Raw genomic sequence first — 55,352 nt, 5'->3', positions numbered from 1 at the left:
TTTGCATTGATAGTGCCGGCACGCACGCCTGCACAGTTACGACAGTTACAGTTCCACTGAGGAAAACCGCCGCCAGCGGCTGAGCCTAATACTTGTACTTTCATTATTTTTCTTCTTTATGACTGCCAGATTCCTGTTTTTAATAAGATGCAGCGTAACAGGAAAGTGGGCGGATAGCATTTAAGAGATCGCGAACGCGATTAGGGTCCTTCCAAGATAAATTACCCCGACAAAGGCCGGGGTAATTATAGAATCAAAAATAGAATTTTCTATTAACGATTTGCGAAGTACATAGTTACTTCAAAACCGATACGAAGGTCTGTGTAAGCTGGCTTAGTCCACATAATGCTTATCCTCTGTTTTTGTTATTTAAAAGGTGTATACCATAAACATAATAAGAAGGCTGACCCATATCATATATGGTACTTTGGAATTAAAAACCACCTCATTTCGTTTGAATGAGAGTCCTGTCATCCGTTCCATTAATTCACTATAGCTCTGAACATGAATTATATCAATATGCTACAGTCTGCAACAACAATCAGCGGCATTGACCGCCCCGTTAAATTCAACAACAAGGTCTATTAATAATGCCCACTATTCTTATTACTGGCTGTTCATCAGGTATAGGTTATTATTGCGCAAAAGCGCTGCAAGCTGATGGCTATCAAGTCTTTGCCACTGCTCGCCAGCAGGCTGATGTGGATCGCCTATTAAGAGAAGGTTTTAAAAGCATAAAACTAGACCTCCAAGATAGCGAATCTATTAGCTACGCCTTAGATTGGGTGCTTCAGCAAACCAACCAACTCGACGCCCTCTTCAATAATGGCGCCTATGGTCAGCCAGGTGCAGTAGAAGACTTGTCACGGAATACATTACGCCAACAGTTCGAAACTAACCTATTCGGCACACATGAACTTACCTGCAAAGTAGTTAAACAGATGAGAAAGCAAGGACATGGGCGAATCATTCAAAACAGTTCGGTTCTAGGCCTTATTACCATGAAGTATCGCGGTGCGTATAACGCCTCGAAATTTGCACTAGAGGGATTAACCGATACCTTAAGGCAGGAGCTTTCTGATACCAATATAAAAGTCAGCCTCATTGAACCTGGCCCTATAGAGAGCAGCTTTAGGAAAAATGCCCATATTGCTTTCACTAATAATATAGATGTAGAAACAAGCGCGCATAAAGATATATATACGGCAGTACAAAGACGATTAGCCAAAGAAAAGTCTGTACAGAAAAAAGATGCTTTTACCTTAGGCCCTGATGCCGTTTACCTTGCTTTAAAACACGCCTTAGAGAGTAATCGACCAAAACCCCGCTATTACGTTACTTTTCCTACTAAGTTATTCGCGATACTACGAAGAGTTCTTTCTACAAGAGGTTTAGACTGGGTACTCAATAAAATATCTAATAGTGAGAACAAATAAAAAAGGCGATCCGAAGATCGCCTGCACAGAGCTAAGGGCAATACACTGTTAAACCTTTACGAAGTTATCAAGCCATTTTCAGACATAACTTCTTCAATGACCGATAAACTAACAGGATCATCGATAGTAGAAGGGACCGTGTAATCTTGACCATCTGCTATCTGTCGCATCAATTTACGTAAGATTTTTCCTGAGCGAGTTTTTGGTAAGCGATCAACAATCACCGCGCGCTTAAAACAAGCAACCGCACCGATCTCTTTACGCACTAATGCAACAAGCTCTGATTCTAGTTGCTGACCGTCAATATCAACGCCATTTTTCAGCAAAACAAATCCTATGGGCTGTTGTCCTTTTAATGGATCATTGATACCAATAACCGCACACTCAGCTACAGCAGGATGATCGGCAACAATCTCTTCCATTTCACCTGTAGATAAACGATGACCAGCGACGTTAATAACATCATCGGTACGCCCCATAATGAAAACATAGCCATCTTCATCTTTATAACCGCCATCGCCAGAGCAGTAGTAACCAGGGTAGTCAGTTAAATAGCCAGTACGGAAACGCTCATAATCACCCCACACCGTTGGCAAACAGCTAGGAGGTAGCGGTAATTTCAAAGCTATAGCACCCTGCTCACCCGCTGGAAGCTCATTCCCATCAGGATCAAGAATCTGAACATTGAAACCTGAGATAGGAACAGTCGCAGATCCTGCTTTTGGTGGAAGCGTTTCAATACCGGTCATATTGCCACAGATCGCCCAACCGGTTTCGGTCTGCCACCAGTGATCAATAACAGGCTTGCCTGTTACTTCCATAGTCCAATGATAAGTTGGTGGATCTAAACGCTCGCCAGCCATAAAGACTGTGTGGAGATTAGATAGATCGTAATTTGCGATTAGCTTACCTTCAGGGTCTTCCTTCTTAATCGCGCGGAAAGCTGTTGGCGCAGAAAAGAGCACTTTAACTTTATACTCTTCACAAACACGCCAAAACGCACCTGCATCAGGTGTCCGCACAGGCTTACCTTCATAAACAATTGTCGTACAACCGGCCAAGAGAGGGCCGTAAACAATATAAGAGTGACCTACAACCCAACCTACATCGGAAGCAGCCCAGAAAACATCACCCGCTTCAACGTTATAAATTGATTTCATAGAATATTTCATGGCAACCGCATGGCCACCATTATCACGTACAACACCTTTAGGCTTACCTGTAGTACCTGATGTATACAAAATATAAAGTGGGTCGGTACCTTTAACTGGCACACAATCCGCTGGCTCTGCATTTGCTACTGCTTCTTTCCAATCGATATCTCGACCTTCAATCATTGTAGCTTTAGCTTCTGGGCGCTGTAATATCACACAGGCAGAAGGCTTGTAGGCAGACTTTTCAATCGCCTCATCCAGCATGGGCTTATATTCAATAACTTTTGAAATCTCAATGCCACATGAAGCAGAAACAATCACTTTCGGCTCAGCATCATCAATTCGCACTGCTAACTCATGGGGCGCAAAGCCACCAAAGACGACAGAGTGGATAGCCCCTAAACGAGCAACGGCAAGCATCGCAACTAAGGCTTCAGGCACCATTGGCATATAAATAACAACACGATCGCCCTTCTCTACACCCTGAGCTTTAAGTACGCCAGCAAACTTAGCGACTTCATCACGCAACTCTAAAAATGAAATTTTACGCTTCTGTCCAGACACCGGTGAATCATAAATGATCGCCGTATTATCGGCACGACCATTCTCCACATGGTAATCAAGAGCAAGATATGCGGTGTTAAGCTCACCATCGGCAAACCAGCGATCTATTCCATTCTCATCTTTGGAAAGAATTTTCTCTGGTTGCTTATACCATGCTAGATCCTGAGCTTTTTCACCCCAGAACGCTTCGGGTGTATTTATAGATTTTGAATATTCTGCCTGATAGGACATGTGCTAAGGCCCTTTATTATAAAGTTAACGATCGGTTATTTTTAGCAAGCTTATAATTATTGTAGACACTTGCTTTGATTTATACGCACACTTTATCTGACTTTATTGTAGATTAATCTACTACAAAAGGTTTATTTGCTACTGCAGCAAGGAGTAATAATGAACTACTGATGGTTATCAAAGCCCCATTTTACAGGAGCAGAAAGACAGATTGTCGACAATATATAGAAACCACTACTATACGAAAGAATGATAAAACGATTAATTTTCGCGGCCGCAAACAAAAAAGCGCTACTCTAAGGAGCAGCGCTTTAAAAGATAGATCAATATATCTAAAGCTTATTCAGGATAGATTCTAGGCTCTATTTTCAGCTTAACATCAAACTGTTTTCTAACTGAAAGGGAAATATCGTCAGCTAGTTTAAGCAGATCAGTAGCAAGGCCTTGCCCATAGTTTACTAACACTAAGGCCTGTTTGTCGTATACACCAACCTCGCCCACTCGACAGCCTTTCCAGCCAGCTCGATCAATTAACCATCCTGCAGCTAACTTAAAATGACCGGCTTTATCTGGATAAGCAACAATATCTGGAAACTGGTTTTTTAAACGCTGATAAGTTGATTTAGTTACAATCGGGTTTTCAAAAAAGCTGCCAGCATTACCTAATTCAGCTGGAAGAGGTAGCTTGCTCATGCGGATATCACATACCGCTTGATAAACTTGATAGGCACTAGGCTCAATAACGCCTAAAGCATCTAAATGATCTGCAATCCCTTTGTATCCAATTTTAGGAGTAAAAATCGTGCTCAAAGCAAAGCGAACGGTCCAAATAATATAACGGCCTTTAGCGCCTGATTTAAAGAGGCTATCCCTATAGCCAAATTGACATTCCTCTTTGCTTAACTGTACGAGCTCTTTGTTAATTCGATCGTACGCCGTCAAGCTATGAAAACAATCAGCGATCTCTACACCATACGCACCTATATTTTGCACGGGAGCCGCACCAACACTTCCTGGGATTAGGGCTAAGTTTTCAAGGCCATGCAGCCTCTTTTGCAATAATTGGGTAACAAATCCATGCCAATTTTCACCTGCCCCCACCTCAACAATGGCGGTATGTTCATTATCAGCGAGAATATTTAAACCTTGCTTTGCAACAGACAAAACTGCGCCAGGAATCTTTTCTCTAAAAACAAGGTTGCTTCCGCCCCCTAGAATAAGTAGCGGCCAGCCATTTTTTTCTACAGCATCTAATGCCAACTCTAAATCTGCAATTTGGTCCACTTCCGCAAAATGATCCGCGACGGTAGGAAAACCAAAGCTATTTCTATGGGTCAGATCAATATCTTTTTGCCACTGCACTCTCATAGCTCCTTTTGAATATGCTGTAACAAACCAGCCGATGCAGATTCAATAAGGTCGAGTACATATTCAAAGCCACCCTCACCACCATAATAAGGATCAGGCACTTCATCTACTGGCAGCCCAGTAAAATCCAGAAACAACCCCACATAAGCCTTAGCGCCTTCAGGGCATATAGACTTCAGATTAGAGAGGTTTTCATTATCCATCGCCAGCACATAATCAAACTCGTCAAAATCAGCACTAATCACCTGACGCGCACGCAGAGATGACAAATCGTAACCACGCTGTTTTGCTGCCGCGATGGATCTTGAGTCCGGCGGATTACCTATGTGATAAGCAGCAGTACCGGCAGAATCTACATAAATTTTATTATGAAGCCTCTGCGTACTGACCAACTGCTTGAAAACACCATCCGCTGTCGGTGAGCGACAAATATTACCAAGACAAACAAATAGAACCTTCTTCATCTATTACAGGCCTTGCTCAAGTAAACGTCTAAGACGCTCTAGATCTTCTGGAGTATCAACCCCTGCCGGCGGTTGTTCATCCGCTTCAGCGACATGTATGCGTGCGCCGTTCCACATAGCTCTTAACTGCTCGAGGCACTCAGTTTCTTCAACCGCTGCGGGTGACCATTTAACAAAGTCATTCAGCAGTTTAACGCGATAAGCGTAAATACCAATATGGCGCTGCCATGGAAAATCGAGCGGCATAGATGACCTTGAGGGGTCGTCAGCAAACTCATTACGTGGCCAAGGGATTGGAGCACGACTGAAATAAAGAGCCATTCCTCTTATATCAGAAACCACTTTGACAACATTAGGGTTAAGTAAACTTTCAATATCAGTAATAGGTTCACTCAAAGTCGCAATACTTGCCTCAGGTTCTGCTTTTAAGTTGTGTGCAACCTGATTAATAATTCGAGCTGGGACAAGAGGCTCATCACCCTGAACATTCACAACAATATCATCAGCGTAGAAACCTAAATCAGAGACTACCTGTTGTAAGCGGTCAGTTCCTGAAGGGTGATCTGCTGATGTCATGCAGACCTCAGCGCCAAAACCAGAGGCTACATCAGCGATCTGTTGATTATCTGTAGCAATGAGTACTCGACTGGCTTCACTTTCACAGGCTCGTTCATAAACATGTTGAACCATTGGTTTACCTTGCAGATCAGCAAGGGGCTTGCCGGGAAAGCGCGTTGACGCAAAGCGCGCAGGTATGATGACAGCAAAACTCATGTAATTACCTTACTTACTTTCACGTTCTTCTAAAGTTAACTCTCGCGCTTCTGTTTCAAGCAATACAGGAATATCATCACGGACCGGATATGCCAAACCACTCGCTTTTGAAATAAGCTCTTTTGTTTCTTCATTGTATTCCAAAGGCGTTTTCGCGACAGGGCATACCAAAATATCTAACAATTTTTTATCCATTACGTTTATTACCCTTCTTATTCGCAATCTGTTTAAGTTGCTCGATTAATACTGACATAAAACTATCTGGTAGCTGAGCTGAAACCTCGAGATACCATGCATTCTTTAAATTTAGTGTGGATACCTTCACAGCATCCTTTTCCGTCATAACGGTTACACCATCAGCGAAATTAAAATCACTCTCGCTAAATGAATAATGATCCGGTTTTGGGTAGCCTGAAACCTCTGCACCCACTATCGATTTTAACGTATTAAAAAAGCGCTGAGGATGACCTATACCCGCCACCGCATTAATTTTTTTATATGGAAACTCATTGAACGGATAAGAACGACTCGACCCGCTATTCCAGCCACATGGATGAAAAAAGCAAGGCATCAACTGCATATCATAGGCAACAATCCCTTTAGGTAAAGTTGCACACTCTCCGCCATTGCTAACCACATAGTTTACATTCTTTAAGCGTAAAGGCTCTTCACGCAATGGGCCTGCAGGCAAGCAATGACCATTGCCTAACCCCCTCTCACTATCAACGACAGCAATCTCAATATCTCGCGCCAAGCGATAATGTTGCAAGCCATCATCGCTAATGATTAGATCACAGTCATAATGAGAGAGAAGATACTCCGCAGCGGATCGCCTATCAGCATCAATAACAACCGGACACTGACAACGGCGCTGCAGCATATAAGGTTCATCGCCTGATTCATCAGAAGAGACGGCAAGAGAAACATCAAATGGGTATTGAGGTGCTTCACTTTTATAGCCTCGACTAATAATGCCAGGCTTATAACCTTGCGCCCTTAACTGGTCGACTAAGTAAACGGTTAAAGGGGTTTTCCCTGTTCCACCTACACTAATATTGCCGACAACAATAACAGGAACTGGAGCGTCCCATTGAGAGAGCAGATCTCGCTTTTTTTTATGACCTGCTAGACACTTGAACAAAGCCTCTAAAGGTCTTAAAAAAATAGGCGCCGGTGCTGTACTATACCAGCGCGTTTCAAGCCAACTCATTCGCTGTCCGGATCTCTAGTTGTAATACTTAGCTTACTAAAACCAAGTTGCCCTGAAACATCCATAGCAGTAACAACCGACTGATGTGGTGTCTTTGCATCAGCTGTAATCACAAGAGGCATATCTCGCTTCTCACCTGACAGCTCTTTTAATGCCCGTCGTAATGTTGCTGCTTGAGTATTCACTAGAGGCTTACCATTAACACTGTAATTCCCCTCATCCGTGATTAAAATCTCTAAGATTTGCTCTTCTACAACACTTTTATCTCCCGATGCCTGCGGAAGATCAACTTCTAAATGAGTTTCTTTTGTAAACGTTGTTGAAACCATAAAGAAGATCAGTAGCAGAAAAACCACATCAATCAGTGGAGTCAGGTTTACATTAACCTCTTCCCGTTTTTGTCTAGGAAATCTCACACTATTATCCCTTACTCAACATCAATATCACGTTCACCGTGCATGACTTCTATGAGTTTTACGGTTTCCTGTTCCATCGTAATCACTAAGGAATCAATTCTTCGCTGAAAGTAACGATGGAATATTAAAGCTGGAATTGCGATCGTTAAGCCAGCCGCCGTAGTGATCAAGGCTTCGGAGATACCACCGGCAAGAACATTGGCATTACCTGTACCTTGAATCATTATTTCGGTAAACACCTTAATCATACCGATAACTGTACCTAGCAGGCCCAAAAGCGGAGTAATTGCCGCAACAGTACCTAAGGGATTAAGAAAACGTTCAAGATCATGGACAACCTGCCCAGCTGCCTCTTGAATACTTTCTTTCATTATCTCTCGACCATGAGAAGCATTATTCAGCCCAGCGACAAGAATCACCCCCAGAGGGCTACTATTCTTAATATCTCTTAACCGCTCAGCAGTGATATTACGTTGTTTGATTAACGCCCATACCTCAGCCAACAGTCCTGCTGGGGCAACTTTACTGGGACGCAATGTCCACAGGCGCTCTAAACAGATAGCTAAGGCAATAATAGAACATGCTACGATTGGTATCATCAACCAACCACCTGATTTTAAAATTTCAAACACAGTAATTTCTCCTTTAACTGCGCCGTACTCTATCACATTGAATTAATCTATCTCCAGAAGCGTTTTTCATCTTTGCGCATTGTTGTTGTACTACAGGCTTGCCCCGCTTCGGATTTCAATAATACAGCCCCATCTAAAGCCGTTGTATAGGTATGCGCTGCATAGCTTTTTGCGCGCCTAACAACCTCCGGATGTGGATGATTAAATGCATTTCCATAACCAGCGCTAAAAATAACATGCTTAGGTAAGGTTGCGGCTAGAAATGTATCAGAGCTGGACGTACGACTGCCATGATGGGAAGCAACTAGCCAAGTTAATGGTTGATCTATTTTAAGCCGCTTATGCTTTAAAACCATTTTAGATTCTACAGCCTTACCAATATCGCCTGGTAGTAATAGAGAGCAATCCCCGTTAGATACAAGCAACACGCAAGAACGATCATTATCATTACGACCTTTAGATCCGGATAAAAACTCAAAATCCACTCCCTTAATTCGCCATCTCACACCCTCTTTACAGGTTCTTATTTTTTGATGAGTGGGATGAAATGAAGAATAAATAGTTTTGATATCAACCCATTGCTTGATCTTAGCGAAACCACCTACATGATCATTGTCATTATGACTCAAGACCATGTAATCAAGTTGTTTGATTCTCTCTTGCTTAAAATAGGGTAAGACTGCTCGCTCAAATGCGGATAAACCAGAAGGATAAGCAGCGCCTGTATCATATAAAACTCTATAATCCCCCACCTCGATTAAAACACTAAGCCCTTGGCCAATATCAAAGACAATAGCTGAGAAGCTCTTATCATCGACTGTTTTCTTTTCATCTACAGAATCTATAAACGGTTCATGACTGAGCAAAGGTAAAAAACAAAAAAAAGCTAAGTATTTAGGTACTAAGCCCGATGGCATGATCAAAATAATCACTCCGATTGCCGCAAAGACAATAGCCTCGAGACTAGGATTATCGATTGCTAAGTAGGCCCAAGCCTGATCTGCAGACATATCAACAAGTGTCCAAAAGAGATCAACTAAAACAGACTCAAACTCGCTTAGAAGTGGTATTGAAAAACCTGAAAAGATCAAATTAGCCGCAATAATAACAATTAGAAAAGAGACTAAAGGAATAGCAATGATATTTACTAAAGGAGCAACTAAAGACACGCCGGAAAAGAAATACAGGTAAAAAGGCAACATACCAATCAGCAATAAAAACTGAATCTTTATAATGCTATACCAGCGTAGAGGCTGCTGGCCAAACCAGATAAGCAGTGCCACAGCAGAGAAAGATAACCAAAACCCCATCTCGAGAACCGCTAAAGGCGAAAATATAAGCACACAAACTAAAGCTAACCACCAACGCTGCCAAATATCGATATACCATTTCAATAACCCTGACAGCATAAAGACGAGCACCATAATAAAAGCGCGCTGGGTCGGAACCTCCCCGCCTGCAATTTGCATATATAAACCAGCTAAAATAACGGATAAAAGGTAAGGTAAATAATAAAGACGTGGAGTAAACGCTGACAGTATACGACCCAGCCACCAACCAACAAGGGCAATAAAACCAATATGTAATCCACTTATAACCGCCAGATGTACCGTTCCGCTTTCTCGCAGCTTATCCCAATCATCTTGCGATAGATTATCTTTATAGCCTGTGACTAAGGCTTGAACTAAAGCCCGATCCCTTGGTTCTTCATACCTACTCTCTATCAACTTATTTATAGCGTAGCGTAAACTCGTGACTCCCTGATCTATATAACCTTCTGAACCAAGAAATTCGCGAACATAACCCGTGGCATCTATTTTATGCGTTAACAACCAGCGCTCATAATCAAACCCAGATGGATTAACTAAACTATGGGGAGGCTTTAGCCTAACGATTAGTTTAATATACTGCCCAGGTATGAGATCTTTAGTAGGCTTATACCAAGCCAGCTTTAATAAACGGACATTAAGATCTGTTATGGCATTTGCTTTTTGAATACTTATTTGTGAATTTGCCGATAAGCGGAGTAACTCCATCGACTTAACATCTAAGTTAAACCTAATGACTCCCTCCTCAACATTAGGAAGGCCTACTAGCTTGCCCGAAACAACCCAGTCAGAGCGCAGTAATTGATCGGGTAATTTATGAGAAAGCTGCCAATGACCCCAGCAGGATGCATAAAGAAAAGCAGCACAACAGTAGATGAAAAATGGCTTATAAGAAGATCCACCATAAAAAGCGTAGACCAGTGTTAAAAGTGCAATACAAATGCAACCAGCGATTGGTATAACTTGAGGCTGCCATGCGGCGCATAAAAAACCGACAGCAATTGCGATCATCCTTGATCTCATGCTTAACTTTCCTTGGCTTAGTTAAGAGCAGCGGGCATAATGCCCATTACGCTCGTTTGCTAGCCCATAATAAGTAAGTTAGATAATGCCACGCAAACTTATAAGAAAATACATGCCAGATGAAGCGAAACTCAAACAGCACAAATATTTGAGTTGGCTTGGACACTACCTTCATGAACCTAACCTTTGGCACCTGAATCGCAAATCAGTGGCTAGAGCTTTCTTTGTGGGTTTATTCTGCGCATTTCTGCCAATTCCACTTCAGATGCTTGTCGCTGCTGTTATCGCCATTACTGTGCGTAGCAACCTGCCTATATCGGTTAGTTTGGTTTGGCTAACAAACCCATTCACTATTCCACCTATATTTTACTTTAACTATTTGGTCGGTAGTTTTTTGATTGGAGACCCCAGTAGCTCAATCCATTTTGAAATGAGTATAGAGTTTTGGGAAAGTGGCATATCACACATTTGGTGGCCCTTGCTTTTAGGCTCTGTGCTATCGGGGCTGTTCTTTGGTGTTATAGGCTTCTTTACCGTCCATGGCTTATGGACTTGGCATGTAAACCACAACTGGAAAAAGCGGACTAAAAGGAATAAATAAACAAAAAGAGAAAAGTATTAAACACGCTATTTAACAAGCTATGATCATCTTTCTACCAGTGCCCCATCCACCAATTCAAGTACTCGCCCTGTTCTTTTTGCCAGTTCAGGATCATGGGTTACCAAAGCAAAAGCTATATCATAATCTTGATTTAAACTATCAATTAGCGTTTGAATACTCGCTGCAGTATTTCTATCTAAGTTACCTGTAGGTTCATCCATTAGCACTACCGCAGGCTTACCTATAAGTGACCTTGCAATAGCAACCCGTTGGCGTTCGCCACCACTCAATTGTGATGGTTTATGTGAAAAGCGATGGGATAAGCCTACGGAGTTCAAAACGGCTTCTGCTTGTTCCACGACCTCTTTCATCGGCATGTTGCGCATCAATAGAGGCATCGCAACATTTTCCAAGGCAGAAAATTCAGCCAATAGGTGATGGAACTGATAAACAAACCCTAAGGTTTCATTGCGCACTTTAGCTCGTTCAGATTCATTACCAGAGTGAAGATTCCTTCCCGCTACAAGCACTTCTCCTTGAGTAGGCTCATCAAGCCCCCCCAATATATTTAATAACGTACTTTTCCCTGAACCAGAAGACCCAATAATCGCTAACTGCTCACCTCGATGTAGCGAAAAATCCAACTCAGATAAAACGGCGACTTCGTTACCTGCATCTTTATAGATTTTTGATACAGCTTTAGCTTCAAGTACAATATTTGAAGAGCAATTATCTTTACTCATAGCGCAAAGCCTCTGCGGGATGTGTTTTGGCAGCTCGCCATGCAGGATAAATCGTTGCGAGGAAACTAATAACAAGAGCGGTTACAGTAATAACGCCAACATCTGGCCACTGTAAATCTGAAGGCAGATAGCTAATAAAATAAACATCTGCATTTAAAAACTGAATATTAAATGTCTGCTCAACCCAAGCAATGAGATCTGAGATGGTCAGCGCCAAAGTAACACCAAGCAATGTACCTAATAGAGTTCCTAAAATTCCGATAACTGTACCTTGAACCATAAAAATCCGCATGATTCGTCCCGGAGTAGCACCTAAGGTCCTTAATATAGCAACATCCGCTTTCTTATCGGTAACGACCATCACTAGTGTTGACACGATGTTAAAAGCCGCCACTAAAACGATCAAAAACAGTAACAACCCGATCATACGTTTTTCAAGCTGAATCGCTTGAAATAAATTGCCATGAGTTCGTGTCCAATCACTTGAGCTATAATAACCCGGTAGCCCAGCAGCAATCTCTTTGACCTTACTAGGAGCAGAAAAAAGGTTATCAAATTTAAGACGAATACCATCTACCCCTTCCCCTAGACGTTTAATCTTAGCCGCATCCTCAAGATTAATATAAGCAAGGTTTGCATCAAGCTCCGCACCAACGGAAAAAATACCCACGACAGTAAAGCGCTTTAAACGAGGAACAACACCCGCGACACTAACAGACGCTTCTGGAAGGACTAATGTTACTTTATCCCCTACTCTGGCCCCCAAATAACGAGCAAGAAGATCACCTAAAACAATCCCAAACCGTTGTTGATTCAACGCCTCTAAAGAACCCGAAGTTATATGATCACCAAGAATAGAAACCTTTTGCTCAATTAATGGATCAATACCATTAACCAGCGCTCCGCGTACAACACCACTATTAGTTAGCATACCTTGCGCTTGGATAAAGGGCGCTGCGGCAACAACATCAGGATGCTGGGAAAGCTGTTCAACCAACACTGGCCAGTTTTCGAGCGGCTTACCGTAAGCGCTAATTGAGCCATGCGGTACCATACCGAGAATTCTCTGTTTCAGCTCACGGTCAAAACCGTTCATAACAGAAAGAACAACGATCAGCGCAGCAACTCCGAGCATCAAACCAAGCATCGAAGCCAATGAGATGAAAGAGATAAAGTGATTGCTTCGCTTTGCAGCGGTATAGCGCAATCCAATAAATAGGGATAATGGTTTAAACATGGCGCGATTAAACCACAGAAAACCTACTGTGTAAAAAGTTTACACTGTTAATTTATAATGACACAAAACATAGCTAACTACCTGTTTAATAAAAGCAAACTAGTGATAACCCCACAATAAAACCAGCATAACAAAAACCTCTTATGGTGGTGCTTTTCTTATCATTTGTACTTATACTCGATGAGAAACAACTAAGACCGATGAGGGTTCATCAATGCAGGAACAAGACCGCCGCCAGTATTTCCGAATAGACCAACGTGTTTCCTTGGAACTGAAGGTCATTGATGAATCAGAGATTGAACATCACCCAAGCCCTACTCAATTCGGTGTTTCTCCAAATTTCTTGTTACTAAGCGAACTTCAAGAGATAGATACACAAAGCCAGCATCTACTGCGAAAAATATCTGAAAAGGATAGTAATGTAGCGTCTTTCCTACAAATCATGCACGATAAAATCGAGCGTATTGCCCAAGCGATCGCTTCAAATGAGATGGTCATTAGAAATTCAGCTATACAAGAAGTTAACCTGTCAGAAGGTGGTATTCAGTTCAGGCACAAAGAGCCATTTAATGTAGATAGTTTCTTATCGGTTAAACTAGTCTTCCCTGAATCTTGCTTGGGGCTACTTATATATGCCCAATGTTGCCGCAGTGAAGCTATGGCTGATGGTAGTTTTATGACGGGGATAGAATTTATCAAAATGCCTGAAAGCTGCCGTATGATTTTAGCTCGTCAAATTTTTGAGAGCCAAGCCCGATTAAAACAACAAGAGCCTGAATTACCCGCTGAAGAAAATTAAATGAGCAAGCGTTGCGAAACAGAAACCTTAGTCAGGGATTTTGATCACCTCAATCAATGTTTAAAGCAGTTTCGCACGCTACTGCTTCAGTATAACGACAAACATAAAACTCAGCATTGGATACTATCTAACCATCAATCGACGGTGTCGCTACTCGATGTTGCGGACACGCTCACCAATATTTGGCACCTACATAAAGGGGATGGGCGAAAAACAGATAACCTATATGGTTTAATTGGTGTACCCCTTGAGCTTATCCCGGTTATTCATCAACTCAACCAAACTAAGACCAACTTCCAAAATTCAGTGAAAATATTTAGAGATCAGGTAGGTGATCCTTTATCTGTATTAAAGAAGCGTTCCGAACAACTAAATATTGAGCTCAAAAACCAAGGCTTAGCACGTTTACACTTAAAACAGTGTTATCGCCTTTTTCCTGTATTAGACAGCACTCCTGCAAAGATTGCGTTCAGCTGGTATACCAGTGGCAGAAGTATCAAAAAAGTCTCAGTTGCAACCGCTGAAAAAAAGCTCCTTAAGATGGATACCTCTCAATTACATATACAGCTTCAGCTTGAAGCTCTCGCTAAAATACCCCAAACAGAGTCCTTGGCTCAATTACAGCCACAAGTACCTTTGATGCGTGCTAATATCTTATGGAAAGATAATGAACAATTGCTGCGCAAAGCGAGAAACGCCCCCTTGCCTATTTTCTTTCCATTAGATGATAAAGAAAATTTTCCAGAATATAATGTACCTAGTTTAACCCCACCCGAAACGCGAAAGCGTCAGCAACGTAGTGATCTGATTATTGATCCGGAACCTTACTTGCCAAGCTTACGCATACACCGTTACAGATGATATGACTGAAAAAAACTCAAAGAAATATTTACATCACCTTGCTGTAGGAACCGGATTTGTAGGGCTTATTTTATGGTTTTACATCGGCAGAGAGCTTGGTTTTTTGGACTGGATTACTCAGCAAATGCCCGATAAATATGCAGGATCAGGACTTATGCTAGGTATTATGATCCTGATGACACCAGGCTTCTTTCTATGGTCCAGGTTCAATCGTTGGGCAGAAAAAAAACTCAATGTGAGCGGCATATACTATGAAGATGAATATTATAAAAACGAGGATAAATTAAAGCAGAAAAAAAAGTAATGCTATAAAGGTCACTTGCTAAAGGCAAGATTAGCACCCGATCCTTATGAATCATCAACCCCAGAAAATGACACTCTTTTCACTCTACCTATAGTAAATGAAAAGTATTCACCAAAACCTACTTGAACAATAGCCAATTCAGATCTGTACTTAAACGTAACTCTGCAATTCTCTCAAACGGCTTAGAGGATGATGAATTATTGATGAGGTATATATGCGCTTATTAGGCTTTCGACTATTTGTGATCAGTCTAGTTCTATTTCCCCTAACAGGTTTAGCGGTTGATAACCCTCAATTCGTAAAAGCACCATTAAACAAACATCCGCTGACCAAACTTAATGCATCTTCATTTGAAAACTCCATCTCATTTGTTGGCAATAGTAGATCAGTTATGTTGCTGAAGCTCCAAGAAGCTTATGACTTTTACAACGACTTAATAAAAATAGACAACTGGCCACCTATTCCGTCAGGAAGAACAATCAGCTTTAGTGACCAACACCCTCATGTTCCTTTATTAAGGGAAAAACTGATTAAACTAGGTGATCACCCTCCGGTTGAATGCGAACAACTGAATGATCCATTATTTGATATCGAACTCGAAGAAGCCTTAGTTCGCTTTCAGCAACGACATGGCGATGAAGCTGATGGTATTCTAGGACCGAAAACTCGCCGACAAATCAATATAACCCCTAACCAACGGGCAAAGCAGCTCAAAGTCAACATTGCTCGCATCGAGGCATTTAATCCCACCAGCGATCGCTTTGTGCATGTAAATATTCCAGAATACCGGCTTTATCTCTATGAGCAGAATTCGCCTATCCTTACGATGAAAACGATTGTCGGCAAAAAGAAACGCAAAACACCTATTTTTGATAGCGTTATAAACCGAATTGTTATCAACCCATCTTGGCATGTACCTAAAAGCATTGCTTATCGAGATATTATTCCAGCGCTTAAAGAAGATCCAACCTATCTTAAAAAGGTAAACCTAAAAGTAGTTAGTGGTTGGGGCAAAACAAAAAAGTTTATCCGTGATGAAAATATTAATTACGATAAATTATACCTCGGCGATAACTATCAACGCTTCTGGGAAGCTCCCAGTGACATGAATACTTTAGGCAGCGTGAAGTTTCTTACTAATAGTCCCTACTCTATTTACCTCCATGACACATCAGCTAAACGCCTGTTCAATCAAAATAAACGCGCTTTTAGTTCTGGTTGCATACGTTTAGAGCAACCCAGAAAATTAGCTGATGAATTAATGCGAATGACTCATGGATGGCAGAGCACACAACTTGATCCTATTTTTTCGCAAAAAGAAACTAAAGAGTTTCGCTTAACAGAACCTATAGATCTATATGTAACCTACTGGACCGCTTGGATTGACCCTGAGGGCAAGGTCAATTTTAGGGATGATATTTATAAACATGATATATATGAGTTTTCAAAAAAAGATTAAATAAGCACCGCTCACTCGCCAGGTCATCTACTGATTGATTAATATACTGCGGGGTGGTTTTTGTGCATAATGTGACCAATTTTATGCCAGCGAAAGTATTACTAAATGAGCAAGCAGCTTAAACAAACTAATTTCTTAGCCACCAACTCGTCTCGGCGTACATTTTTGCAAGTATTAGGGGGCTTATCTGCTATGGCTGCTACTCCTTCAATCTGCCTCGCAAACATAAATAAAAACCAAACCCATTCACTCTCTCTCACTAATCTTCATACGGGCGAATCACTCAATAGTACGTTCTATGCTGAAGGTCAGTATCAAGAAACAAATTTAAAAGCACTCGATTTTCTACTACGCGATCATCGTAACAACCAAGTTCATCAAATAGATCGACGCTTATTAAAATTACTACATGAGCTTCAGCTCAACTTTGGTGGAAAACCCATTCATGTAATTTCAGGGTATCGCTCACCTGAAAGTAATGAAAAATTAAGAGCTAAAAGCACTAAAGTCGCTAAGAAAAGTTATCATATGAAAGGCCAAGCAATTGATATACGCATCCCCGGCGTTCCTTTAAAAAGCCTACATCAAGCATCTTTAGCACAACAAGCTGGAGGGGTTGGCCTCTATACCCGTAGTGAGTTCATCCATTTAGATGTTGGCCCTGTAAGGCAATGGGGAGTATAAAACCTACTCACTTGTTGTCTGATTTACAGCTTTAGACGCATTATATGCCTGTAACTTTTGACTGATCGTTTTAGGTGTAGTGGAGGTCTCTTGCTCAGAAGCCTCTTTAATCTCCTTAATCCGCTCGGCCTTACCGCCATTATTATAATCTTCTAGCTGCTGAGCTCGGCTCTGTAAACTAGATTTGTCTGTCTTACCTTGGGTTGTCTTATCTACATCATCCGCAACAGGTGTTTTGGTTTCATCAACACTTTTATTCTCTGCTTTATTTTCCGTTGGCTTAGCAGGATCTGTCGACTGTGGCCGCGTAAAAGGCTGCATAGTATTAAGCTGAGTCCCGTTCAATTTACCAAAATTGACCTCACCTCGGACAGTTTCTCTCTCATCCCCTTGAGGTGGCTTATTACTAAAGTGCTTAACACCGTTTTCATCAACCCAACTATACATCTCATCAGCAATAGAACAGAGGGATAAGCTCATCATAAAGCTACACAGTAAAATCCGTTTTTTCATTTTAACCTCTTCCGATTTATATCTAGCGACAAAGTTTTTACATATGCAAAAAGCCAATTAGCGCTAAATTATTTTTGTCATATTCCGGCAATGTTCCGTTATTAGAATCAGCCGCCTTACCCCCACCTAAAACCCTGTCCATCGATGAGAATAGTGCTGTGAAAACAACGGTTTTTGACCTAATTTGGAAACTCAAACGTGAACTTGAGCGCCAAGGCCATGAGAAAATAGATCTACATCGTTTCACCCATGATCAAGAGTATCGACGCTCCATTTTACTCAATGTTGATATTACAGAGCTTCCAATTAGCAAACCGCTACAACAAATTTACACTGATCTTTTAACCACTGATGAATTAGAGCTCATCAAAGAAGTTGAGCTTCCACAGGAGGAGCCTGTTACTCCATCTAGCAACACACCAGAAACTAGCATAGAAGTACTTAATCATAATAACAAACCTATCTACATTATTTCTGGCGTTATTATTATTCTCTTATTTAGCCTTAGTTTTATGCTGTTTGACAAAACAACTGAGGTGCAATCTCTTGCCTATAATACCCAAGCACCGGCGATCAAAAAAACAGTTACGATAGAATCCGCTAAAGCTATAAGGGACGCAGCAGCTCCCCTGATAGTAGATCAGCAAGACCCCTCCTCAATCATTAAAAACTATAAAAATAAGATTCAACCATCGCAGCCCGCAACTAAAAGCCAAGCAAGCAATATAGCCTTTCGCATTCAAGGTTCAAATACCATTGGAGAAGTATTAGCTCCAGAATTAATCAAAGCCTTTTATAAAAGCCAAGGGGCTACTGACTTTAAACTCGTTGAATCTCATATTGATGTTGAAAAGAATTTAGAGGTTTATAACCAATCGGATCGCTCTCAACGCTCAATACCTATCTATGCTCATGGTTCAAGCACCGGATTCAAAGCCCTCGCTAGTCGTAAAACCGACTTAGCCATGGCATCAAGGCGCATTAAAGATAAAGAGGTCAAACAATTAACGGCTCAGTACGGTGACCTTCGCTCTAAAAGCACTGAGCATATTATTGGCATGGATGGACTCGCTGTAATTATCAATCCCAATAACCCTATTAGTGATTTGAATACAGAGCAATTGGCCAAAATTTTCTCAGGCACTATTAAAAACTGGAAAGAGCTAGGTGGTAAAAACCAAGATGTAGCGATCTTTGCACGTGATAGTAACTCGGGAACATGGGATTCGTTTAAATCTATGGTCCTTAAAAAACATGGCGCAACCCTAAGTGCGGATGCCACACGCATAGAATCAAGCGTTGAACTGTCTGATCACGTTAGCAAAACCCCTGGAGCGATTGGGTTTATTGGTCTTCCTTATGTATTGCGAGCTAAAGCACTCGCTATATCTGATGATCAACACGGCCAACCTATCTACCCAACATCCTTCACGATTTCTACAGAAGACTACCCTCTTGTTCGTCGCTTATATATTTACGAACCCAGCACAATTAATACTCAATCAGAGGCCCATAAATTTATAGAGTTTGCCTTATCAAAAGAGGGCCAAGAAGTCGTTAAACAGGCAGGGTTTATTTCACAAAATGTATATAACATTAAACCTATGCTGACCGATAACCTTCCACAAAAATACATTCAAACGGTTAAGAATGCACAGCGGCTATCACTTAACTTTCGTTTTAATAGTGGTACTTTTGTTTTAGATAATAAAGCGGTGCGCGATTTAGAACGTGTAGTCCAGTTTTTTGAAACAAATCCAGGGCAGCAAGCAATGCTTATCGGCTTTTCTGACAGTATTGGCGATCCATTAGGTAACCAATCCCTCTCTTTGCAGCGAGCTAAAGCGGTAGAATCTGCACTTATATCGCGCGGGATCAATATTAAAAATACTATAGGGCTAGGTGAAATGGCACCAATAGCTTCCAATACAACAAAAGCGGGAAGAGAACGAAACCGTCGTGTAGAAATCTGGGTAAACAGCAATGCAACTACCCCGTTTAATACAGCAACACGATAGTTTGCAATAGGCTAAAGGCTAGCGCCCTTATAAGGTTCACTTATCATTAGCTAAGAAATAACTGTGCATCCAGTCGTACAAAATTTGCTCCGATAGTTCATTGGATGCCAGTTGTTCAAACTCATTGAAGGGATCTTTATCTCTATAGGCAAACTGGTAGTTTACTAAATTTGGGCTTTCATCATGCAATACAATAATAATACGCTTACCTGACCTTAGACAGTCGATAGTCATCGCATCAGCTGGAACCCCGCTCTTTCTCATGCTCTGGCTAACCCCAACAATTGGATCAAGGTGGCTAAAGTTCTTTTGAATACGCGTATGGGCTTCCGTTACTAAATCACACAAAGTTTCTAATAATTGATTAGACAAATTAATCCCCTTCAATAAAATTATCTACACCTATCTTAACAAATAGGTGTAGCAATTATTAGAATGAAGCAGATCAGTTTTATCCGATGGATAGATATTAACTGATAAGTTCAGCCATCTCCTCTATCCCTCTCGCATAGGCATCGATCAGAGCGGAATAATGGGTCGATGCCACCTCAAGATCTTGATCATTGTCTATAAAGAAAGGTTCAGCAATTAAACAAGGCGCATAAGTTTTTTGCAAAAGATAACCTCCTCTGTCTTCAGAGTTTTTTGGTTTAACGCCTCGATCGGGCAAATCAAGCGCGTAAACTAACTGCTGCTGTAGAATTTCAGCCATTTGTCTACCTAAGGCTGAACGATGGTAATAGAGCACTTCTGTCCCAGAAGCGCTTTTATTAAACGCATTGCAGTGAAGGCTAAGTATAAAATCAGGGTCTAGCTCATTTAAGTCATCAGGTAGTGATGTGTATGTGCGTCTATAAACCCGCTGAATATTCACCCCTACAACCGCCCGCTCGATCTCACTTGCCAGCGCCTCATTAAATGTAAACTCAGTGAGTTTACGGCGCTCATTAACGGCTCCAGGTGAATTTTTTTTATGTCCGATGACCAATGCGCACGTTTTCATATTCCCTATCCTGCTCTAAATTATTTTTTTGATAGTGATACGTCTATAACTTCATATATAAATGTCAGGCGGGACATAAGGTTATTATGAATAGCCTACCACTCTATTTGTAAATACAGGTCAAAGGAAAAAGCACAACATAAATGCATATGTGAGAATGTGCCTAAACCACTAACAAGTAAAAGACACAAGGAAAGAAAACACTCTATAAGAGACAGCACAATCCTTGATGCTGAACTGCTAACTATAAGCAGTGGTAAAATAATAGCTTAAAATAGATAAAAAAAAACTAAAGCGTAAATCTATTTTTCCAGTTGATAGTTTATATACGCTTTCATTGAAAGTTTTCGAACTTGCTTCAACTCATCGGGAGTAAGCGCCCTATAGTTTCGAGGATAGGGCCAACCATACCCCCAGCGAAATGTTGTAGGGAAAAAAGGAGTGCCTCCAACCCGCACACCCGCTAACATTAATAATGCGAGTTCTGGCTCACCTACGTCGGTAACACAATGATTGAGAGCTTTATCTGCTTGTACTCGCTCTTGATAGGTTCCCCCTTTCCAATACGCGTAATCATGCGCCGTACAGCATTTTAACCACAACTGGCGGTGTTGCATGGTTCCATCAGGAAAGGCGCTGCAACCATCACTCGTAAACGGAGCAAGTGAATCTGCATACAAAGATACACTGTTCACTAAACAGGCGGTGGTCAGTGATATACAGAAAAAGCTTAATCTATTCAAAATGAATCCATTTATGTAGCAAGTCCCCACTAAAACCAACTAATCTATTCGGCGTTTTTATAAAGTTAGTTTTTATGTGAAAAGCGGCCTCTTAATTGGCGAATAAAGAAGCCTATCAGTGGGATTTTCTCCATTAACGCCGAACCATCCCAATAGTCAAAATGGTGTGTAACCTTTCCACTTTGATCTGATATTAACTTACTTGTACCAACAAAACTAAATGTCCCTGTCAGTTTCGATTCTCCATAGAAGGTCCATTCAATAAAAGCTTCACGTTCATATTCTGCTGAGCTGTGGACCTTAAAATGAACCTTATCAAGACGTGAATACATATCATCCATAATCGCAATAAACTCATCCTGAGTACTCGTGTCGTTAAAGGGGTCTTTAAATTTAATGTCCTCAGAGATACATGCTCGCAACCGAGGTAAATCAGCAGAACTAAGCGACTCAAGGACAGTAATATAGTTCGTTAACCAAGGACTCATTTTTATTTCCATTACTCGATGAAAGAAACAAGTTACTTCACTATTTTACCGGCTAAATAGAAATATAAACGGTAAGGAATAATACGTAAGAGTTTAAGTATAAAGGTAAAGCGTTTAGGGAAGGTAATTTCAAAATGATCGCTTAATAAACCATTGAGTATGCGTGTCGCTGCCTCATCTGGAGCCAACAAAGCCGGCATCGTAAATTCATTTTTATCAGTCAGCGGGGTTTTAACAAATCCAGGATTTATAACCTGAAGCTTTATATGCGTGTTTTTCAGATCTAACCGCAATGATTCACACAGATGAATTAAAGCCGCTTTGCTAGCACCGTAGGCAGCCGCTGTGGGTAGACCTCTATATCCCGCGACAGATGCCATCACTGCAATCTGCCCTTTATCTCGTTTGAGCATTCGCTGGAGAGCAGGCTCTAGGCAATTGATCGTGCCTTGCAGGTTTATATCGAATAAGTGTTTACACCGCTGAGCGCTAAATTCAGCGGCTGAAAAGGGATCGTGAGTTCCCGCATTAAGAATAACTAATTCTGGAAAGCAATCTGTTTGATCCCACTCATTGATCAGCTGTTCAAGTTCTTCGACACAGCGAGTATCTAATCTTATAGGAATAATTTCACCGGGTAAGTGTTGATACTCAGCGACTAATTTTTCAAGTTCAATTTCAGTTCGAGAGGAAGCATAAACTCTCATCCCTTGACCCGCTAATAGGATAGCAAGCGCACGTCCAATTCCTCTTCCGGCTCCTGTAATCCAAACATTTTGCCAAGGCAAAGGCTTGTAATGATTCATAACAGACCCCCTATCATTAAAGTTCACAGCCATTGGTTAAATTACGATGGGGTAATGACGAGACTTTTCGTATATAGAGAGTAACTTGCCCAACCTCTAAACCAAATTTATACATTTTTGCACGGTTGATTAGGTTTTTATCATCAACAAGATACATCCAATCATTAAGATTAATTTTCCACGTTTTACCTTTCACGGGTACAGATAAAGTATATTGCCAATTTAAAGCATTGCCTGCCACCTGACCTTCCGCACGACCAATAACATCACCTGCGGTTCCTGTATAGTGATCCCCTTGCTTGCTTAACTGCCAGCATCGATGTTCCTCCTCCCCATCAGTAAAGAAAAACAACTCATCAAGTACACCTTTATCACCTTCCCATTTCCCTAGTATATCGGCACGAAAACGGCGACTTACTTTGCCTTTATAATCCTGCACAATGCCGTACGCCTCCAAATGGCCATCAAAAAACTCACTCAGATCTAATGCCGGTTGACTCTCTTCATACTGTTCAATATTTACAGCACAACTTGTAATAAAAGGAATGAAAATCATAAAGGCCATCCTAGTAAAATATCGATGCAAAATTACTCTCCCCTAAGCTGTTTAGCTAAATCGGGATATCTACTTTTATCTGACAGCCAAATATTAATAATGACTTGGCTCATTTCAGGTTTGTCTAGTGAACCTAGATACCCATCGTTATAAAAAAAGTGACCATATCCATCCTTATCAATCAAAAAAGCAAAGCGACCTCCCTTCTGAATGTCCAGCCACATAATGGCAAGATCTGATAATAAATTTTCACGGTCAGCCGGCGATATTGTCTGCTTAATACTTTTCTCCGTCTCACGCAGTAATACTGCTTTTTCTATATCTTGATGGTACTCAAGAGACAGCAACACAGAGCGATCCGTGCCAGCAAACACACCCTTAGGGGTTTTCAATTGCGCACTGTAAATAGGGAACCACAACAGTTTTAACTCCGCTGAACCTACAACCCGCCAAGCGGAAGGTAGCTGGGTGGCATAGCTATCATTAGAAAACAGGAAGGTACACAAAACGATCAATACTCTGTGCATAATGCCCTCTCTATGTAAGAGGTTAAGACGAGCAGTAGTGGGAATAAAAAGGCCCAGATAACTGCAACCATTAGGACAGTTACAAAGTCGCCTAGCGGAAAGCTAACAGCACCTAAATTAGCCGCAGCAAAATAAGAGAAACCTCCAGAAAAGCCCCCCGCAATACCACTTAATTTAATTTTATTAGAGAAAAAACTTAGACTTTGTCTCAACGTAGCCGCAAATGATAACCAGAGTAATGCCAACCATAATGGCGCAAAGATTCTAAGATCATTCGCGCTATTATTTTCAAACCAATAAACGCCCAATAATGTCATCACACTATCCAAGCTATAACCAAGCAAAGTAACGATGACCAATATAAAGGCTTCAGTTATGGGATCCGTATGGAGTAATAGGTGAAGTAATAAAAAGATGCTTACGACAAGAACTGCTTCATTTTTATAAAGAACAGATAAAATCCATATCAGATTAAATCCGATCAAATTGACCCATACATTTTGAGAGATACCTGAAAACATTAGCCGTTCCCATACCCATTTGAATTAATCAGCTATACGGAACTTCTATGGAATTGGTTCAGTTTTACTCTGATTTAATTAAGTATGAAAAAACAACCTAAGCTTAAAATCTACATTTAGAATAAAACCTATTTAGTTAATCGCGTAGCTAATATCTACTGATTGAAAGGGTATTAGAGGGAAAATTAAAAAAGGCGCCTCCTTGAAGGCGCCCTATTCTTTTAACTTAGAGCTAAGCGTCGATTAGCTGAGCTTAAATTGCTTAATGCCATCATTTAGACCGTCAACAACAGCGATGATAACCTCTATACTCTCGTTAATTTCATCGAATGATTCGCTCGTTTTTATTGATTTCCCACTGACAGAATAGATATTCTCTTTTATCGATTGTGTAATAACAGCCTGTTGCTGAGTCGCCGCGGCAACTTGCATATTAACGCTGTTAATCGTCCCTATAGCCTCTGTAATTTTCTTTAAAATATCATCCGCTTTCTCCGCTTGAATAACCCCTTGCTCTGCGATTTTTAGTGTATAAACCACTGATGAGTCAGCTTCTTTAGAGGCACTTTGTAGCTCTTTAATAACGTTTTGAATCGTCGTTGTCGCTTGCTGCGTATTACTCGCTAAGGTTCTTACCTCATCAGCAACAACTGCAAAACCTCGGCCCTTCTCACCCGCACGTGCAGCCTCTATTGCAGCATTTAAAGCTAATAGATTTGTTTGTTCAGCAATATCATTGATAACACTTAATACATCACCAATTCGCTTCGAATCATGTGACAGCTTATCCATTACAGCATTTGTATTATTTAGCTGCTCTACTTGACTGCGAATGGCTTGAATCATGGCATAGACTTCATGCTTACCGCTCTCTAAAAATGCATCCGCATCTTTTGCTGCATCAGCTGCATGAGCCGCACTTTCAGCAATTTCAGAGGTACTAATGGCAAGTTGGTCTATCGCCTCAACTACAAGTTCCGTATCTGTTGTTTGCTCGTTTATTACCGTTCTTGTAGTGTCGCTTATAACAACCAGTTTATCTGTTTGGCTACAGAGATTTTTAGCTGCATCATTAACCCCAATAACCGTATGTTTAATTTTATTCACAAAAACGTTAAAACCGATGGAAAGCTTACGTAGCTCTTTGGCTCCTTTTTCACTAAGTTTTACGTTTAAATTGCCATCGCCACGACCAATTTTATCTAAGTTATCAGCGATAGCATCAAGTGGTTTTACTACCGTTCGGTAGCCAAATAACATTGCAATAACGCCTACTAACAAGCCAATAATTACAACAGCTAAGATAAACTCCTTTGCTTGCTCGACAAGAGACACTACAGAATGAGTGTTCTCTAATATTTTCTGCTCACCTTGATCCTTTATTTTGGATAAGTTGCTGAGTAGAGCCTGCGCTTTATTAAATGAGGAGTCCTGTACTTTTTTAAACGCTAAGTGGTCATTAACCACTTGCTCATATTGTTGTAATAATTTGCCGAGATATGCTTCTATATTCACCGCATGTTCAGTTAGTGCTAGATTTTTCAGCATCACAAGTAAGCGCTGATAAGTTGGCTCTAATAATCTATATTGTTCTGCCATTACTTTACGCTGTTTTTCTACCTCCACCCCATTGAAAAACTGCTGTAACACATAGTTGCGTGAGAGAATTAAGGTTTTAACTTCAGAAAGAAGTAAATCTAAATCACGGTAGCGCTCGGCCTCTAGACGACTATTATAATGCTCATCAATTAAGATCATGGTGTCTTCTTGAGAAACCATTACGTTTTCTAGAACTATATCAGTCAGCTTTGTTAGATCACTCCTCTCTTTTTCAACACGGATATATAAGGACAGCGCACGCTCATTTAAGCTTTTATAATCATCCATTTGCTGAGCGGATAACTTCAATAGCGATTGATCAACTAAACCACTCTCTAAAACTTGAGAAAAACCCTTTTGGCCCTCTTTATGTAACTCTTTTATCTCTGCAAACCCTTTTTTAGGATCAATTTGCTTAAGTAATATTTGCTGCGTTTTTAACACTTCAGCTTGCAGACTGAAGGCTGTATCACTACCTCCATTTGATGCTTGAAGCGCCGGCCCCGATACAAACTGCAAAGCAGATGCGAGTTTGCTGATATTAAAGACAGAGGAAAAACCTAACATGGCTAAAAGGCACATCATCACCATATAACCGAAGGTAATCCGTAAACTAATGGACATTTGTTTAAATCTATTCATTTTTTATTGTTCTACGTCAGATTTGAATAACAGATACCGACAGCGTTATGAATATCATGAGATAGGTCATTAACAATCACTCAAATTATTTGAGTGATGATTCACTGTCCTATAGTTGGGAGTATTTGCAATAAGCTTAAAATAAAAGCCATCCTTGGCTTAAAAAAATAAGCATCCTGCTTCAAGCAGTATGTTGTGATAGAAAGGTTGTTAAGGTGAAGAAGGGGACCATAACAACCTCAAAAACTTAACGGCCTGATGCGCGTAAGTTTTGTACTGTCATTTTACTTGGTGGCGTCAACTCAGGATCAACAATCCCTTTAAACTGACCTGTCGTACAATGATTAGCCTGTATATCAACCATGGAGAAGCTATCATCAATAGCAACACCAGTACCTTTGTTTATAGGTAAGTGATGATCAGGATGGGCTTGCCCAATAGTCCAACTTTTCCACATATCGCCTTTGCGGTCGTAGGTAATATTACGTGGGATAATGAAGGTCTGTGCATCCATGTAATGTTCACGTTTACTAATTGGATGGTTCGGATCAACAGGTGAAGACTCTACAACATAGGTCTTACGCAGCTGCCAAGTTATCTCTGGGAAGCATCCCCCTCTACCAGCAAATTTAATCACCTGATAACCGTCATCATCTTTGTGAGTTTCAGTATCAAGCACCATCTCGTTATGGTTATACATCGGCGACAAAATGTATTTGGTGCCTTTGTAAGTCCAGTTCATATCACTAATTCGACCGTTATAACCCTCAAAGTCTTCGATCATTACATCAGAACCTAGGAAGGCATCGGTTGTCTGACCTGAAGACAAGCGGCGCACACGGCGCTGAAAGCCCAAGTATAAATAGGCATTATCACGCTTAAGATCATCATCAAATCGCTGGATCAGTAATTGAGTGTCTTTCACATCAAACGGCTCTAACACTTGAACGTAGATGCCACGAAACAGATTGGATGGGTTGGGCGTAATTTCAGGGAATGGTTCCTGTTGCGTTCGGTGAGTGAAATTCAAAAAGTGGAAGTTCATTTTTACTGTACGTTCTACTTTACCACTGTTCATATCGCGGTATTTCCAATAGAACGGGTAAATCGCGGAGGAATCTCCCCAGTTGTAACCAAACTTGTAGTTCCAAGCTAGCTTCTCACCTGCTCGGGGGTCATCTAATGATGGCTCCTGAGGGAAAGGTCGACCAGCAACAGAACCTGATATTTCACCCGGTTTTGAGCCTAACTTTACATCTCCTGAGTATTTGCGTGTAGCGTCGACATAAGATTTATGGAGATCAAATGAGGTCGTTTCCCCCACTTTCATTTCATAATCACCATTTTTGATGAACATATACATTGCAGGATCAAGGTATTCCTTAACTGAATCAACATTACCTGCATTAATAGTCATCCCTGGCTTAACCATATCGGCCTTAGGTAATGAGTTTGCATAAGGGTGAAACGCTTCCTGAATAACCTCTTCAGAAATTTGTGCCGCCTGTGCGTTTACGCTTAACCCTGCCGTAACCGCTAAAGTTATTAATGTTTTTTTCAACATCGTTATCTACCTTTATTATTCTCTATTGTTAGAAGCTGTAACGCACAGTGAACTGGATTTCATCTTCCTGATTAGCCACACCGATTGGTCCATTTAGGAAACGCGCTAAAGGTTCAGTTTGACCACCACCCGCGTCACCACCTGTCACGCTCCAAGGGAAAGTTTCATCGCCGCCAGTTTTCACGTTCAAGGCAAGGTTAAACATCCAGTGGTTATCAGGTGTAAATGAGATGCTTGGCGCAATAGCGGTCGCTTTCGCCGCGAAATCATGAGCAACAATGATCTGTGGGCTCAAACGGTTATTCATATAGAAACCTTTGAATAAACCCGTTGCGATCCAGTTATCTTCATCGTTAGGCATATCCACTTCATGATCGAGAATATGCTCACCAAATAACTGAGCAGAAATGAGGAAAGCACTACGTGTTCCTAAAGAAGGAATGATCTTGTTTTTATCAAACCCAATTACATAACGCAGCATATCGGTTTCTTTATAACCGTTTGTGTCTCTTGGCTGCTCTTCCCCTTCGGTATAAGCCACTTCAAGGCGCCATGTGGCATCCATATTCATGGAGTAATAGTCAATCGCACCACCTAGCAAGGTTACGCGCGGGAAGTGAATATCGAACAAACCGAAGTTATCGCCTGGCGCACCTAGCGCATGAATAGAAGGTAGTTGCTGACGGTAATGTAAAGCATTAAGTGAGAACGTTGCATCCCCATACACCCCTTCCCATTTCACACCAAACTGGGTGTTTTTCAGGTTCCAGTCATACTCTTCTACATCGTTAATTATGTAAGGGCCGCCACCTTGAATAGACGAGGCAAAGAAACAACCTGCATCAACCATTTTGTAGGACTGACCACAAGTACCTAAGTTATGAGGACGGAACTTATCAATGTTCCAGATAAACTGTAGGTTCTGATCATCAAAAATGTTGTTGGCACCCATACGCCATTCAGCCGTCAACATCCACTGAGGAATACGAATATCTTCAAGCTCGTCGTAGATATTATGACGGGAATAGTCCACCGGGTTGACCACATCTAAAACACGGAACAGATCGGTTTTACCCCATACAACCTGTTGCTTACCAAAGGTCACATTGAAAATATCGCCATTAGCCAGCTGCTTATCCGCAGTAATATAAAGCTCACGAATAAAATCTAGTTCATCGTTAAAATCTGAGAACTTAGCGTCATTTTCATCTTGATCCATGTAACCATCTAGGTTGTTACATAAGGCTGGGTCATTTTCGCAAGGAAAAGCAACACCAGGGTTTAATACTGCCGATGAAGAGGCCGTATTATTATCATGCCAGTTTTCACCTAAGTAGTTTTCACCTGCATTCTTGCCAAACTCTCCATCATTTAAGTCGTATACCCCATCATAGGTAGCGCGAAGCACACCGTTGATGCTGACATTGCTCCAACCATCTGACTCGACAGGTTTATAAAACTCCGCCTGTGCAGTATTTCTAAATTTGGACAGTCCTTTTTTATCGCGAAAATAGGTAGCATTCTCAACATAACCGGACCATTGCGCTTCTCCCGCAGATACGGTTGGGCCATAGCTCATTGCTATCGCGGTAGCCACCCCAATGGCTACTTTGTTAAGTGTTGTTATTTTTTTTGTCATCACTAAACCCCTTCAGGTTTTTTTATTTTAAGTTTTCATACAGCAAGTATTCACAACAACGCAGACCGAATGTGGTGGCTTCACGAATGAAGAACACCATCATCATCTTGGTAAGCCTTGCAGATAAATTTAGGTTTAAAGACCAGTATCCAACTAGGTACCAGTAGCATGGCTGCCGCGCCATTTAGCACCACCATAACCATCAGCAGTAACGCAGCATCGGATTGGAAACGAAGATCAGATAACAACACCCACATCACGATACCCGCCATCAAGGTAATGGCCGTAAAGCTGATCGCTAGCCCAGTGGTGCGGATCGCCTCTCTCACCGCTACATTTAAATCTTGCAGCTTCACCATCTCGGAGCGAATGCGATCCATCATGTAGATTGAGTAATCGATACCTACACCTACGCCCACCGCAATAATGGGGACAGTGTTAATATTGATACCCATTTGAGTTACCCCCATATAGGCGTAGGTCAAGGTGGTCGCAAAGAGCATAGCCATAAACATCATGGTGCCCGCCGCTAATGACTGATAGAAAAACATCACCATGAGGAAGATCAGAATAAAGACTAAAGGTAAAACCCATAGGTTGGTTTCATAGGCCGCTTCATTCATCGCTGCCGTCACGCCAATCGTGCCGCCAGCAAGGCGAATCGTAAGTCCTTCAACTTTGCCTTCATTAGCGGTAATCCACTCTTTAGCCGTGTGAATGGCACGACGGATCGTTTCTCCTTGGTGATCTTTATAATAGAAAACTAGATTGGCGATTCGCTCATCGGTATCGACAAACTCATTCAGCGCTCCAGGAATGGGGCTCGACATCATGTAGGTAAACATAAGTCCACCTACATATTGCGGATCTGCAGGGATCTGGGTCCAACGGGGATCATCATTGTGCAGTAAACGGTTAACCTGTTTTACTAAATCAGGAATCCCTTTTGCCCCACCAACCTCAGGATCAAGCATCATGTGGTTTTCAAGCTCACTTAACGCTTTAAGGACTTCTGGACGTTTAATACCGCCCTTCTCTGAGGTCTCTGCCACAATATAGAGCTCCTCTGAACCAGGAAAACTATCATTGATCGCTTTAGATGATTGGTTGTAATCATGATCTTGATAGAGAATCGGCGAACCCGGCTCAGACTCACCAATCACAACTTTAGAGGAGAAGTACCAGCCTCCCACAAGAAAGAAAGCCGCTATCCATAAGGCATTTTTTGCTGAGCGTTTATCACTAATAATTTCAGCACAAGCAAAGCCAACATTACGAAATATATTGTGTTTAACTTCAGTGTTTTTAGGCTTAGGAAGGATTGATAGTAAAAGAGGAACTGCTAGCAATACGGTAATAATAATGCATAACGCCCAGAGGGAAGCGTAATGGGCCAGTTTGGTATTAAGTGGAATAGACCCTATCGCAATTAACAGCAGCCCTATGGCATCAGATACTACACCTAAGCTTCCAGGGCGGAATAGATTCTCAAAGGTACTTCGAGCGGCAGCATGATGATCTGAATGATCATTCAGCTCTTGATAGTAGCGCTCGACTATCTGAATACCATGGGACATGGCACGGGCAGAGATAAGGAATGGGATTACCAACCCTAATGGATCAAGGTTATACCCAAACAACGAAATAATACCGATCCCCCAAATAGAGGAAACGATCACCGCGGCTAAAGGAATCAGCACCCCGTAGGCTTTACGGAAGTAAAAGATCAGCAATGACAACATAATCAGCGCTGTAAATAGGAAGATCTCTATGATCTGATCTAAGTACTGATACGCCCAACCAACGAGCATAGGCTGGCCAGTAACATGGATCTTAAAGCCCTCAGCGTTTTCCGCATCACGTAAGCTTTGGATCTCATTAAAGGTCTTAACGTAATCCAACTGGCCTTCATTTAACTGCGCTTTAACCAGCGCCATTTTCATATCTGGCGATACTAATGGGCCATACACTCTAGGATCAGCCAACACGTCGGAACGAAGCTCCGATAGGGCTTCCACATTCATTTCACCACCCTGAGAATCATAATAGGACTCAGAGTTGACGTTACCTTCCGGCGTCATCCACACTTTACGGGAGTTACGGTGAGTTACACTGGCAACAAGGTTATGGTTAACACCAGGTAAGCTATCTACAGCTTGAGTTACACGATGGATCTTTTCGAGGGCAGCATTACTGAAGATATCCCCCTCTTCCACTTCCACCCCAACAATCACAACATTGGCTCCCCCAAAGGACTCCTTAATCTCGTTGTGAAGTTCTATGTAAGTGTGTTCCTGCGGCAGCAGGTCAGCGAAATCCGAGTACATTTTCACACTCGGAATCTGGTACGCGAAAAAGAGCGTCACCAGTAAAATACAACTTAGAATTAACTTAGGATAAGCAAATACTGCTTCATCCAAGTTATGTAAAAAATGGGTGGCCTTATGAGCCTTAGTGGACTGCTTATCCATGATAAAGGCCTCTACTTACCAGATATAGGTTGAATAGCTAAAGAAAACAGAGACCCAGAGCCTCCAGCCAAGAGGAAATCTCCTGACGGTAGTTGTGTGACATCACGCAAATACACCGGACGACCATGGGTATCTATTTCTGCCCAATCCTGACCGGTAAAACTCAACAGTGTTGAGTGATCACCAAAGGCAAAGAGCTTTTCCCCTATAGAATAAAAACCATAAATAGGCGATTCAGTCGGCGTTAGTTGTTTTTCCCAGCTAACCCCCGCATCCTCTGTATAAAGAATTTGACCACTTAAACCACCGACCCAGCCCTCTGAGGCTGAAGTAAAATGAGCCGCATGGGTATAGAAGTCATTGGGAATCATCTCCGGTGTATTCCAGCTCATGCCCGCATCATCACTACGACTGACTAAACCAAACTCACCACTGATAAAGACCGTGTTTTGATCGACAAACTGAATACCCGTCAACATGGCATCTTCGTTTAAAGTCGTCTCATGCCATGATTCACCTTTATCGGTAGAATTAAGGACAGTAGAAAAGCTACCTACGACCCAAATACTGTTATCAGGTGCGCAAGTTAGATCAAGAAGGTCTTCCGGGGTGGGGAGTTTTTTAGACTGCCAGCTAAGACCATTATCGGCGCTAAACCAAGCTCGCTTGTCGATACTTAGCGCAACAAAGCTTTGATCAGGGCAGACAGCAACATCAACGAGCGCTGGTGCATCATCAAGTTGATGACGAGTCCAAGATAGTTGATCTAAAGGACTGGTTAGAACAAGACCATCCGAACCAACGACCACTAGCGTCGTAGCATTGGCCGCAATGCCCTGAAGCTGGTCTGTACGGCGAACTTGCTTTTGCTTCTCGGCTTCGACCCCTTCAAGATTAAGTGGGGCTTCGCAGCCCACTAACGATAGAGAAATGATCAGCGCTAGCCCTGCTGTTTCAAGCTTCGCTAAAGCCGGCCCTGACGATTTATAAAAGTTAAGATTATCGACGTATCTTTTTTTAGTTATTGACGTCATTTTATTCACATCACCAAAAACTGTATTTATAGGTGCATATACACCTCGACGATTAGAATAGAGCAACCACCGTGCCAGCTTATTTAGATAAAAATAAAATACTTAATATTCAATTGTTTAGTGATTATTATTGAGTTTTATTCCACAAAGTCATCGACTTCACAAACCTCATCATTCATCAAATAATCAAATAACCTAAAGAGGGATAATCAAATCATTAATGACAGGCTATCAATCAATGGCCAAGACCTGACCAAAGCTCAGAAATAAAAAAACCAGCATTGCGCTGGTTTAAAAAAGAGAAGACAGACGTTTAGATACGCTTAAATAAAGCAGACCTAGATTGATCTTCAGATTCATCTGCAGCCGTTAGAAAACGTTCCATATGGATATCGCGTTCAAATAAACGCCCTTGCATCAACGTTGTAATCGCGGCATTGATCATAGGAGGTGGACCACAAAGGTAAGCTTTATGACCATCAAAACGGCTATTGAAATGCGCATCTGCGGCATCATGAACAAAGCCCGTAAAGCCTTGCCAATCATCATCAGGCTCTGGCGCATTCAGCGCTGGAATATAATGAAAATTACTATGCTCTTTTGCTAAGTTTTCGAAAATAGCTCTGTTATAAAGCTCCGCAACATTGCGTGCGCCTTGGAAGAGATAAATCTCACGGCTATCGCCACGCTCGATCAATTCAAAAATCATCGACTGTGGGCTCGACAAGCCTGATCCACCAGCAATAAAAATAACATCCTGACTATCAGACAAGCGTGTAAAGAACTGACCATAAGGACCAGAGAGCTCTAAAGTGTCACCCACCTTCAGCTGTTCATGCAGATACGTAGTACCCGCGCCCCCTTCGACTAAACGCACATGCAACTCAAGCACTTTATTATCAGAAGGTTTGTTAGCAATAGAAAATGCACGAGATCCTTCCACTCCTGGAATGCTCAGGTTTATATATTGCCCTGCTTGAAATTCGATCTCATCATCAAGGGTAAAATGTATACCTTTAATCGTCGGTGATAGATCTTCAATTGCCGAAACGGTGCCGATAAAGTCTTTAACAGGAAAACCCTCAAAATCTTCATCAACATCTATATCAGCTTCAATCACTAAATCCGATTCGGGTGTTGCACAACAGACTAAGATTTTCCCCTCTTCTCGCTCTATATCCATCAACGCGAAGGGCGATGCATTACCAAGATCCACATCACCTTCGGTTACTTGGCACTTACAGGTTGCACAAGTGCCATGACCGCAGGCAAAAGGTAGCCAAACACCCTGCCTAAGCGCTGCATCTAATATAGTCTGGCCCTCTTCCACCTCAATCACATCACCTGTCGGCTCAACAACTACTTCATAAGTCATAGTATTCCACCTTATAAACTGGCTTTAGATACCCGCTTCCTGAACGCCTTTTAGTTCAGGCGTTTGGAAACGTAATAACGATTTATGACCAATCCCTTGATCTATTAATGATGCATTGAGTTGAGGAATAAATGGCTGACCATCTAATAACCATTCTGCTTTATCCCAATTAATTTTAGAAAACTCAGGATGAAGGCTAAATGCTTCAGGCATTACATCGTCTAACAGGGCTCTAAATGGCATTTCAGGGGGCAAAGGGTATGCAAATGCAGCGCAAAACATCAAATGATGATCCCAACCTACATAAACTACTTGGTTGCCGTTAAAATTTTCTAATTTATCTAATACTTCGCCTTTGTATTCAGGTGTTATGGCATGTATAGGCATTATTATTCTCCCGATCAATACGATAGTCCCTCTTGTCAGGGACTATCGATCGTTTAATTATTTTGTCGCCTGATCAGGCAACACCTTTCCATTGCTTCCAGCGCTTCTCATCAGGTGAGCCTTTCATATCCATGTTGTCTTCACCTAAATTCATCCGGTAGAAATCACTTAAAACATTCTCGACATCCGGACCGCCGCAATTACCTTGGAATATTTGATGAACCGGCAGCCATGACTGGACATATTTTTCAGGTTCATCATCAAAAATATCTTTACAGCCGTCGGAGCAGAAATGGTAACGATCACCTTTATAAACCGAATCGCGATAGCACACCTGAGTAGGATCATCCATCTCGGTAAAGCCCATAGGGATCTGGCACGTAGTACAGAGCTGAGGCAGCGCTTTGGTATAGAAACGCTCTCCCTTAGCTTCCATCTCTTTAGCTAGCTCCCAACGGGGACGGTAATACTTATCAAACGTATCTGGGTACTTTTCAGACAACCAGTCCAACTCTTCATCGGATGGGATCCAAGTATGGAATCCTGCAGCATGACCGTGGGTATAGAAGATCCACCACGCTTGATGAGATACATGCTCTTTTTCTTTCTCTATAGTCTCTGCATATTTAGGCATTTTGATGCCATAACGCGCGAGATCCTTAAAGAGAGATCCACCTGCCTCTTCGAAATAGACCTCCCAAGCTTCTTTCCAAGACATCACCTTATTAGGCAGCATGTAATCCATCATCATCGCCACAATGGTCAATAATCGAGTACCACGCCAGAACCATTTATCAATCCATTTTTGAACAATAGGAACATTGTCTTCATGTTGTTCAAGCAGGAACTTGATCACCTCAAGACCTAAAGTCATGTGGCGTGCTTCATCAGATTGCGCCGAAAAGCCAAAGGTCACTGTGGCCATATCACCATTATGAGCAGCACCAGACATGAAAGGCACAAACAACAGATTGGTTAATACGTACTCAAATGAGAAACCTATCGCGACCATAAATTCGAAGGGGCCTGCCGCACGTGCATCATTAAAAAATGACTTAGGTACAGACAGATACCAAACACGGTCATGCATATGGCTATAGTCTTGGAAGCCATCAAAGAACTTATTGTAGTGACTCATCGCGTGAATCTGCGTTTGCACGTGACGTAGTTCATCGATCGCTTGCATCTGACAAGCAACACGCGCACCCACACCACCAAATTGACGACCTACATGGGCAAAGCCTTGGTAAGCTTGATATTCAAGTGGCGAGACACCCGTTAAAAACAATTTAAGCGCATTCACATAACGGGGATCAGACACATTTAAGTGGCCATTGTTTTGTGAGAATGCATCAAAAATTGCGTAAAGCTTTTTCTCTTTTTCTGCTTGATACTTCCAATAAGAATCCATTGTTAAGCGGAATGGATCTTCCCATTTAGACCAATCAGTAATTTTTATGCCTTCAAACTCTTCAAACGGGAACGCATCTTTACGATCCACATAGGAGAATTCCCAATCGAGGTCACGGGTCAACAGGCGATATTTATCTTTTATATTTAGTTTCTTAGCCATGATTCAAACCTTATTTTTATTCATTCCAATGAAGACTTAAGCTGTCATCATCTTCTTCAACGTTGCCGCCGAGTGTAATTAGGTTTAGATGTAACTCTTGAATGTCCCAGTCACGTCCCATCTTTTCTTCTACAGTCTCTCTCAATACGGTAAGCCGGCCATCCATCTCTATACGGATCATTGCAGGCATATGAATAACCGTTGCTTCAGGGTTATCTTCCTCAATGGCCTCGACGATATAACGAGACTCATCGTTGTCTTGTAATGCGATATATACTTTTGACATCTTTAGAACCCTTCCTATTTAAATAGGCCTGCCTTCATTAAACGTTTATCAAGAGCCGACTCGGCTAATGCCAAAGCATCACTCCCTAGCATCTCTGCAGCGAGCGGAGAAAGCGCCTCACTTATGACCTGCTTCCAATCACTCACCCAAGTCTCTAAAAGTGCCTTATTCTCAGTAGACTCTGCCGCTGCAATTTTTAGCGTTGCGTCAATCCAGCGATTATTATCTTTAGCCCAAACCTGCATAAACTCAGTTAACATGCCTATATCTTGAGCGCCGTTATCTTGTAACCATTGATCAAATTGCACGTAGAAAAGCTCATGCATTAAACAATCAAGTACCACATCTTGAGCGACCAAAACCTCAAACCAGTCCTCTGTGATAATCATCTTTTCAACGGCGGCTCTAATACCTTGCCAGATAGCGTCGTTCATCCAAGCCTGTTTAGCTTCAGCTAAAGAATCACCTGTATTGCCATCAATAATTAAGCCGATACGCGATAAGTATTGAGCGATACCCAATCGATCCATGCCGTTATACAAACAGGCTTGCGTAATCGCAGTACCGTAACCATAAGAGCAGGCGTACATATTATTTAGATTGGCTCCCTGCTCTAAATGTCGGAGAGGAATGAGGTATTTAATGATTTTCGCTTCCATTCCATCAGGAAGACAGGCCATTAAATTGCGCTTTTCAAAGAAGGCATAGTTGTTCTCAGCCACCTCTTGCATTTTTGCCCGCTGCTGGACATAAGCACCGTAATAAAACTGACGGGGATCTTTAAAGTCATACCAATCCTTCATTTTTATAGCGGTACGGCTTGGATCATTCAGCTCTTTCTCTGGCTGCCAAAGCGGTCGGTAGTGGAAATACTTTTCAGACTGCACGTCATAGGTTGCTTCCTGATAGCGTGTAGCAGGTTTATCGCCGAAACGACGCTCAATATGAGCATAAGTATTTCTTACGGGTTCTAGCGTTGCTGTTTTTATTTCAATAGTCATGCGGTTGTGCCCCAGCAAAACGAGTTTATTGTTATTGGGTTGTGCGATTGTGGTTACGGGCCATCAGCGTTTCTTCGCCATAGCGCCATTTATCCATTTCGGCATCAACGGCCTGCATCTGCTCAGTTGTCATATGAACGACCTTATTGTTTAAACAAAAGTGTTCAAACGCCCCTTGAGGCATTACTAACTCAACAAACAGACTTGGGTCACCGATGGCAAAATCAAACTCCACAAATCGAGCACCTTCAGCGCTGCGAACACGAACATACTTCACCAACTGTTCAAACGAAGCGTTGCTCTGTTGACTGTTCACATCTAGCTCTGCTTTTTTCATTTTGTTTCAATCACCTTTTGGGCCATAGTCGAACAGCTATCAGCAAAGGCTGTGCCACAATCGGAAACAAAAAACAGAAAAAGAAAAAGAAAACCAATATAACTATTTGATATATAAATACTTTTTAGGATTAAAACGCTACAAAATCAAGCAGACAAAGACTTATTTTGCGACGAATTATTTATACGATCCCCTCTATCTAAAGGGTGACGAAATGGTTAGGCTAGTATGAAATAGTGATGAAATGATGAGACATATAAACAACCCTTGGGGGCTAAAAGAGGTAAACACTGCTTTGCAGATTGTGCATGCTTCTTGCTTAACAACCGCCCAGTAAGATGCTTTATAAATAAAAGCTCTTATTATTTTTTACCACTTAGCGATGCCATCTAGGTGTCTAATGTATTAGGGGACAAACTACAAGAATTAGTATTCATTATTTAAAGTCACCCTAAATATAGCTAGCAGCATATAAAAAAAATAAATATAGCGAGTCCTTGAATGAGCGAACAACCGGCATTGCAGTTTCCTACGCCTGAAGATCTTATTTCTCAAATACAGTTTGACCACGAAAACGGGAAAATCTGGTTAGATGAGCAGAGAATGCTCCTTATTCATTCTGCTGTTATGGGCTCTTTACGCACAGAATTAGTCGCCTCCCTAGGCATAGAACGCGCCAGAGGTTTTTTGATGCGTTTTGGCTATAACAGCGGAATGAAAGATGCTGAACTAGCACATAAGGTTCGCCCAGAAATCACTAAATCCGAAGCGTTCCTTGTCGGCCCTCAGCTTCATGGCATAAAAGGTATGGTACGCGTCGAACCTGTCGCACTCGAATTTGACCTTCCCGACAAACAGTTCTACGCCGAATTTAATTGGTATGACTCCTACGAAGCAGATGTGCATATCAATGAGTTTGGTATATCTGAAGATCCAATCTGCTGGACCTTACTGGGCTATGCCAGTGGTTTCTCTACATACTATATGGGCCACAAGATTATCTTTAAAGAAACCCAGTGTGCAGGTACAGGCGCGGATCACTGCAAAATTGTCGGCAAGCCCGCCACTGAATGGGAAGATCAAGAGGAGCTAGAACGTTGCCTACTACCCGACCCTATCGCCGATGAGCTTTTTGCCCTACGTTATGAGGTCAGCACATTAAAAGAAAACTTCGAGGCCCACCGCTGTCCTTCAGATGAAATATTATTCAACTCAGTAGGACAGTCAGAGGCATTTAAACATGTCTGCCACCTGATTCAACGCGCCTCAGATAGTACTGTCACAGTTCTCCTCCAAGGTGAAACCGGCGTAGGCAAGGAGGTAGTCGCCCGAGCACTACATCAAAGTAGTCAACGGGTTAATGAACCTTTTATTGCTATCAACTGTGCATGCATACCACCCGACCTTATTGAAGCTGAACTTTTTGGTGTTAGGAAAGGCGCTTATACCGGAGCAACCGAGTCGCGAGAAGGTAAGTTTGAAAGAGCAAATAACGGCACCATCTTTCTTGATGAAGTCGCGGAATTAAGCCCTAGAGCACAAGCCACCCTATTACGTGTACTCCAAGAAGGAGAACTAGAACGTGTAGGTGATAATCAACTACGTAAAATTGATGTGCGTATTGTTGCAGCCACAAACGAGAATCTAACTGATGCCGTCAAAGCAGGTAAGTTTCGCGAAGATCTATATTATCGTCTAAATGTATACCCTGTCTTAATCCCTCCACTAAGAGAAAGGGCCGAAGATATATCCCTTTTAGTTGATCACTTCCTTGAAAAGTATCACGCTAAATACAACAAGCAGACATTAGGCGTATCAGAAAAAGCGTTGCAAGCGCTGATGCACTACAAATGGCCTGGCAACATCCGTGAATTAGAAAACATGATTGAGCGCGGCATTATTCTTACCGATAATAACCGTAGTATCGATATGAGTTCATTTTTCCCCTCTCTTTCAGAGCCAACTCATCCTCTGAATATTATTAGCAAAACAGGGGAATTAAGCTGTTTGGAAAATAACAATCCATCTAAAGACACCGTAATCGATCAACTCCTTAACTATGATTTTGATCTAACTCACTTTGAGCAACAAATACTTGAGCGTGCTATGGAAAAAGCAGAGGGAAATATTACTCAAGCCGCGCGTATTTTAGGTATTACCCGGCCACAAATGGCTTATCGACTAAAAAAATCATAGGGGTTACATCGCTTGTCAAACTTCACCGATAACCCAGATAACTTGCAACGTAGAGAATTACCACGTCCCTCCTCAGAGGATCTACTTGCCCAGCTAAAATTTGATATAGAGCATGGGAAAATCTGGTTAAACGAGCAAAGAATGATTCTTATTCATTCTGGCGTTATGGGCTATCTGCGTAGAGAGCTTATTGAAACTTTAGGTGTAGAAAGAGCAAAAGCGATGCTTATGCGCTTTGGCTACGAAGCAGGTCAACGTGATGCTGAACTCGCAAAAAGAATACGACCCGATCTCAGTAGCCAAGATGCTTTTCTTGTCGGCCCACAGATGCACACAATCGAAGGGATTGTTCAGGTTAAACCTATCAATATTAAAATCGATATTGATAAAGGGGAATTCTATGGCGAATTTGACTGGCATGGGTCTTATGAAGCGGAAATTCACTTATCAGACTTCGGTTCTAGCGATCACCCCGTCTGCTGGACATTACTCGGTTATGCAAGTGGGTATACCAGCTACTACATGCAGAAAAAGATCCTTTTTAAAGAAACAGAATGTGTCGCCTGTGGTCACTCTCATTGTACTAATATAGGGAAGCCCGCTGAAGAATGGGATGACCCCTCTGAAATTGAGCGTTACTTAAAACCTGATCCAATTATAGATCAACTCATTGCACTTCAATCCGAAGTGGATTTGCTCAAATCAAGCATAGGATTACAAAGCGATGACGAACAGATCTACCAGTCCATTGGCCAATCGCCAGCGTTTAAAAAAGTATGTAGATTAATTAACCGAGCATCCCAAAGCCGCGTAACAACACTGCTGTTAGGTGAAACCGGTGTAGGTAAAGAGATTGTAGCAAAAGGTCTGCACATCAGTAGTGATCGTGCCGAAAAGCCGTTCGTTGCCGTCAATTGTGCAACGCTCCCTCAAGACCTTATTGAAGCGGAACTCTTTGGTGTCGAGCAAGGTGCTTATACTGGTGCAACTAAATCTCGTGCAGGAAAGTTTGAACGAGCCCATGGCGGCACTATATTTTTAGATGAGGTAATCGAACTCCCTCCGCGCGCCCAAGCATCTCTGTTAAGAGTACTACAAGAAAGCGAGCTAGAGCGTGTCGGTAGCACGAATACGATAAAAATAGATGTTCGCATTGTTGCAGCAACTAATGAAGATTTAGAAAATGCCGTAAAAGAAGGTCGATTTAGGGCTGACCTTTTCTACCGCTTAAATGTTTTTCCTGTTCTCATTCCGCCGCTTAGAGAAAGAACAGAAGACATCCCTGCTCTTGTTGAACATTTTCTTGAAAAGTATCACAGCATGTACCACAAGCTCACTTTAGGAATATCAGACAAGGCCATGGATGCGTTTATAAATTACGCTTGGCCAGGCAATATCCGTGAGTTAGAAAACATGATAGAGCGAGGTGTAATTTTAACCGACAATAATCAGTTAATAAGCTTAGAGAACTTCTTCCCCTCTCTCGTTGAACCTTCTCATCCTTTGAACATCGTTAACAAAAAAGGGGATATCTGCGAAGAAGATGAACTCCCAAAGCATGAACATGATCTCAATAGGTACGCCCAAGAGCTGCTAGATCGCGATTTCAATATGGATCTATTTGAAGAGATACTGATAAACCAAGCGATGTCACAATCTGATAATAATGTATCCCAAGCCGCCAGAAAATTAGGCCTATCACGCCCGACTCTCGCCTACAAACTCAAAAAGGTTAGCTCTAACCGTTCTGATACCCATTAAAAACGCCTTTTAATGCTTAACCTTCTGCCCTTATCCTCTTAGATCTAAATATGGGCTGCACCCTTGCAGCTCGCCCCCTCCTCCCAATTAATCACTTCATCAACTCATTACACCCCATTTGATTATTTAATCATTTGGTCATTATTACCTTAAAAACTCTTTAGCTTTTTTTTCAAAAGCAAACGAACTTATCAAAAAATAAACCTTATTTATCAATTAGTTAAATAAAAAACAAACGTATTTCTATATCTCTGGCACATCGGTTGCTTAGTAGTGATCACAGATCTACATCTAAAGCGCCAATCTGGTTAGGGGCGAATACATGAGTCAGATAATAACTAAACATAAGATTCAGGTACTTAATCAAGAACAGGAGTTTTTATGCCCCTCAGGAATAGCCCTGTTAGTCGGTATGGAAACTATCAATTCACATTGTATAGATGTGGGTTGCCGTGGCGGCGGCTGCGGGGTCTGCAAAATAAGGGTGATCAACGGTTCATTCTCATCTAAGCGGATGAGCAAAGCTCATATTACAGATGAAGACTTGCAAAAAGGGGTTGTACTGGCCTGTCGAATATTTCCGACAAGCGATCTTAAAATTGAAGTATTGCACACCCCCACATCGAAACAGGTAATCGTTTAAAAATAATAATTGAGGATAGTTTCATGAAAAAAGGTGTTATGCGCCCAGGGCACATTCAGTTACGGGTATTGGATATGGAAGAAGCACTTACCCACTACCGAGACTTAATAGGCCTTATTGAGATGGATCGCGATGAACAAGGCCGTGTCTATCTAAAAGCTTGGTCTGAAATAGATAAGTTTTCAGTTGTTTTGCGTGAAGCCGATGAGCCAGGGATGGATTTTTTTGCCTTTAAATGTGTCGATGAAGCCAGCGTCGATAATCTACGGGCGGAGCTGATTAAGTATGGTTGTAAGGTTGAGGATATTCCGGCCGGTGACCTAAAAGACTGTGGTCGTCGTGTACGTTTCGATACCCCAACAGGCCATAAATTTGAGCTGTTCGCAAACAAAGAGCAAACCGGGAAATGGGGTATTAACTCTGTTAACCCAGAAGCTTGGCCTGAAGGCTTAAAAGGAATGAAAGCAGTACGCTTTGATCATGGTTTGCTATATGGCCCAAACATCGCAGGCACTACAGAGATCTTCACTGACATTTTAGGTTTCGATCTTGCTGAACAAGTGGTCAATGCTGACGAAGCAGGGATCGCCAACTTTTTAACATGTAGCTGTAAAGCCCATGATATTGCGTTTATTGAATGCCCAGAACCCGGCAAGCTCCATCATGCCTCCTTCCTGCTTGAGACTTGGGACGATGTTTTACGTGCTGCAGATCTTATCTCTATGCGAGACGTTTCCATTGATATTGGCCCCACACGTCACGGTCTAACTCACGGTAAAACTATCTATTTCTTTGATCCAAGTGGCAACCGCTCTGAAGTCTTCTGTGGTGGTGATTACCACTATCCAGATCACCCAACCGTGATCTGGCAGGAAGAGCAATTAGGCAAAGCTATTTTTTACCATGATCGTGTTCTGAATGAACGCTTTTTAACTGTCTTAACTTAGACATAGACAGCAGCTTTTAATGCCTCAATTAGAAGCTGTCATTACTGAATCAGTATCAACCACTGAATCCTTTTACTTAGCTTGAGAAAAAGAATGAAAGAATTTAAGAATTTTATAAATGGTCAATTTGTTACTTCAAGCAGCGGTAAAACGTTCGAGAACCGCTGTCCTGTAGACAACAGTGTTATTGGTACTGTCCATGAGGCAGGCCTACAAGAAGTTGACATGGCGGTTAGCGCGGCAAAATCTGCAATGAAAGGACCTTGGGGGAAAATGACCCAAGCTCAACGTACCGCCTTACTTAACAAAGTTGCCGACCGTATTAACGAACGTTTTGATGAGTTCCTCGAAGCTGAATGTTTAGATACAGGTAAACCTCAGAAAATTGCCTCCCACATTGATATTCCCCGTGGCGCGGCGAATTTCAAAGCCTTTTCGGAAACAGTGGCAAATCATCCCACTGAAGCTTTCCACATGGATACACCGGATGGCTTAGGCGCACTGAACTACGGGCATCGCACGCCTAAAGGTGTTATTGCCGTCATCAGTCCTTGGAATCTCCCTTTATTGTTAATGACATGGAAAGTCGGCCCAGCCTTAGCTTGCGGCAATACTGTCGTGGTCAAACCCTCTGAAGAAACGCCAGCGACCGCCACCCTGCTCGGTGAAGTGATGAATGAATGCGGTGTACCTGAAGGGGTTTACAACGTGGTTCATGGCTTCGGCCCCAACTCTGCCGGTGCCTTTTTAACCGAACATAAAGATGTAGATGCAATTACATTCACCGGCGAAACCCGTACCGGCGAAATTATCATGCGCGCTGCCTCTGTTGGTTTACGTAATATTTCTATGGAGTGTGGCGGTAAAAACCCTGGGATTGTTTTCGCGGATTGTGACTTGGACAAAGCCGTTGAAGGTACCCTACGTTCGGCCTTTGTAAACTGCGGCCAAGTTTGCCTAGGCACTGAACGTGTTTATGTAGAACGCCCCCTCTTTGATGAATTTGTTCAACGCTTAAAAGAAGGCGTAGAGAAACTAAAAATGGGCCGTCCTGAAGATCCAAGCGTTGATTTTGGTCCACTCGTTAGTCAAGAGCACAAAGATAAAGTCCTCTCCTACTACAAATTAGCCGTAGAAGAAGGTGCAACCGTCGTTACTGGTGGTGGTGTCCCAGAGATGGGCGATGCGCTAAATGCTGGAGCTTGGGTAGAACCTACCATTTGGACAGACCTTCCTGATGACGCTCGCCTCATTAAAGAAGAGGTATTTGGGCCCTGCTGTCATATTCGCCCTTTTGATTCAGAAGATGAAGTTGTCCATTTAGCAAACAATACCAACTACGGTTTATCTGCAGCGGTATGGACTGAAAACTCAGCTAAAGCATCACGTATAGCCGAGCAACTAGAAGTTGGGTTGGTATGGATTAATAGCTGGTTCCTACGCGATCTTCGCACCGCATTTGGTGGTGCAAAAGAATCAGGTATTGGTCGTGAAGGGGGTGTTCATGGCCTTGAGTTCTACACCGAAACTAAAAACATCTGCATTAAATTCTAAGACACGAGCTGAGCCATGATTGCAACCGATACAAACAATAACCCTGAAATCGGTTTACTCACCGATATTAAAGGCGTTATGACTAATGTACATGACCAGGGGACAGGTTTCCCCGTTGTACTACTTCATGGCTCAGGTCCAGGGGTAACAGCGTGGGCCAATTGGCGCCTTAGCATTCAAGTTCTAACAAAAGAGCGGCGTGTTATCGCACCAGACCTAATGGGCTTTGGTTACACCCAAGGCTCAACCCACAACCACTACTCCATGGACCTATGGGTTCAGCACCTAATCGATACACTAGATTACTTAGATATTGATCAAACCGATTTAATAGGCAACTCATTTGGGGGGGCGCTTGCACTGGCTATAGCCATTAAATACCCCAACCGCATACGTCGCCTAGTCTTGATGGGAAGTGTCGGTGTTCCCTTCACTTTAACCCAAGGACTGGATCAGGTTTGGGGTTATCAGCCCTCACTAGAATCAATGAAAAAAATGTTAGATATCTTTGCCTTTGACCGAAACCTTGTTACCGATGAGCTCGCAGAGCTTCGTTATCAAGCAAGCATACGTGAAGGTGTACAGAGATCATATTCTGCAATGTTTCCAGCCCCTAGACAGCGTTGGATCGATGCCATGACGAGTGAAGAACAACAGATTCGAGCACTCAGGCATGAAACACTCATTATCCATGGCCGAGATGATCAAGTCATTCCGCTTGAGAATAGCTTCACATTAAACCGCTTGATCTGTCGATCTCAACTTCATGTTTTTGGTGAATGTGGTCATTGGACTCAAATTGAACACAAAGAGCGGTTTAATCAGTTAATTGCCACCTTTTTAAAAGAAGGTGATCAACTTGCATACGAGAAATAAAATGAATCCAAAACAGATAGAGAAATGTGGTGATGAGCTCTATGAGGCGCTCACCGAACGCAAAACATTAAAGCCTTTTACTGAACGTTTTGACGATATAACCATTGAAGATGCTTATCACATCTCTTTACGTATGGTGGATCGACGCGTACAAGCCGGCGCTAAAATTATCGGTAAAAAGATTGGCGTTACCTCTAAAGTCGTTCAAAACATGCTGAATGTTCACCAACCAGATTTTGGTTATCTCACCGATGATATGGCGTTTAGCCAAGGTGAAGAGATGCCTATATCTGAGCGACTTATTCAACCAAAAGCCGAAGGTGAAATTGCTTTCGTTCTTAAAAAAGATCTTATCGGCCCAGGCATCACTAATGCTGATGTATTAGCGGCAACTGATTACGTTATGCCCTGTTTTGAGATCGTCGATTCGCGCATTGAGGATTGGAAAATAAAAATCCAAGACACCGTTGCTGATAACGCATCTTGTGGCCTTTTTGTACTAGGTGATCGTGCAGTAAAACCAAGTGAAGTAGATCTATCAACCTGCGGCATGGTCGTTGAAAAAAACGGCAAAATCATCTCCACCGGAGCCGGTGCCGCAGCACTAGGAAGCCCTGTTAATTGTGTCACTTGGTTGGCCAATACCTTGGGCGAGTTCGGTATCTCACTTAAAGCGGGTGAAGTCATACTCTCAGGCTCACTTGTACCCCTAGAACCTGTTCAAGCAGGCGATTACATGACGGTCAGTATTGGCGGTATTGGGTCTGCATCTGTTCGTTTTACCTAACTCGACCACACTGACTTTGAGGATATTAATATGAGTAAGAAATTAAAAGCAGTCATTATTGGTCCAGGTAATATAGGTACCGATCTGCTGATGAAAATGCAACGTTCTGAGTGGGTTGAACCTGTATGGATGGTAGGTATAGATCCTGAATCAGAAGGTCTTAAGCGCGCAAAAGAGATGGGAATGAAAATCTCTAGTACAGGCATCGACGGTATGTTGGATCAAGTGATAAAGGACGATATTCGCGTCGCCTTTGATGCAACTTCTGCTTACGTACACGCAGAAAATAGCCGTAAATTAAATGAGCTTGGCGTGATTATGGTGGATTTAACGCCTGCAGCTATTGGCCCATTCTGCGTCCCGCCGGTAAATTTAAAGAAGCACGCTTCTCAATTAGAGATGAACGTCAATATGGTGACTTGTGGTGGGCAAGCAACCATCCCTATGGTCGCAGCGGTCTCACAAGTGCAAGCGGTTGAATACGGTGAAATTGTTGCGACTGTTTCCTCTCGCTCTATTGGCCCAGGAACCCGTCAGAATATTGATGAATTTACCCGCACTACTGCCGGTGCAGTTGAAGCTGTAGGGGGTGCCGATAAAGGTAAAGCAATCATCATAGTCAATCCAGCTGAGCCCCCTTTGATGATGCGCGATACAGTGCACTGTCTAACTAAAGAGAAACCCGACCAAGCGGCAATCACTACATCTGTTCATAACATGGTCAGAGAGGTTCAAAAGTATGTGCCGGGTTATAAATTAGTAAACGGCCCTATCTTTGATGGTAATAAAGTATCCGTTTTTATGGAAGTTGAAGGGCTAGGTGATTTCTTACCTAAATATGCAGGCAACTTAGACATTATGACAGCAGCGGGACTTCGTACTGCCGAGATGTTTGCAGAAGAGGCATACAACGGAACAATCACGCTACCGGAACGAGGCTAAAACAATGGACTTAACAGGTAAAAACGTAACACTTCACGATATGAGTCTGCGTGATGGAATGCATGCTAAACGTCATCAACTTTCATTAGAGCAGATGGTTGCTATTTCAACCGGCTTAGATGATGCAGGAATCCCTCTAATAGAAGTCACTCATGGTGATGGTTTAGGCGGCTCATCTTTGAACTATGGTTTTCCAGCCCATACCGACGAAGAGTACCTAAACGCTGTCATACCAAAAATGAAAAACGCAAAAGTGTCTGCATTATTATTGCCAGGCATTGGTACCGTCGATCATCTTAAAATGGCCCGTGACTGTGGTGTAAACACTATACGTGTAGCGACTCACTGTACAGAAGCGGATGTATCTGAGCAGCATATAGGCATGGCCGCTAAGATGGATATGGATACAGTGGGCTTTCTTATGATGGCGCATATGGTGTCTGCAGAGAAAATACTAGAACAAGCAAAATTGATGGAAAGCTACGGTGCTAACTGTATCTATTGCACCGATTCCGCAGGTTACATGCTACCCGACGAAGTATCCGAAAAGATCGGTCTACTACGCTCTGAATTAAACCCAAATACAGAACTCGGCTTCCACGGTCATCACAATATGGGGATGGCTATAGCTAACTCATTAGCGGCAGTTGATGCGGGTGCAAACCGCATAGATGGGTCTGTAGCCGGTTTAGGCGCCGGCGCCGGCAATACACCACTCGAAGTGTTTGTCGCTGTGCTTGACCGTATGCACGCTAATCATGGTGTAGATCTCTATAAGATTATGGATGTTGCGGAAGATTTAGTCGTCCCTCTAATGGATCAACCTATACGTGTTGACCGTGATGCATTAACTCTAGGTTATGCGGGCGTTTATAGCTCATTCCTTCTCTTTGCTCAGCGTGCAGAAGCCAAATATGGTATCCAAGCACGGGATATTTTAGTTGAACTCGGTCGTCGCGGTACTGTGGGTGGCCAAGAAGATATGATTGAAGATTTGGCCCTAACAATGGCTAAAGAAAAAGGATTAATCTAATGGGCAATCTAACAAAAGCACAAATTGAACAACTAGCCGAGCATTGTGAAAACGCCGAGTTAAAAGCGTACGAAATCACTAAAATAACCGATGATTTCCCTGATATGACATACGAAGATGCCTTCGATATTCAATGGGAGATGCGTCGCCGTAAAGAGGCCCGCGGCACTAAAATTGTTGGCATGAAAATGGGGTTAACCTCATGGGCTAAAATGGCTCAAATGGGCGTTGAACATCCTTGCTATGGTTTCCTTGCAGATTATTTCTCTGTTCCTGATGGCGGTGAAATCAAAATTGATGAACTGATCCATCCCAAAATAGAAGCTGAGCTAGCCTTTGTTACTAAAGCCCCCCTAAAGGGCCCAGGTGTACATATTGCTGATGTTCTACGCGCAACTGATTTTGTTATGCCGGCAGTGGAAGTCATTGATTCACGCTACAAGGATTTTAAATTTGATCTTAAAAGCGTTATTGCTGACAACTCCTCATCAAGCCGTTTTGTCGCCGGTGGCACTATGGCTAAAGCTGAAGACTTAGATCTGAAAAATATTGGTGTGGTAATGGAGATCAACGGTGAAGTGGTTCAAGTAGGTGCCGGTGCGGCCGTACTAGGACACCCAGCATCCTCCGTTGCAATGCTGGCTAATATGTTAGGTGAACGAGGGGAAGAAATCCCTGCCGGAACCTTTATTATGATCGGAGCAATTACCGCGGCCGTCCAAGTTAATAAAGGCGATAGCTTTACAGTGCGCTATCAAGACTTAGGTACTGTTAGTGGTAAGTTCGTATAGTTAGTACTTAAAAGGGGTAACTAGATGAATTCAGCAGAAAATACTAAACCTACGGTTTGCCAACCGGGAGATGAAGGTCCCATTACGGTCAGCATCTCACGTAAAGTAAAGTTAGGTTCTGAGGCCGAGTATGAAAACTGGGTTTCAGGTGTGATCAATGCTGCATCTAGTTACCCCGGTCATCTGGGAACAAATGTTTTACGACCTAGCCAAGCAACTAACCATGAATACGTCATTATCTATCGCTTTGATAATTATGCTAATTGTCAGCATTGGGAACAATCTGAAACAAGAAGCGAATGGTTAGCTAAACTTGAAAGTTTAGTTGAAGGGGAAGCGGTAACAAAACGAGGAACAGGACTTGAGTTTTGGTTTGATCTACCTGAACTACCCATCCAAAAGCACCCTTCTCCTCACAAAATGGCGCTGATATTAATCATTGTCGTTTATGTTCTTGTTGTCGCAATCAACTTAGCGTTTGCTCCCATTTTAGAGCCAATGTCTTTTTGGTTTAAAACATTAACAATCGTCGTAGCCCAAGTTTTGTTGATGACCTATGTCGTTATGCCCAGAGTAACGCGTCTATTAAAATCATGGCTTTATAGCTGAGGGAAGATATGCCAATTATACAGATCAACATTATGGAAGGACGTTCTGATGAACAGAAAGAGCGCCTTATAGCCGAAGTAACTGATGCTTGTGTTAGAGCCTTAGATGCACCTAAACCTAGCGTCCGTATTATGATTAATGAGATGCCTAAACAGCATTTCGGTATCGCGGGAGAGTCCGCTAAAAAATTAGGCAAGTAGAGCTAGGCTAAGATTAACATTCACTACTTCATCGTCCTTGTAAACGAGCATTGATCTACACCTTTGCCCTGCGCCTGCAGGGCTTTTTTTGTCAAAAGGTCGAAGACTAAGTCGCGGCCATAACCTTTCGCTCCTCTTCCGTTTTCGCCAAAATAAAGTCAATAAACAATCTAACTTTGGTTGGCAGATATTGGCGATGGGGATAAACCATTTTCACCTCTCGCCCAGCCGGCTCATATTCAGGTAGAAGGGTAATCAAGCGCCCCGTTGTTAATGCCTCGCCAACAATATAATCGGGTAAGCAAGCCACACCAATACCCGCTTCAACTGCCTCAGCGGCACCTTGTAGCTCATCAAAGATCAACCGAGCCTCGCCGGTAAACTCAGAGGTATTTCCATATCTATCGGTAAAATTCCAAATAGGAGAGCGACGCGACAAAATTAACGGATAATCTTTTAACTCGTTGATCGAGGTCGGATGACCTAAACGCTCAATTAGACGAGGGCTTGCACATAATGAAAAACGGGAGGTAAACAAAAAACGGGATATCCAATCTGCGATATGTATCTCTCCAATACGGAAAGCTATATCAATCCCCTCCTCTTTTAGCGCTATATTACTGTTCGACAGTAACAGATCGATATTGATCTTGGGGTAACACTCCATAAACTCAAAAAACCATGCATTTAACAACTCATTAGCTAAACTCACTGGTGCAGTGATTTTTAGGTTTCCTTGGGGAGATGTCAGCTCCCCCTCTAAGCCTTGAGTTGCATCACTAAGCTCCTCATATAATGGCTGACAGCGTCGGTAAAATAATGCGCCGGCTTCTGTCATAGAGAGTTTACGTGAGCTCCTATACAAAAGCTGATAGCCCAGCTGCTCCTCGAGCTGCTGTATACGGCGACTCAATGTAGAGCTCGGCATATTCAGCTCTTTAGCCGCAGCTATATAGCTACCACGATCAACCACTTTGACGAAAAGATAAAGATTATGAAAATCCATCTATATTGTCCCATTTATAGGATTTAAGTTCTCAATTATACCAGTAAATTTTATATACGAGATATTATAGAATCAAACGAAAAGCCAATTGGGGATCGTATGGAACATTTAAAATTGCCAGTAAATCCACAGCTTTGCCAACAAGTTCGTTTTGATGAACGAGATGGACAGATCTGGTTGGACGAACAACGAGTTCTACTCATGCAATTGATCGCGCTTGCAGAGTTTCGTAAAGAGCAGATAGAAACCCTAGGGCTGGAGCGCGCTAAAGGCTTTTTTATGCGCTTGGGCTATAGTATTGGCAAAAAAGATGCCCAACTGGCGCTACGGTTAAGTGAATCAAAAGAACCTCTAGACTTAATCCGTACGGGTTTTAGCCTTCACTCCCTTAAAGGCTTTGTCCGTGTTGATGAACAGCAACTTGAAGTCGATCAAGCCAGTGGACATTTTTATGCTGAATACATCATGCATGATTCTTATGAAGCTGAAATGTTCTGCACAGAGTTAGGACAACTTGAAGAACCGGTTTGCTGGAGCCTTATTGGACAAGCCAGTGCCTTCACATCCGCTCTACTTGGTCGAGAGATACTTTTTAAAGAGATCACTTGCCGAGGCTGTGGTGACAACACCTGCTTGCTCGTAGGTAAACCCGCTGAAGAATGGGACGATGTAGCCACCTATCGTAAATACTTTAGTCGTTCGCCTATTATTGAAGAGCTGTATGAACTTCAATCTCAGATCTCCGTTTTACGCCATAAAGTTGATAAAAAATCGACCTTAGGTAACTTCCGCGGACAATCCCCCGGCTTTCAGCATGTCTGTAAATTAGCTAACAGAGCAGCCGACGCCAATGTTACTGTACTTCTACTCGGTGAAACCGGTGTAGGTAAAGAGTTAGTTGCACGGGCAATACATGATGCAAGTAACCGAGAAAATAAAAAATTTGTTGCGGTAAACTGCGCAGCCATCCCCCCTGACCTTATAGAATCAGAACTCTTTGGTGTCGAAAAAGGAGCATTCACAGGGGCAAGCAATTCCAGAGAAGGAAAATTTGAACGGGCCCATCAAGGGACGATTTTCTTAGATGAAGTGATTGAGCTATCCCCTCGCGCACAAGCGGCACTCTTAAGAGTTTTACAAGAAGGTGAACTAGAGCGCGTTGGCGATAGTCAAACCCGAAAAGTTGATGTCCGTGTAGTCGCCGCAACCAACGAATCATTAGAGGAAGCGGTTAAAACAGGGCGCTTTAGAGCCGATCTATACTACCGTTTAAATGTTTACCCGATTCATATACCGCCATTAAGAGAGCGTAGCGAAGATCTTATTTTATTGATCGAGCACTTTCTTGAGAAATATCACGCCTACTACAGCAAAAGAACCGCGGGACTTTCAGGGCTAGCCATGCAGGCAATGATGAATTATGACTGGCCGGGTAATGTTCGTGAACTAGAAAACCTGATTGAACGGGCACTTATTCTTACCGATAGTGGCGAAGAAATCAGCGCAACGGTTTTATTCCCAACCCTTAGTTTTAAAGCAAGCCAGACATTATCAGAGGATGGATACTTAATAGATTCATCCGAAAATGAAGCAAAGCAACAATCCACACTATGGATTCAAAAAGCACTTAATGATTGCGGTTCATTAGAAGATATTGAACAAAAGTTTTTAGATTATGCATTAGACAACGCCCAAGGCAATGTATCAGAAGCCGCGCGTATTTTAGGTATTTCTAGACCCACACTCGCATACCGTATGAAGAAAATGGAAGAGAAAGGATAAGAACATGAACCAATTATTAGCCGCCACATTAATCACAAAAGCAGAACAAAAAGCAGAAGAACTTGGCGTTCAAGTATGTATCGCGATCACTGATCAAGGTGGGCACCTTAATGCTTTTCACCGTATGGATCATGCGTTTTTAGGATCAATTGATGTAGCGGTTGGCAAAGCAAAAACCTCAAGCCTCTTCCCTATTCCATCAGGTGTTTTCGGCAAACTGATTAGAGAGGAGAATCTCTTAGGTATGGAAAACTCTAATCAGGGCCTTATTGGTTTTGGCGGAGGGCAGCCCATTTTTGTTGATGGCACTCAAATCGGTGCGATCGGTATCTCAGGTGCCACTGAAGCGCAAGATACAACCATTGCAGAATTTGCGGTAAAGGAAGCTGAACTGGATGGCTAATATCAACTTAAGCATTGTAGATCAATCTCCTGTTCACGATGGGAAAAACCAAGCTGATGCATTAAATGACAGTATCAAATTAGCTAAGTTAGCGGATGAGCTAAATTATCACCGCTATTGGATTGCTGAGCACCACTCAACCCCCGCTTATGCCAGCTCAGCCCCAGAAATTGTTATTGGCCAAATTGCCGCCAACACCAAACAAATCAAAGTGGGTAGTGGCGGCGTTATGCTCTCCCACTACAGCCCTTACAAAGTTGCTGAAGTCTTTAAAACACTTGAAGCCTTTCATCCTGGTCGAATCGATTTAGGTGTTGGCCGAGCACCAGGTGGATCAGAAGCGTCAAGCATCGCTTTAGCCTATCCACACAACCCATTAGCATCTGACCATTATCCTCGCCAACTAGAAGCCTTAACCGCTTTTATTGACGATTATCAGTTTGCAAACCAGCATCCATTTTCAGACCTAACAACGACACCTATGGGTGGAAGCTCCCCAGCGCTTTGGACCTTAGGTTCTAGCGATGGCAGTATAGATTTAGCGGCATCCATGGGATTAGGCTTTGTATTAGCCCTCTTTATTGGCACCCACGAGCGTTCCGCCGACATTATTAAACGGTATCGCAAACTGTATCGACCACGCACAGAAAGTGCCTCCCAATCGGGACCCGCTATTATCGCCAGTGCCGCCATTGCAGCAGAGACAAAAGAGGAAGCAGAACTTTTAGCCGCCTCCCATACCTACTGGAAAGTCTTAGCCTTTCGCCATGGTATTCGTGAAGAGGTTAAACCTCCTGAGACTTGCCTAGACCTGATGAAAAAACTCTCGCCTTCTGATCAAGCTTACTTCCATGAAACACGGGATAGCATCATCACCGGCACACCTAGTGAATGTAGGGCTAAATTAGAAGAGCAAGCGAACTACTATGATGTAGACGAGGTGATGGTTGTGGCTGTAACCCACAGTTTTGAAAAACGCTGTGATAGCTACCGTAAATTAGCCCAAGCATTCAACTCATAAACCGCCCTAAATTAACGGGCTAAAAACTCAGACCTTCGGTAAAAAGCCGATTTAGCATAGCTCAATCGGCTTTCTCTGTATTTGGTAGCCGAGGCTGGATTTGAACCAACGACCTTCGCCTGGCCTTACAAGAGCTGAGCCCGACGAGCTACCAAGCTACATCCTTTAAAAATCATAATCTCCAGACGCAAAAAAACCGACTTAGAACTAACTAAATCGGCTTTCTCTGTATTTGGTAGCGGGGACTGGATTTGAACCAACGGCCTTCGCCCGGGGTTACAAGCGCTGAGCCCGACGAGCTACCGAGCTACATCTTTTAAAAACCATAAACTCCAGACGCAAAAAAGCCGACCTAGAACTAACTAAATCGGCTTTCTCTGTATTTGGTAGCGGGGACTGGATTTGAACCAACGGCCTTCGCCCGGGGTTA

56 protein-coding genes and 1 pseudogene are annotated in these 55,352 nt (G+C 42.4%); 23 read left to right on the top strand and 34 right to left on the bottom strand.

What is annotated here, in order from left to right:
- Both Q4492_RS14625 and pqqA read right to left on the bottom strand, forming a co-directional pair.
- Positions 1 to 104 (bottom strand): annotated as a pseudogene (locus tag Q4492_RS14625) (pyrroloquinoline quinone biosynthesis protein B); the annotation flags it as partial.
- Positions 105 to 272: 168 nt separating this feature from the next.
- Positions 273 to 344, bottom strand: a complete 72-nt coding sequence (gene pqqA, locus Q4492_RS14620; protein ID WP_003243383.1) for a pyrroloquinoline quinone precursor peptide PqqA — start codon at positions 342 to 344, stop codon at positions 273 to 275.
- Positions 345 to 590: 246 nt separating this feature from the next.
- Here pqqA and Q4492_RS14615 point away from each other — a divergent pair, with 246 nt between their 5' ends.
- A complete protein-coding gene (locus Q4492_RS14615; protein ID WP_303419464.1) occupies positions 591 to 1,436 on the top strand; it encodes an SDR family oxidoreductase in 846 nt (281 codons plus the stop codon).
- A 56-nt stretch (positions 1,437 to 1,492) separates the two neighbouring features.
- Here the strand turns inward: Q4492_RS14615 and Q4492_RS14610 are convergent, their stop codons facing one another.
- The 9 genes from Q4492_RS14610 to Q4492_RS14570 form a co-directional block, all read right to left on the bottom strand.
- Positions 1,493 to 3,385 (bottom strand): propionyl-CoA synthetase, encoded by a 1,893-nt coding sequence (locus Q4492_RS14610; RefSeq protein ID WP_303419461.1) that lies wholly within the window; start codon positions 3,383 to 3,385, stop codon positions 1,493 to 1,495.
- Positions 3,386 to 3,724: 339 nt separating this feature from the next.
- On the bottom strand, positions 3,725 to 4,747 hold the full coding sequence (gene murB / locus Q4492_RS14605; RefSeq protein ID WP_303419458.1) for a UDP-N-acetylmuramate dehydrogenase: 1,023 nt from the start codon (positions 4,745 to 4,747) through the stop codon (positions 3,725 to 3,727).
- A gap of 2 nt (positions 4,748 to 4,749) precedes the next feature.
- Entirely contained in the window at positions 4,750 to 5,217 is a 468-nt protein-coding gene (locus Q4492_RS14600) for a low molecular weight protein-tyrosine-phosphatase (protein ID WP_303419456.1), read from the bottom strand.
- 3 nt (positions 5,218 to 5,220) lie between these two features.
- The gene (gene kdsB, locus Q4492_RS14595; RefSeq protein WP_303419453.1) at positions 5,221 to 5,991 is read right to left on the bottom strand and encodes a 3-deoxy-manno-octulosonate cytidylyltransferase; all 771 of its coding nucleotides are present in this window, start codon (positions 5,989 to 5,991) and stop codon (positions 5,221 to 5,223) included.
- Positions 5,992 to 6,000: 9 nt separating this feature from the next.
- The gene (locus tag Q4492_RS14590) at positions 6,001 to 6,186 is read right to left on the bottom strand and encodes a Trm112 family protein (protein WP_067867440.1); all 186 of its coding nucleotides are present in this window, start codon (positions 6,184 to 6,186) and stop codon (positions 6,001 to 6,003) included.
- Complete coding sequence (gene lpxK, locus Q4492_RS14585) at positions 6,179 to 7,201, bottom strand: tetraacyldisaccharide 4'-kinase (protein WP_303419449.1); 1,023 nt, start codon at positions 7,199 to 7,201, stop codon at positions 6,179 to 6,181. The genes Q4492_RS14590 and lpxK overlap by 8 nt, the downstream gene beginning before the upstream one ends.
- Positions 7,198 to 7,617 (bottom strand): biopolymer transporter ExbD, encoded by a 420-nt coding sequence (locus Q4492_RS14580; RefSeq protein ID WP_303419446.1) that lies wholly within the window; start codon positions 7,615 to 7,617, stop codon positions 7,198 to 7,200. Before Q4492_RS14580 ends, lpxK begins: the two co-directional genes overlap by 4 nt.
- 11 nt (positions 7,618 to 7,628) lie before the next feature.
- Positions 7,629 to 8,249 (bottom strand): MotA/TolQ/ExbB proton channel family protein, encoded by a 621-nt coding sequence (locus tag Q4492_RS14575; RefSeq protein WP_067867431.1) that lies wholly within the window; start codon positions 8,247 to 8,249, stop codon positions 7,629 to 7,631.
- A gap of 47 nt (positions 8,250 to 8,296) precedes the next feature.
- Positions 8,297 to 10,600 (bottom strand): DNA internalization-related competence protein ComEC/Rec2, encoded by a 2,304-nt coding sequence (locus Q4492_RS14570; RefSeq protein WP_303419441.1) that lies wholly within the window; start codon positions 10,598 to 10,600, stop codon positions 8,297 to 8,299.
- 112 nt (positions 10,601 to 10,712) lie between these two features.
- On the opposite strand from Q4492_RS14570, the gene Q4492_RS14565 reads away from it, so the two are divergent.
- Positions 10,713 to 11,201: a DUF2062 domain-containing protein gene (locus Q4492_RS14565; protein WP_303419439.1), complete on the top strand. Its 489-nt coding sequence runs from the start codon at positions 10,713 to 10,715 to the stop codon at positions 11,199 to 11,201.
- A 44-nt stretch (positions 11,202 to 11,245) separates the two neighbouring features.
- On the opposite strand, the gene Q4492_RS14560 is transcribed toward Q4492_RS14565, so the two are convergent.
- A complete protein-coding gene (locus Q4492_RS14560) occupies positions 11,246 to 11,944 on the bottom strand; it encodes an ABC transporter ATP-binding protein (RefSeq protein ID WP_303419437.1) in 699 nt (232 codons plus the stop codon).
- Entirely contained in the window at positions 11,937 to 13,181 is a 1,245-nt protein-coding gene (locus Q4492_RS14555; RefSeq protein WP_303419434.1) for a lipoprotein-releasing ABC transporter permease subunit, read from the bottom strand. Before Q4492_RS14555 ends, Q4492_RS14560 begins: the two co-directional genes overlap by 8 nt.
- 214 nt (positions 13,182 to 13,395) lie before the next feature.
- Between Q4492_RS14555 and Q4492_RS14550 the strand changes: the two genes are divergently transcribed.
- From Q4492_RS14550 to Q4492_RS14530, 5 genes are all read left to right on the top strand, one after another.
- Complete coding sequence (locus Q4492_RS14550) at positions 13,396 to 13,980, top strand: PilZ domain-containing protein (RefSeq protein ID WP_303419429.1); 585 nt, start codon at positions 13,396 to 13,398, stop codon at positions 13,978 to 13,980.
- Positions 13,981 to 14,841, top strand: a complete 861-nt coding sequence (locus tag Q4492_RS14545) for a DNA replication terminus site-binding protein (RefSeq protein ID WP_303419426.1) — start codon at positions 13,981 to 13,983, stop codon at positions 14,839 to 14,841. It begins immediately after the preceding gene.
- A gap of 1 nt (position 14,842) precedes the next feature.
- A complete protein-coding gene (locus Q4492_RS14540) occupies positions 14,843 to 15,145 on the top strand; it encodes a hypothetical protein (RefSeq protein ID WP_067867410.1) in 303 nt (100 codons plus the stop codon).
- 214 nt (positions 15,146 to 15,359) lie between these two features.
- Positions 15,360 to 16,604: a murein L,D-transpeptidase gene (locus Q4492_RS14535; RefSeq protein WP_303419422.1), complete on the top strand. Its 1,245-nt coding sequence runs from the start codon at positions 15,360 to 15,362 to the stop codon at positions 16,602 to 16,604.
- Positions 16,605 to 16,709: 105 nt separating this feature from the next.
- Positions 16,710 to 17,288, top strand: a complete 579-nt coding sequence (locus tag Q4492_RS14530) for a DUF882 domain-containing protein (RefSeq protein ID WP_303419421.1) — start codon at positions 16,710 to 16,712, stop codon at positions 17,286 to 17,288.
- A gap of 3 nt (positions 17,289 to 17,291) precedes the next feature.
- On the opposite strand, the gene Q4492_RS14525 is transcribed toward Q4492_RS14530, so the two are convergent.
- Complete coding sequence (locus tag Q4492_RS14525; RefSeq protein WP_303419420.1) at positions 17,292 to 17,801, bottom strand: DUF4124 domain-containing protein; 510 nt, start codon at positions 17,799 to 17,801, stop codon at positions 17,292 to 17,294.
- Positions 17,802 to 17,959: 158 nt separating this feature from the next.
- Here Q4492_RS14525 and Q4492_RS14520 point away from each other — a divergent pair, with 158 nt between their 5' ends.
- A complete protein-coding gene (locus Q4492_RS14520; protein WP_303419419.1) occupies positions 17,960 to 19,819 on the top strand; it encodes a phosphate ABC transporter substrate-binding/OmpA family protein in 1,860 nt (619 codons plus the stop codon).
- A gap of 36 nt (positions 19,820 to 19,855) precedes the next feature.
- Here the strand turns inward: Q4492_RS14520 and Q4492_RS14515 are convergent, their stop codons facing one another.
- From Q4492_RS14515 to Q4492_RS14425, 19 genes are all read right to left on the bottom strand, one after another.
- Positions 19,856 to 20,191: a hypothetical protein gene (locus tag Q4492_RS14515; RefSeq protein ID WP_303419418.1), complete on the bottom strand. Its 336-nt coding sequence runs from the start codon at positions 20,189 to 20,191 to the stop codon at positions 19,856 to 19,858.
- Between the two features lie 97 nt (positions 20,192 to 20,288).
- On the bottom strand, positions 20,289 to 20,822 hold the full coding sequence (locus Q4492_RS14510; RefSeq protein WP_303419417.1) for an N-acetylmuramoyl-L-alanine amidase: 534 nt from the start codon (positions 20,820 to 20,822) through the stop codon (positions 20,289 to 20,291).
- 302 nt (positions 20,823 to 21,124) lie between these two features.
- Positions 21,125 to 21,565 (bottom strand): FAD-binding oxidoreductase, encoded by a 441-nt coding sequence (locus Q4492_RS14505; RefSeq protein ID WP_303419415.1) that lies wholly within the window; start codon positions 21,563 to 21,565, stop codon positions 21,125 to 21,127.
- A gap of 65 nt (positions 21,566 to 21,630) precedes the next feature.
- Positions 21,631 to 22,053: a nuclear transport factor 2 family protein gene (locus tag Q4492_RS14500; RefSeq protein ID WP_303419413.1), complete on the bottom strand. Its 423-nt coding sequence runs from the start codon at positions 22,051 to 22,053 to the stop codon at positions 21,631 to 21,633.
- 32 nt (positions 22,054 to 22,085) lie between these two features.
- Positions 22,086 to 22,859, bottom strand: a complete 774-nt coding sequence (locus Q4492_RS14495) for an SDR family oxidoreductase (protein WP_303419411.1) — start codon at positions 22,857 to 22,859, stop codon at positions 22,086 to 22,088.
- Positions 22,860 to 22,875: 16 nt separating this feature from the next.
- Positions 22,876 to 23,415, bottom strand: coding sequence for a DUF3833 domain-containing protein (locus Q4492_RS14490; protein ID WP_303419409.1), 540 nt, complete (start codon positions 23,413 to 23,415; stop codon positions 22,876 to 22,878).
- Between the two features lie 32 nt (positions 23,416 to 23,447).
- Complete coding sequence (locus Q4492_RS14485) at positions 23,448 to 23,942, bottom strand: hypothetical protein (protein ID WP_303419407.1); 495 nt, start codon at positions 23,940 to 23,942, stop codon at positions 23,448 to 23,450.
- Positions 23,927 to 24,463, bottom strand: a complete 537-nt coding sequence (locus tag Q4492_RS14480) for a DUF2878 domain-containing protein (protein WP_303419405.1) — start codon at positions 24,461 to 24,463, stop codon at positions 23,927 to 23,929. Before Q4492_RS14480 ends, Q4492_RS14485 begins: the two co-directional genes overlap by 16 nt.
- Before the next feature lie 243 nt (positions 24,464 to 24,706).
- Entirely contained in the window at positions 24,707 to 26,704 is a 1,998-nt protein-coding gene (locus Q4492_RS14475) for a methyl-accepting chemotaxis protein (protein WP_303419402.1), read from the bottom strand.
- Between the two features lie 247 nt (positions 26,705 to 26,951).
- Positions 26,952 to 28,268 (bottom strand): DUF1329 domain-containing protein, encoded by a 1,317-nt coding sequence (locus tag Q4492_RS14470; RefSeq protein WP_303419399.1) that lies wholly within the window; start codon positions 28,266 to 28,268, stop codon positions 26,952 to 26,954.
- Positions 28,269 to 28,296: 28 nt separating this feature from the next.
- Complete coding sequence (locus tag Q4492_RS14465) at positions 28,297 to 29,907, bottom strand: DUF1302 family protein (protein ID WP_303419396.1); 1,611 nt, start codon at positions 29,905 to 29,907, stop codon at positions 28,297 to 28,299.
- 80 nt (positions 29,908 to 29,987) lie between these two features.
- On the bottom strand, positions 29,988 to 32,378 hold the full coding sequence (locus Q4492_RS14460; protein WP_303419393.1) for an RND family transporter: 2,391 nt from the start codon (positions 32,376 to 32,378) through the stop codon (positions 29,988 to 29,990).
- Positions 32,379 to 32,389: 11 nt separating this feature from the next.
- Positions 32,390 to 33,412: a YCF48-related protein gene (locus Q4492_RS14455; RefSeq protein WP_303419390.1), complete on the bottom strand. Its 1,023-nt coding sequence runs from the start codon at positions 33,410 to 33,412 to the stop codon at positions 32,390 to 32,392.
- 313 nt (positions 33,413 to 33,725) lie between these two features.
- Positions 33,726 to 34,787: an NADH:ubiquinone reductase (Na(+)-transporting) subunit F gene (locus tag Q4492_RS14450; RefSeq protein WP_303419388.1), complete on the bottom strand. Its 1,062-nt coding sequence runs from the start codon at positions 34,785 to 34,787 to the stop codon at positions 33,726 to 33,728.
- Positions 34,788 to 34,811: 24 nt separating this feature from the next.
- On the bottom strand, positions 34,812 to 35,174 hold the full coding sequence (locus Q4492_RS14445) for a phenol hydroxylase subunit P4 (RefSeq protein ID WP_067987059.1): 363 nt from the start codon (positions 35,172 to 35,174) through the stop codon (positions 34,812 to 34,814).
- Positions 35,175 to 35,247: 73 nt separating this feature from the next.
- Positions 35,248 to 36,747 (bottom strand): aromatic/alkene/methane monooxygenase hydroxylase/oxygenase subunit alpha, encoded by a 1,500-nt coding sequence (locus Q4492_RS14440; RefSeq protein WP_303419385.1) that lies wholly within the window; start codon positions 36,745 to 36,747, stop codon positions 35,248 to 35,250.
- A 16-nt stretch (positions 36,748 to 36,763) separates the two neighbouring features.
- Positions 36,764 to 37,033 carry an MmoB/DmpM family protein gene (locus tag Q4492_RS14435; RefSeq protein WP_067987055.1) on the bottom strand — a complete coding sequence of 90 codons (270 nt, stop codon included), beginning with the start codon at positions 37,031 to 37,033 and terminating at the stop codon, positions 36,764 to 36,766.
- 14 nt (positions 37,034 to 37,047) lie between these two features.
- On the bottom strand, positions 37,048 to 38,034 hold the full coding sequence (locus tag Q4492_RS14430) for an aromatic/alkene monooxygenase hydroxylase subunit beta (RefSeq protein WP_303419379.1): 987 nt from the start codon (positions 38,032 to 38,034) through the stop codon (positions 37,048 to 37,050).
- Positions 38,035 to 38,065: 31 nt separating this feature from the next.
- Positions 38,066 to 38,371, bottom strand: a complete 306-nt coding sequence (locus Q4492_RS14425; RefSeq protein ID WP_067987051.1) for a phenol hydroxylase subunit — start codon at positions 38,369 to 38,371, stop codon at positions 38,066 to 38,068.
- Between the two features lie 501 nt (positions 38,372 to 38,872).
- Between Q4492_RS14425 and Q4492_RS14420 the strand changes: the two genes are divergently transcribed.
- The 12 genes from Q4492_RS14420 (at position 38,873) to Q4492_RS14365 (ending at position 50,710) form a co-directional block, all read left to right on the top strand.
- On the top strand, positions 38,873 to 40,567 hold the full coding sequence (locus Q4492_RS14420; RefSeq protein ID WP_303419369.1) for a sigma-54-dependent Fis family transcriptional regulator: 1,695 nt from the start codon (positions 38,873 to 38,875) through the stop codon (positions 40,565 to 40,567).
- A 12-nt stretch (positions 40,568 to 40,579) separates the two neighbouring features.
- Entirely contained in the window at positions 40,580 to 42,328 is a 1,749-nt protein-coding gene (locus Q4492_RS14415) for a sigma-54-dependent Fis family transcriptional regulator (RefSeq protein ID WP_303419366.1), read from the top strand.
- Between the two features lie 322 nt (positions 42,329 to 42,650).
- Positions 42,651 to 42,971, top strand: a complete 321-nt coding sequence (locus Q4492_RS14410) for a 2Fe-2S iron-sulfur cluster-binding protein (RefSeq protein ID WP_303419363.1) — start codon at positions 42,651 to 42,653, stop codon at positions 42,969 to 42,971.
- A 23-nt stretch (positions 42,972 to 42,994) separates the two neighbouring features.
- Positions 42,995 to 43,918: a catechol 2,3-dioxygenase gene (locus tag Q4492_RS14405; RefSeq protein ID WP_303419360.1), complete on the top strand. Its 924-nt coding sequence runs from the start codon at positions 42,995 to 42,997 to the stop codon at positions 43,916 to 43,918.
- Positions 43,919 to 44,011: 93 nt separating this feature from the next.
- Entirely contained in the window at positions 44,012 to 45,472 is a 1,461-nt protein-coding gene (locus Q4492_RS14400) for a 2-hydroxymuconic semialdehyde dehydrogenase (RefSeq protein WP_303419357.1), read from the top strand.
- A 15-nt stretch (positions 45,473 to 45,487) separates the two neighbouring features.
- Positions 45,488 to 46,348 (top strand): alpha/beta fold hydrolase, encoded by an 861-nt coding sequence (locus Q4492_RS14395; protein WP_303419355.1) that lies wholly within the window; start codon positions 45,488 to 45,490, stop codon positions 46,346 to 46,348.
- A gap of 1 nt (position 46,349) precedes the next feature.
- Positions 46,350 to 47,135 carry a 2-oxopent-4-enoate hydratase gene (gene dmpE, locus Q4492_RS14390; protein ID WP_303419467.1) on the top strand — a complete coding sequence of 262 codons (786 nt, stop codon included), beginning with the start codon at positions 46,350 to 46,352 and terminating at the stop codon, positions 47,133 to 47,135.
- 30 nt (positions 47,136 to 47,165) lie between these two features.
- Positions 47,166 to 48,077: an acetaldehyde dehydrogenase (acetylating) gene (locus Q4492_RS14385; RefSeq protein WP_303419352.1), complete on the top strand. Its 912-nt coding sequence runs from the start codon at positions 47,166 to 47,168 to the stop codon at positions 48,075 to 48,077.
- Positions 48,078 to 48,081: 4 nt separating this feature from the next.
- Positions 48,082 to 49,110 (top strand): 4-hydroxy-2-oxovalerate aldolase, encoded by a 1,029-nt coding sequence (gene dmpG, locus Q4492_RS14380; protein ID WP_303419349.1) that lies wholly within the window; start codon positions 48,082 to 48,084, stop codon positions 49,108 to 49,110.
- Positions 49,110 to 49,901, top strand: a complete 792-nt coding sequence (gene dmpH, locus Q4492_RS14375; protein ID WP_067867321.1) for a 2-oxo-3-hexenedioate decarboxylase — start codon at positions 49,110 to 49,112, stop codon at positions 49,899 to 49,901. Before dmpG ends, dmpH begins: the two co-directional genes overlap by 1 nt.
- A gap of 24 nt (positions 49,902 to 49,925) precedes the next feature.
- Positions 49,926 to 50,510 (top strand): antibiotic biosynthesis monooxygenase, encoded by a 585-nt coding sequence (locus Q4492_RS14370; RefSeq protein WP_303419345.1) that lies wholly within the window; start codon positions 49,926 to 49,928, stop codon positions 50,508 to 50,510.
- A gap of 8 nt (positions 50,511 to 50,518) precedes the next feature.
- A complete protein-coding gene (locus tag Q4492_RS14365) occupies positions 50,519 to 50,710 on the top strand; it encodes a 2-hydroxymuconate tautomerase (protein ID WP_067867315.1) in 192 nt (63 codons plus the stop codon).
- A gap of 106 nt (positions 50,711 to 50,816) precedes the next feature.
- Here Q4492_RS14365 and Q4492_RS14360 read toward each other — a convergent pair whose 3' ends face one another.
- Positions 50,817 to 51,716, bottom strand: a complete 900-nt coding sequence (locus Q4492_RS14360; protein ID WP_303419342.1) for a LysR family transcriptional regulator — start codon at positions 51,714 to 51,716, stop codon at positions 50,817 to 50,819.
- Positions 51,717 to 51,815: 99 nt separating this feature from the next.
- On the opposite strand from Q4492_RS14360, the gene Q4492_RS14355 reads away from it, so the two are divergent.
- From Q4492_RS14355 to Q4492_RS14345, 3 genes are read left to right on the top strand one after another with little or no spacing between them, the layout of a single operon-like run.
- Positions 51,816 to 53,498, top strand: coding sequence for a sigma-54-dependent Fis family transcriptional regulator (locus tag Q4492_RS14355; protein ID WP_303419340.1), 1,683 nt, complete (start codon positions 51,816 to 51,818; stop codon positions 53,496 to 53,498).
- A 4-nt stretch (positions 53,499 to 53,502) separates the two neighbouring features.
- Positions 53,503 to 53,901 carry a heme-binding protein gene (locus tag Q4492_RS14350; RefSeq protein ID WP_303419336.1) on the top strand — a complete coding sequence of 133 codons (399 nt, stop codon included), beginning with the start codon at positions 53,503 to 53,505 and terminating at the stop codon, positions 53,899 to 53,901.
- The gene (locus Q4492_RS14345) at positions 53,894 to 54,922 is read left to right on the top strand and encodes an LLM class flavin-dependent oxidoreductase (RefSeq protein WP_303419333.1); all 1,029 of its coding nucleotides are present in this window, start codon (positions 53,894 to 53,896) and stop codon (positions 54,920 to 54,922) included. Before Q4492_RS14350 ends, Q4492_RS14345 begins: the two co-directional genes overlap by 8 nt.
- Positions 54,923 to 55,352: the final 430 nt, after the last annotated feature.

Source organism: Neptuniibacter sp. 1_MG-2023 (assembly GCF_030547185.1).
Classification (GTDB): domain Bacteria; phylum Pseudomonadota; class Gammaproteobacteria; order Pseudomonadales; family Balneatricaceae; genus Neptuniibacter.
The sequence above is the reverse complement of the archived record's forward strand: the minus strand, read 5'-3'. Positions and strand labels throughout refer to the sequence as shown.

Coding starts and splice junctions, on each gene's coding strand:
- Q4492_RS14615 (WP_303419464.1), top strand. CDS start 591: ATGCCCACTATTCTTATTACTGGCTGTTCATCAGGTATAGGTTATTAT.
- Q4492_RS14610 (WP_303419461.1), bottom strand. CDS start 3,385: ATGTCCTATCAGGCAGAATATTCAAAATCTATAAATACACCCGAAGCG.
- Q4492_RS14600 (WP_303419456.1), bottom strand. CDS start 5,217: ATGAAGAAGGTTCTATTTGTTTGTCTTGGTAATATTTGTCGCTCACCG.
- kdsB (WP_303419453.1), bottom strand. CDS start 5,991: ATGAGTTTTGCTGTCATCATACCTGCGCGCTTTGCGTCAACGCGCTTT.
- Q4492_RS14590 (WP_067867440.1), bottom strand. CDS start 6,186: ATGGATAAAAAATTGTTAGATATTTTGGTATGCCCTGTCGCGAAAACG.
- lpxK (WP_303419449.1), bottom strand. CDS start 7,201: ATGAGTTGGCTTGAAACGCGCTGGTATAGTACAGCACCGGCGCCTATT.
- Q4492_RS14570 (WP_303419441.1), bottom strand. CDS start 10,600: ATGAGATCAAGGATGATCGCAATTGCTGTCGGTTTTTTATGCGCCGCA.
- Q4492_RS14565 (WP_303419439.1), top strand. CDS start 10,713: ATGCCAGATGAAGCGAAACTCAAACAGCACAAATATTTGAGTTGGCTT.
- Q4492_RS14560 (WP_303419437.1), bottom strand. CDS start 11,944: ATGAGTAAAGATAATTGCTCTTCAAATATTGTACTTGAAGCTAAAGCT.
- Q4492_RS14555 (WP_303419434.1), bottom strand. CDS start 13,181: ATGTTTAAACCATTATCCCTATTTATTGGATTGCGCTATACCGCTGCA.
- Q4492_RS14550 (WP_303419429.1), top strand. CDS start 13,396: ATGCAGGAACAAGACCGCCGCCAGTATTTCCGAATAGACCAACGTGTT.
- Q4492_RS14545 (WP_303419426.1), top strand. CDS start 13,981: ATGAGCAAGCGTTGCGAAACAGAAACCTTAGTCAGGGATTTTGATCAC.
- Q4492_RS14540 (WP_067867410.1), top strand. CDS start 14,843: ATGACTGAAAAAAACTCAAAGAAATATTTACATCACCTTGCTGTAGGA.
- Q4492_RS14535 (WP_303419422.1), top strand. CDS start 15,360: ATGCGCTTATTAGGCTTTCGACTATTTGTGATCAGTCTAGTTCTATTT.
- Q4492_RS14530 (WP_303419421.1), top strand. CDS start 16,710: ATGAGCAAGCAGCTTAAACAAACTAATTTCTTAGCCACCAACTCGTCT.
- Q4492_RS14525 (WP_303419420.1), bottom strand. CDS start 17,801: ATGAAAAAACGGATTTTACTGTGTAGCTTTATGATGAGCTTATCCCTC.
- Q4492_RS14510 (WP_303419417.1), bottom strand. CDS start 20,822: ATGAAAACGTGCGCATTGGTCATCGGACATAAAAAAAATTCACCTGGA.
- Q4492_RS14500 (WP_303419413.1), bottom strand. CDS start 22,053: ATGAGTCCTTGGTTAACGAACTATATTACTGTCCTTGAGTCGCTTAGT.
- Q4492_RS14495 (WP_303419411.1), bottom strand. CDS start 22,859: ATGAATCATTACAAGCCTTTGCCTTGGCAAAATGTTTGGATTACAGGA.
- Q4492_RS14490 (WP_303419409.1), bottom strand. CDS start 23,415: ATGATTTTCATTCCTTTTATTACAAGTTGTGCTGTAAATATTGAACAG.
- Q4492_RS14485 (WP_303419407.1), bottom strand. CDS start 23,942: ATGCACAGAGTATTGATCGTTTTGTGTACCTTCCTGTTTTCTAATGAT.
- Q4492_RS14480 (WP_303419405.1), bottom strand. CDS start 24,463: ATGTTTTCAGGTATCTCTCAAAATGTATGGGTCAATTTGATCGGATTT.
- Q4492_RS14475 (WP_303419402.1), bottom strand. CDS start 26,704: ATGAATAGATTTAAACAAATGTCCATTAGTTTACGGATTACCTTCGGT.
- Q4492_RS14470 (WP_303419399.1), bottom strand. CDS start 28,268: ATGTTGAAAAAAACATTAATAACTTTAGCGGTTACGGCAGGGTTAAGC.
- Q4492_RS14465 (WP_303419396.1), bottom strand. CDS start 29,907: ATGACAAAAAAAATAACAACACTTAACAAAGTAGCCATTGGGGTGGCT.
- Q4492_RS14460 (WP_303419393.1), bottom strand. CDS start 32,378: ATGGATAAGCAGTCCACTAAGGCTCATAAGGCCACCCATTTTTTACAT.
- Q4492_RS14455 (WP_303419390.1), bottom strand. CDS start 33,412: ATGACGTCAATAACTAAAAAAAGATACGTCGATAATCTTAACTTTTAT.
- Q4492_RS14450 (WP_303419388.1), bottom strand. CDS start 34,787: ATGACTTATGAAGTAGTTGTTGAGCCGACAGGTGATGTGATTGAGGTG.
- Q4492_RS14445 (WP_067987059.1), bottom strand. CDS start 35,174: ATGCCTATACATGCCATAACACCTGAATACAAAGGCGAAGTATTAGAT.
- Q4492_RS14440 (WP_303419385.1), bottom strand. CDS start 36,747: ATGGCTAAGAAACTAAATATAAAAGATAAATATCGCCTGTTGACCCGT.
- Q4492_RS14435 (WP_067987055.1), bottom strand. CDS start 37,033: ATGTCAAAAGTATATATCGCATTACAAGACAACGATGAGTCTCGTTAT.
- Q4492_RS14430 (WP_303419379.1), bottom strand. CDS start 38,034: ATGACTATTGAAATAAAAACAGCAACGCTAGAACCCGTAAGAAATACT.
- Q4492_RS14425 (WP_067987051.1), bottom strand. CDS start 38,371: ATGAAAAAAGCAGAGCTAGATGTGAACAGTCAACAGAGCAACGCTTCG.
- Q4492_RS14420 (WP_303419369.1), top strand. CDS start 38,873: ATGAGCGAACAACCGGCATTGCAGTTTCCTACGCCTGAAGATCTTATT.
- Q4492_RS14410 (WP_303419363.1), top strand. CDS start 42,651: ATGAGTCAGATAATAACTAAACATAAGATTCAGGTACTTAATCAAGAA.
- Q4492_RS14405 (WP_303419360.1), top strand. CDS start 42,995: ATGAAAAAAGGTGTTATGCGCCCAGGGCACATTCAGTTACGGGTATTG.
- Q4492_RS14400 (WP_303419357.1), top strand. CDS start 44,012: ATGAAAGAATTTAAGAATTTTATAAATGGTCAATTTGTTACTTCAAGC.
- Q4492_RS14395 (WP_303419355.1), top strand. CDS start 45,488: ATGATTGCAACCGATACAAACAATAACCCTGAAATCGGTTTACTCACC.
- dmpE (WP_303419467.1), top strand. CDS start 46,350: ATGAATCCAAAACAGATAGAGAAATGTGGTGATGAGCTCTATGAGGCG.
- Q4492_RS14385 (WP_303419352.1), top strand. CDS start 47,166: ATGAGTAAGAAATTAAAAGCAGTCATTATTGGTCCAGGTAATATAGGT.
- dmpG (WP_303419349.1), top strand. CDS start 48,082: ATGGACTTAACAGGTAAAAACGTAACACTTCACGATATGAGTCTGCGT.
- dmpH (WP_067867321.1), top strand. CDS start 49,110: ATGGGCAATCTAACAAAAGCACAAATTGAACAACTAGCCGAGCATTGT.
- Q4492_RS14370 (WP_303419345.1), top strand. CDS start 49,926: ATGAATTCAGCAGAAAATACTAAACCTACGGTTTGCCAACCGGGAGAT.
- Q4492_RS14365 (WP_067867315.1), top strand. CDS start 50,519: ATGCCAATTATACAGATCAACATTATGGAAGGACGTTCTGATGAACAG.
- Q4492_RS14360 (WP_303419342.1), bottom strand. CDS start 51,716: ATGGATTTTCATAATCTTTATCTTTTCGTCAAAGTGGTTGATCGTGGT.
- Q4492_RS14355 (WP_303419340.1), top strand. CDS start 51,816: ATGGAACATTTAAAATTGCCAGTAAATCCACAGCTTTGCCAACAAGTT.
- Q4492_RS14350 (WP_303419336.1), top strand. CDS start 53,503: ATGAACCAATTATTAGCCGCCACATTAATCACAAAAGCAGAACAAAAA.
- Q4492_RS14345 (WP_303419333.1), top strand. CDS start 53,894: ATGGCTAATATCAACTTAAGCATTGTAGATCAATCTCCTGTTCACGAT.